Annotated in this window: 51 protein-coding genes and 7 pseudogenes; 24 read left to right on the top strand and 34 right to left on the bottom strand. The window is 62.8% G+C overall.

What is annotated here, in order from left to right:
* The 9 genes from IVB12_RS10180 to IVB12_RS10140 form a co-directional block, all read left to right on the top strand.
* On the top strand, positions 1-450 hold a 450-nt coding region (locus IVB12_RS10180), incomplete at its 5' end, for a transposase (protein ID WP_247298388.1).
* Positions 451-2502: 2052 nt separating this feature from the next.
* Positions 2503-3282: an IclR family transcriptional regulator gene (locus tag IVB12_RS10175; RefSeq protein WP_247298371.1), complete on the top strand. Its 780-nt coding sequence runs from the start codon at positions 2503-2505 to the stop codon at positions 3280-3282.
* Positions 3279-4154 carry an ABC transporter permease gene (locus IVB12_RS10170; protein ID WP_247298367.1) on the top strand — a complete coding sequence of 292 codons (876 nt, stop codon included), beginning with the start codon at positions 3279-3281 and terminating at the stop codon, positions 4152-4154. Before IVB12_RS10175 ends, IVB12_RS10170 begins: the two co-directional genes overlap by 4 nt.
* Positions 4155-4162: 8 nt before the next feature.
* Entirely contained in the window at positions 4163-5029 is an 867-nt protein-coding gene (locus tag IVB12_RS10165; RefSeq protein ID WP_247298364.1) for an ABC transporter permease, read from the top strand.
* 28 nt (positions 5030-5057) lie between these two features.
* Complete coding sequence (locus tag IVB12_RS10160) at positions 5058-6116, top strand: extracellular solute-binding protein (protein WP_247298361.1); 1059 nt, start codon at positions 5058-5060, stop codon at positions 6114-6116.
* Positions 6113-7183, top strand: a complete 1071-nt coding sequence (locus IVB12_RS10155) for an ABC transporter ATP-binding protein (RefSeq protein WP_247298358.1) — start codon at positions 6113-6115, stop codon at positions 7181-7183. Before IVB12_RS10160 ends, IVB12_RS10155 begins: the two co-directional genes overlap by 4 nt.
* Before the next feature lie 2 nt (positions 7184-7185).
* Positions 7186-7872 (top strand): AroM family protein, encoded by a 687-nt coding sequence (locus tag IVB12_RS10150; RefSeq protein WP_247298355.1) that lies wholly within the window; start codon positions 7186-7188, stop codon positions 7870-7872.
* On the top strand, positions 7869-8975 hold the full coding sequence (locus IVB12_RS10145; RefSeq protein ID WP_247298351.1) for a DUF917 domain-containing protein: 1107 nt from the start codon (positions 7869-7871) through the stop codon (positions 8973-8975). Before IVB12_RS10150 ends, IVB12_RS10145 begins: the two co-directional genes overlap by 4 nt.
* A 6-nt stretch (positions 8976-8981) precedes the next feature.
* Positions 8982-10535 carry a hydantoinase/oxoprolinase family protein gene (locus IVB12_RS10140; RefSeq protein WP_247298349.1) on the top strand — a complete coding sequence of 518 codons (1554 nt, stop codon included), beginning with the start codon at positions 8982-8984 and terminating at the stop codon, positions 10533-10535.
* 123 nt (positions 10536-10658) lie between these two features.
* On the opposite strand, the pseudogene IVB12_RS10135 reads toward IVB12_RS10140, so the two are convergent.
* The 6 genes and pseudogenes from IVB12_RS10135 to IVB12_RS10110 all read right to left on the bottom strand — a co-directional run.
* A pseudogene (locus IVB12_RS10135) lies at positions 10659-10757 on the bottom strand (IS5/IS1182 family transposase); the annotation flags it as partial.
* Positions 10758-11084: 327 nt separating this feature from the next.
* A complete protein-coding gene (locus tag IVB12_RS10130; RefSeq protein WP_247298346.1) occupies positions 11085-11936 on the bottom strand; it encodes an ABC transporter permease in 852 nt (283 codons plus the stop codon).
* Between the two features lie 2 nt (positions 11937-11938).
* Positions 11939-12787, bottom strand: coding sequence for an ABC transporter ATP-binding protein (locus IVB12_RS10125; protein WP_247298344.1), 849 nt, complete (start codon positions 12785-12787; stop codon positions 11939-11941).
* Positions 12784-13830 carry an ABC transporter substrate-binding protein gene (locus IVB12_RS10120; protein WP_247298340.1) on the bottom strand — a complete coding sequence of 349 codons (1047 nt, stop codon included), beginning with the start codon at positions 13828-13830 and terminating at the stop codon, positions 12784-12786. The genes IVB12_RS10125 and IVB12_RS10120 overlap by 4 nt, the downstream gene beginning before the upstream one ends.
* A 42-nt stretch (positions 13831-13872) precedes the next feature.
* Positions 13873-15087, bottom strand: a complete 1215-nt coding sequence (locus IVB12_RS10115; protein WP_247298338.1) for a CaiB/BaiF CoA-transferase family protein — start codon at positions 15085-15087, stop codon at positions 13873-13875.
* Positions 15084-16019 carry a hydroxymethylglutaryl-CoA lyase gene (locus tag IVB12_RS10110; protein WP_247298337.1) on the bottom strand — a complete coding sequence of 312 codons (936 nt, stop codon included), beginning with the start codon at positions 16017-16019 and terminating at the stop codon, positions 15084-15086. Before IVB12_RS10110 ends, IVB12_RS10115 begins: the two co-directional genes overlap by 4 nt.
* Before the next feature lie 88 nt (positions 16020-16107).
* Between IVB12_RS10110 and IVB12_RS10105 the strand changes: the two genes are divergently transcribed.
* A complete protein-coding gene (locus tag IVB12_RS10105; RefSeq protein ID WP_247298335.1) occupies positions 16108-17025 on the top strand; it encodes a GntR family transcriptional regulator in 918 nt (305 codons plus the stop codon).
* A gap of 224 nt (positions 17026-17249) precedes the next feature.
* On the opposite strand, the gene IVB12_RS38055 is transcribed toward IVB12_RS10105, so the two are convergent.
* From IVB12_RS38055 to IVB12_RS10050, 12 genes and pseudogenes are all read right to left on the bottom strand, one after another.
* Entirely contained in the window at positions 17250-17483 is a 234-nt protein-coding gene (locus tag IVB12_RS38055; protein WP_253075479.1) for a hypothetical protein, read from the bottom strand.
* A 191-nt stretch (positions 17484-17674) separates the two neighbouring features.
* Positions 17675-17772: pseudogene (locus IVB12_RS38050) on the bottom strand (hypothetical protein); the annotation flags it as partial.
* Between the two features lie 795 nt (positions 17773-18567).
* Complete coding sequence (locus tag IVB12_RS10095; RefSeq protein ID WP_247298333.1) at positions 18568-19515, bottom strand: dihydrodipicolinate synthase family protein; 948 nt, start codon at positions 19513-19515, stop codon at positions 18568-18570.
* A gap of 12 nt (positions 19516-19527) precedes the next feature.
* Positions 19528-20328 carry an amino acid ABC transporter ATP-binding protein gene (locus IVB12_RS10090; RefSeq protein ID WP_275974778.1) on the bottom strand — a complete coding sequence of 267 codons (801 nt, stop codon included), beginning with the start codon at positions 20326-20328 and terminating at the stop codon, positions 19528-19530.
* Entirely contained in the window at positions 20325-21056 is a 732-nt protein-coding gene (locus IVB12_RS10085; protein ID WP_247298332.1) for an amino acid ABC transporter permease, read from the bottom strand. The genes IVB12_RS10090 and IVB12_RS10085 overlap by 4 nt, the downstream gene beginning before the upstream one ends.
* A gap of 19 nt (positions 21057-21075) precedes the next feature.
* Positions 21076-21912, bottom strand: a complete 837-nt coding sequence (locus IVB12_RS10080; protein ID WP_247298331.1) for an ABC transporter substrate-binding protein — start codon at positions 21910-21912, stop codon at positions 21076-21078.
* Positions 21913-22036: 124 nt separating this feature from the next.
* Positions 22037-22339, bottom strand: coding sequence for a DUF4286 family protein (locus IVB12_RS10075; RefSeq protein ID WP_247298330.1), 303 nt, complete (start codon positions 22337-22339; stop codon positions 22037-22039).
* Between the two features lie 11 nt (positions 22340-22350).
* Entirely contained in the window at positions 22351-23304 is a 954-nt protein-coding gene (locus IVB12_RS10070) for a dihydrodipicolinate synthase family protein (protein ID WP_247298329.1), read from the bottom strand.
* Positions 23301-23732, bottom strand: a complete 432-nt coding sequence (locus tag IVB12_RS10065; protein WP_011086090.1) for a MaoC/PaaZ C-terminal domain-containing protein — start codon at positions 23730-23732, stop codon at positions 23301-23303. The genes IVB12_RS10070 and IVB12_RS10065 overlap by 4 nt, the downstream gene beginning before the upstream one ends.
* 3 nt (positions 23733-23735) lie before the next feature.
* Positions 23736-24143: a MaoC/PaaZ C-terminal domain-containing protein gene (locus tag IVB12_RS10060; RefSeq protein ID WP_247298328.1), complete on the bottom strand. Its 408-nt coding sequence runs from the start codon at positions 24141-24143 to the stop codon at positions 23736-23738.
* An 11-nt stretch (positions 24144-24154) separates the two neighbouring features.
* The gene (locus tag IVB12_RS10055) at positions 24155-25318 is read right to left on the bottom strand and encodes an acyl-CoA dehydrogenase family protein (protein ID WP_247298326.1); all 1164 of its coding nucleotides are present in this window, start codon (positions 25316-25318) and stop codon (positions 24155-24157) included.
* On the bottom strand, positions 25315-26505 hold the full coding sequence (locus IVB12_RS10050; protein WP_247298325.1) for a CoA transferase: 1191 nt from the start codon (positions 26503-26505) through the stop codon (positions 25315-25317). Before IVB12_RS10050 ends, IVB12_RS10055 begins: the two co-directional genes overlap by 4 nt.
* A 193-nt stretch (positions 26506-26698) precedes the next feature.
* Here IVB12_RS10050 and IVB12_RS10045 point away from each other — a divergent pair, with 193 nt between their 5' ends.
* Entirely contained in the window at positions 26699-27601 is a 903-nt protein-coding gene (locus IVB12_RS10045; RefSeq protein WP_247298322.1) for a LysR family transcriptional regulator, read from the top strand.
* Between the two features lie 5 nt (positions 27602-27606).
* Here the strand turns inward: IVB12_RS10045 and dapA are convergent, their stop codons facing one another.
* Positions 27607-28518, bottom strand: coding sequence for a 4-hydroxy-tetrahydrodipicolinate synthase (gene dapA, locus IVB12_RS10040; protein ID WP_247298394.1), 912 nt, complete (start codon positions 28516-28518; stop codon positions 27607-27609).
* Between the two features lie 185 nt (positions 28519-28703).
* Between dapA and IVB12_RS10035 the strand changes: the two genes are divergently transcribed.
* From IVB12_RS10035 to IVB12_RS10010, 6 genes are all read left to right on the top strand, one after another.
* A complete protein-coding gene (locus tag IVB12_RS10035; protein WP_247298320.1) occupies positions 28704-29807 on the top strand; it encodes a LacI family DNA-binding transcriptional regulator in 1104 nt (367 codons plus the stop codon).
* 3 nt (positions 29808-29810) lie between these two features.
* The gene (locus IVB12_RS10030; protein ID WP_247298317.1) at positions 29811-30179 is read left to right on the top strand and encodes a hypothetical protein; all 369 of its coding nucleotides are present in this window, start codon (positions 29811-29813) and stop codon (positions 30177-30179) included.
* 15 nt (positions 30180-30194) lie between these two features.
* Positions 30195-31337 carry an acyl-CoA dehydrogenase family protein gene (locus IVB12_RS10025; protein WP_247298314.1) on the top strand — a complete coding sequence of 381 codons (1143 nt, stop codon included), beginning with the start codon at positions 30195-30197 and terminating at the stop codon, positions 31335-31337.
* A gap of 16 nt (positions 31338-31353) precedes the next feature.
* Positions 31354-32937: a CoA-transferase gene (locus IVB12_RS10020; RefSeq protein WP_247298311.1), complete on the top strand. Its 1584-nt coding sequence runs from the start codon at positions 31354-31356 to the stop codon at positions 32935-32937.
* A gap of 9 nt (positions 32938-32946) precedes the next feature.
* On the top strand, positions 32947-33429 hold the full coding sequence (locus tag IVB12_RS10015) for a MaoC family dehydratase (protein WP_247298308.1): 483 nt from the start codon (positions 32947-32949) through the stop codon (positions 33427-33429).
* 71 nt (positions 33430-33500) lie between these two features.
* On the top strand, positions 33501-34337 hold the full coding sequence (locus IVB12_RS10010) for an ABC transporter substrate-binding protein (protein WP_247298305.1): 837 nt from the start codon (positions 33501-33503) through the stop codon (positions 34335-34337).
* 1001 nt (positions 34338-35338) lie between these two features.
* Here the strand turns inward: IVB12_RS10010 and IVB12_RS10005 are convergent.
* The 3 genes and pseudogenes from IVB12_RS10005 to IVB12_RS09995 form a co-directional block, all read right to left on the bottom strand.
* The gene (locus tag IVB12_RS10005; protein WP_247298302.1) at positions 35339-35536 is read right to left on the bottom strand and encodes a LuxR C-terminal-related transcriptional regulator; all 198 of its coding nucleotides are present in this window, start codon (positions 35534-35536) and stop codon (positions 35339-35341) included.
* Positions 35537-35973: 437 nt separating this feature from the next.
* Positions 35974-36390 carry an MFS transporter gene (locus IVB12_RS10000; protein WP_346015845.1) on the bottom strand — a complete coding sequence of 139 codons (417 nt, stop codon included), beginning with the start codon at positions 36388-36390 and terminating at the stop codon, positions 35974-35976.
* A 448-nt stretch (positions 36391-36838) separates the two neighbouring features.
* Positions 36839-37093 (bottom strand): annotated as a pseudogene (locus IVB12_RS09995) (hypothetical protein); the annotation flags it as partial.
* A 610-nt stretch (positions 37094-37703) separates the two neighbouring features.
* Between IVB12_RS09995 and IVB12_RS09990 the strand changes: the two are divergent.
* On the top strand, positions 37704-38378 hold the full coding sequence (locus tag IVB12_RS09990; protein ID WP_247298299.1) for an SOS response-associated peptidase family protein: 675 nt from the start codon (positions 37704-37706) through the stop codon (positions 38376-38378).
* Positions 38379-38530: 152 nt separating this feature from the next.
* Positions 38531-38768, top strand: a pseudogene (locus IVB12_RS09985) (hypothetical protein).
* Positions 38769-38881: 113 nt separating this feature from the next.
* On the opposite strand, the gene IVB12_RS09980 reads toward IVB12_RS09985, so the two are convergent.
* The 5 genes and pseudogenes from IVB12_RS09980 to IVB12_RS09960 all read right to left on the bottom strand — a co-directional run bounded on the left by IVB12_RS09980 (position 38882) and on the right by IVB12_RS09960 (position 45216).
* Entirely contained in the window at positions 38882-39061 is a 180-nt protein-coding gene (locus tag IVB12_RS09980) for a hypothetical protein (RefSeq protein ID WP_195790443.1), read from the bottom strand.
* Positions 39062-39551: 490 nt separating this feature from the next.
* Entirely contained in the window at positions 39552-40850 is a 1299-nt protein-coding gene (locus IVB12_RS09975) for a glycoside hydrolase family 130 protein (RefSeq protein ID WP_247298296.1), read from the bottom strand.
* 47 nt (positions 40851-40897) lie between these two features.
* The gene (locus IVB12_RS09970) at positions 40898-43174 is read right to left on the bottom strand and encodes a glycosyltransferase family 4 protein (protein ID WP_247298294.1); all 2277 of its coding nucleotides are present in this window, start codon (positions 43172-43174) and stop codon (positions 40898-40900) included.
* Positions 43162-44076, bottom strand: a complete 915-nt coding sequence (locus tag IVB12_RS09965; protein WP_247298292.1) for a class I mannose-6-phosphate isomerase — start codon at positions 44074-44076, stop codon at positions 43162-43164. Before IVB12_RS09965 ends, IVB12_RS09970 begins: the two co-directional genes overlap by 13 nt.
* A gap of 201 nt (positions 44077-44277) precedes the next feature.
* Positions 44278-45216 (bottom strand): annotated as a pseudogene (locus IVB12_RS09960) (transglutaminase family protein).
* A 1007-nt stretch (positions 45217-46223) separates the two neighbouring features.
* On the opposite strand from IVB12_RS09960, the gene IVB12_RS09955 reads away from it, so the two are divergent.
* From IVB12_RS09955 to IVB12_RS09945, 3 genes are all read left to right on the top strand, one after another.
* Complete coding sequence (locus IVB12_RS09955; RefSeq protein ID WP_247298289.1) at positions 46224-46475, top strand: type VI secretion protein; 252 nt, start codon at positions 46224-46226, stop codon at positions 46473-46475.
* Positions 46476-46582: 107 nt separating this feature from the next.
* Entirely contained in the window at positions 46583-46825 is a 243-nt protein-coding gene (locus tag IVB12_RS09950; protein ID WP_247298287.1) for a hypothetical protein, read from the top strand.
* Between the two features lie 40 nt (positions 46826-46865).
* Positions 46866-47066: a hypothetical protein gene (locus tag IVB12_RS09945; protein WP_247298284.1), complete on the top strand. Its 201-nt coding sequence runs from the start codon at positions 46866-46868 to the stop codon at positions 47064-47066.
* A gap of 41 nt (positions 47067-47107) precedes the next feature.
* Here the strand turns inward: IVB12_RS09945 and IVB12_RS09940 are convergent.
* The 6 genes and pseudogenes from IVB12_RS09940 to IVB12_RS09915 form a co-directional block, all read right to left on the bottom strand.
* Positions 47108-47227 (bottom strand): annotated as a pseudogene (locus IVB12_RS09940) (SDR family oxidoreductase); the annotation flags it as partial.
* Between the two features lie 486 nt (positions 47228-47713).
* On the bottom strand, positions 47714-48085 hold the full coding sequence (locus IVB12_RS09935) for a hypothetical protein (RefSeq protein ID WP_247279111.1): 372 nt from the start codon (positions 48083-48085) through the stop codon (positions 47714-47716).
* A 392-nt stretch (positions 48086-48477) separates the two neighbouring features.
* Positions 48478-48696 carry a hypothetical protein gene (locus tag IVB12_RS09930; protein ID WP_247298281.1) on the bottom strand — a complete coding sequence of 73 codons (219 nt, stop codon included), beginning with the start codon at positions 48694-48696 and terminating at the stop codon, positions 48478-48480.
* A gap of 860 nt (positions 48697-49556) precedes the next feature.
* Positions 49557-49736, bottom strand: coding sequence for a hypothetical protein (locus IVB12_RS09925; RefSeq protein WP_247279123.1), 180 nt, complete (start codon positions 49734-49736; stop codon positions 49557-49559).
* 56 nt (positions 49737-49792) lie between these two features.
* Positions 49793-50115, bottom strand: a pseudogene (locus IVB12_RS09920) (hypothetical protein).
* Positions 50108-50377 (bottom strand): hypothetical protein, encoded by a 270-nt coding sequence (locus IVB12_RS09915; RefSeq protein WP_247279112.1) that lies wholly within the window; start codon positions 50375-50377, stop codon positions 50108-50110. Before IVB12_RS09915 ends, IVB12_RS09920 begins: the two are co-directional and overlap by 8 nt.
* Before the next feature lie 191 nt (positions 50378-50568).
* On the opposite strand from IVB12_RS09915, the gene IVB12_RS09910 reads away from it, so the two are divergent.
* Entirely contained in the window at positions 50569-51375 is an 807-nt protein-coding gene (locus IVB12_RS09910) for a transglutaminase family protein (RefSeq protein ID WP_247298278.1), read from the top strand.
* A gap of 188 nt (positions 51376-51563) precedes the next feature.
* Here IVB12_RS09910 and IVB12_RS09905 read toward each other — a convergent pair whose 3' ends face one another.
* Positions 51564-52022 (bottom strand): cupin domain-containing protein, encoded by a 459-nt coding sequence (locus IVB12_RS09905; RefSeq protein ID WP_247298275.1) that lies wholly within the window; start codon positions 52020-52022, stop codon positions 51564-51566.
* Positions 52023-52121: 99 nt separating this feature from the next.
* On the opposite strand from IVB12_RS09905, the gene IVB12_RS09900 reads away from it, so the two are divergent.
* The gene (locus IVB12_RS09900) at positions 52122-53675 is read left to right on the top strand and encodes a winged helix-turn-helix domain-containing protein (protein WP_247298273.1); all 1554 of its coding nucleotides are present in this window, start codon (positions 52122-52124) and stop codon (positions 53673-53675) included.
* The last annotated feature ends 125 nt before the right edge of the window (positions 53676-53800 follow it).

Raw genomic sequence — 53800 nt, 5'->3', positions numbered from 1 at the left:
CGCACCGCCGACGGACCTCCGCAGCGGATATGGGATAAGGGTCAGCAGCATCTCCCGGGCGACGAAGCCTGGCTCATTGGCGAGCAACGTGCCTCAGGGGAGAAAAAATACTATCTGGCCAACCTGCCTGCGTCGACGGATCTGCGCACACTGGCCGCCACCATAAAAGCACGATGGATCTGCGAGCAGGCGCATCAGCAGTTGAAAGAGGAGCTTGGACTTGATCACTTCGAAGGGCGATCATGGCAAGGTCTTCATCGTCACGGACTAATGACCATGATCGCCTACGCCTTCTTGCAATACCGTCGCCTCGCACACGCGGGGCGGAAAAAAAAGAATCAACGGGCCTCCGCCTCAGCCAACCATGCCCGCAGTACGTCACGCCATCGTCGATCTCATCCTACGGCAGCCATCGCAGCGATGCCCCTACTGCAGAAGACGTATCCGTGAAAAACTGCAGCACAAACCAATTCTGCCAAAGTAGTGCTAGATGAGCGCAATGGCCAACGGCAATCCTTCAGTTTGTCTTGGGTACCGTTCGCGCTATTGAGTTTAGCGACAGCGCACTCGATCTTCTCGAAGAGGCCGACTTCGCATCTGACAGCAGTCTGATGGGACGTGACTGCTCCCACTCGCGAACGCGAGCAGGTCCGCTGGGAAAGCGGCGCGTGCCCGGCAAGCAAGTTTGGAGTTCCGACTAGTGGGTACCTGGCTTCCCGGCAGTTGGCTTGCACCGGGGGCGCACTGTTGTGCATTCTTCGAAAAGATAGCACGAGCGGGATGCGGCTGATCAGTCGCGAGTTTTGCTCTGCAAACTTCATAGAAGTATCGTGCTTGGTTCGCGCCAATTACTCATAGCTTGCGCGGCCTCCGCCAGAAGCATCCAGCTCTCGCTCGCATATCATAGATTATGGAATATCCGAAGCTGACTTGCGTCAGGATCTACCGGAAGGCTGCGTCAAGCTAATTACTAAATCGTCATCGGCTACAGAGATTGGGCATGTGACCTTAGCACGTCAACGTCTCGATCTTCCGAACTGCTCGATCTACATTAAGCTTGTGATTGACGGCATGCCGAGCTGGTCGTTTAGCGCTCGAACACTGCCGAGTCTAGCGCTAGTCTTCACATATCGCGTCGCTCCTTGAGGGCGCGTCAGAAGTCTGCACGATACGGAGGCGCGTCACTGCATCATACGATGTGCACGGCGGTGCAGTTGGCCATCCCTAGTTTCCCGAGCTGCCGACGTGCCGAACTTCTCCAAAAACCGCTTGCATCTCGCGGGGCCTCCAGAGATGAGCAGACGGAAGACGTTGGTCTCAACGCTGCGAAGAAATTTGCAGCTTTGCTCGGCTAAACTTATTGCTGAACACTGCTCGACCATGCTCATCACGCTCCGTGAACGTGAAAAGCGTGCTTGGCGATATCCAGACGGATTGTGATAACCTCGTACGCGGACGCCTCCCTCAAGTGGTGCTCAACTCCTCCACTTTGGCACATCGATGCCGTCGGCGGGGCGTCCACCCCATCATAAGCGTTGGTGTGATGCTAAGAAGGCTACGTCCGCTTGGTTCGGTTAGCGGCCAAGCTCGCAAGGAATGCGATATGTCGCGAGGGCCGATACGAACTACGCAGCCGAATATTCCTCATGGTCGTCTCGGCTTACTCAGCAAGCCAATTCGCGAACAGTGCGTCGCTACGATCGCCGGTCAAATCGGCTGGCATATCGCCCGAAAGTCCGGCAGGCGGCGGACCAGCCACCATGTTGCCAAGGCCGAGCTGGCCCCCACGCGTAACGTCGTTCGGTGACGACCCGCATCCCGTCACCGTCGTTCTTCTGCGGTGGTCTCGCGCTTATCGGGGTTGCTGACTTGGCACTAGACGCGATCTCCAGCGCAAATGGCGGGCCGCACACGCTGGCAATGACGGTCATTGCGCTGTTTGTCAGCGGGTCGGGCTGTGCCGTGATCAACGCTCAGATCACTGCCGCCGCCGTGTCGGCGCTTCTAGGCGATCGTGCGGCGACCGCCTCAGCCATTTGCGTCACTATGCGCCAAATCGGTTTCAGGCGTCGGGCTCGCATTTTTGGGCGCCGCCCTTGCGCTGACGACCATCATCTATTGGCTGATGGATGGGCAACAGGCCGCATAGCAGCGAGTGATCGACGGCAGTTCAGGGTCATTCTCGACCGAGTCAGCTGGGGCCTCGGCTGATTTCCGCTTTGCCCGTAAGCGCCGAAGCCGGGCTCGGCCAGTAGTGTTGCGTTTGGCAGCCAACGTGACGCTCGCGCGCGACTGGATCGTCAATGTCGCTGTCGAGACTGCTTGACGCAAAGAAGCGGCGCACTGTTCGTTGCGCCGCTTCGAAGTCGCCACGGGCGACCGTCCGCCGCAGCTGCGCAATTTGGCACCACTCTGCCGGAAATTTCCGCTTGCCCGTTTCCGCGCCAGATTTAGAATTTGAGACAATGTTCCAAGATGCGGAACTACACTGGACCAGCCTGCATGAGCGCTCTCACCAATGCGATCGAGATTCTCCGCTGCTTCTCCAGCGCGCGGCCCGATCTGTCGTTCGTGGACGTGATGGCGCTGACGGGCAAGCCGAAGAGCTCGACCTCGCGATTGCTGCGGTCGTTGCGCGACTGCGGCCTGCTCGAACAGGACCCCCACACTCGCCGCTACCGGCCGGGCCTGCTCACCTTCGAGCTCGGCCGGCTGCACCGCGCCCATGACGACCTCATCAGCATGGCCGAGCGCGAGCTGCGCGAGGTCTGCGCCCGCACCGGACACACCGGCTACATCGCCGTGCTCGACGGCTACGAGCAGGTCGTGCTCCGCATCGTGCCGGGCTCCAACCCCTTGCGCGTCGTCAATCCGCCGGGCCAGCGCACGCCGGCCCTCGCGACCTCGAACGGCCGCGCCATGCTCGCACGCCTCACCGACGAGGATATCCGGGCGCGTGTGCCGTTGACCTATCCCAAGCTGCCGCGCAACTCGCCGCAGAATTTCAAGCAGTTGATGGCGCGCCTCGACGAGATCCGCCGCACCGGCGTGTCGGACGCGGCCGATGAATCGATCGAGGGCGTCGGCTCGCAGGGTTTTGCGCTGAAGAGCGGCGAGACCGGCGAGATGATCGGAATCGCGGTGTCCTATTCGGTGCAGGCCACCACCGCCGCCGAGCGCGCCAATGTCCGCCGGGAGCTCGCGGCGATGGCGACGAAATTGCGCCGGCTGACCGGCGATCCGCTCGATCAGGCGACAAGCTTTCAGACGGGGACGCGATGAGCAGCACCGCGACCACGCGGCCGAACAGCCTTGCACTCTTCATCCTGCCGAGCGCGCTGCTGTTCGCGCTGTTCTTCTTCCTGCCGATCGGGCTGATGGCGCTGATGAGCGTGCTCACCGGCAATCCCATCGTGATGCCGAAGGTCGCCTTCACCACGCGTCACTACGCGCGCATGATCGGCGATCCCTATTATCACGAGGTGATCTGGACCACGATCCGGATCGGGCTCGTCACCACGCTGGTCGCGCTTCTCATTGGCTATCCGCTGGCGCATTGGATGGCGCGCATCAAGAGCCGCACCGGGCACGCGCTGCTGCTGATGGCGGTGCTGGCGCCGATGCTGACCGGCATCGTGGTGCGCACCTTCGCCTGGATGACGCTATTGTCCGACAAGGGCGTGATCAACGAGACCCTGATCGCGCTCGGCCTGATCTCCCAGCCGCTGAAACTGATGTACACCGAGACCGGCATCGTGGTCGGGCTCGTCCACATCTACGTGCCCTTCATGGTGCTGACGCTGACCGGCGTGATCGGCCGCATCGACGAGCGCCTGGAGCAGGCCGCCGAAAATCTCGGCGCCAGCCCGTTGCGTGCCTTCATCGAGGTGACGCTGCCGCTCAGCCTGCCCGGCATCCTCGCCGGCTCGCTTCTCGTCTTCGCGCTGGCGATCAGCGCCTATGTCACCCCGATCCTGCTTGGCGGCTTCCAGATCATGACGCTGCCGATCCTGATCTACCAGCAGATCTCCGCGAACTTCAACGTCGGCTTCGCCGCCGCGCTCGGCATCGTGCTGCTCGTGATCTCGCTGCTGCTCGTCATCGCCTATAACCGCGCGCTCGGCCTCGTCTCCGGCCAGCGCGAATTGCAGTGAGGCCGACGATGCAGACCACGGTCTCGCACAGCGCATCGCTCGCAGCAAGCCGGCCGGCCGCGCCCGCGCGCACCGCCGAAAGCGTCAGGCATTACGGCCGCACCCTCTATCTCGCGATCAACATCGCCATCCTGGCCTTCCTGCTGGCCCCGATCGCGATCGTGGTCGTGTTCGCGCTGAACCCGACACCCTTCATCCAGTTTCCGCCGGTCGGCGTCTCCTTGCGCTGGTTCGAGAAATTCTTCGCCTCGCGGGACTTCATGCACGCGCTCGGTTTCAGCCTCGAGGTTGCGGTCCTCACCACGGTCTCTGCAACGATCCTCGGCGCTTCCGCCGCGCTGGCGCTGGCGCGCGGCAATCTGCCGGGCACACGGTTGATCGTGGCGACCATGCTCTCGCCCTTGATGCTGCCGGCGATCCTGACCGGACTTGCGCTATTCCAGACCTATGTGCTGCTCGACGTGGGGCGTCCGACCTGGGGCCTCGTGGCCGGCCACACGCTGGTGACGCTGCCTTACGTGGTCCGCACCACGCTCGCCGTGCTGCATAATTTCGACACGCGCCTCGAGGAAGCCGCGCGCAATCTCGGCGCCAGCCCATTGCGCACGTTCTTCGAGGTGACGCTGCCGCTGATCAAGCCGGGCGTGCTGGCCGGCGCGATCTTCGCCTTCATCGTCTCGTTCGACCAGTTTCCGGTCTCGCTGTTCCTGGTCTCACCGGGCAACGAGACGCTGCCGGTCACCCTGTTCAACTACCTCAAATTCGATCTGGACGGCACCATTGGCGCGGCATCCGTCGTCTCGATCGTGCTCGCCTTCGTCGTCGTCATCGGGCTCGACCGCACGGTGGGCTTGCGCTCCTACGTGAAATTGTAACCGCTCATTGCACCGAAGGAATTAGGACATGATGAAAGCTCTGGGACCGCTCAGCCGCCGCCGCTTTCTGACCGCGAGCGCCTCGCTCGGCATCGGCACGATCGCCGCGCCTTACGTCGCGCGCGCCGACGATCCGACGCTGCGCATCACCGGCTGGGGCGGCAAGTGGGGCGACATCATGAAGGCCGAGATCGGCCCCGCCTTCGAGAGCGAGTTCAAGTGCAAGCTCCAGACCGACTCGGCTTTCCCGTATCTGCCGAAGCTCCAGGCGAGCTCGCGCTCGGCGCCGATCTACGACGTGCTGCACACCAATTCCAACGAGCAATGGGCCGCCGCCGAGATGGGACTGGTCGAGCCGAAGATCGATCCCAAGCTGGTGCCGAACCTCGCCGACGTCTATCCCTACTCGATCAGCGACAAGATCGTCGGCGTCTCGATCTTCACCAGCGCCATCGGCCTGGGGCTGCGCACCGACAAGGGCTATGGCCCCGTCTCCTCCTGGAAGGAGCTGTGGGACGCGAAATACAACGGTGTCCGCGGCGGCTATGTCATTCCCGTCAACAGCCTCGGCCAGGCCTTCCTGATGATGTGCGGCACGCTGTTCGGCAAGGGCCAGACCGATCTCGACGCGGCCTACACGGCGCTGGAGAAGCTGAAACCGATCAAGATCGTCGATTTCACCGGCGCGATGGAGAAGATGCTGCTGTCGGGCGAGGTCGGCCTCTGCGTCATCCACGATTCCGGCATCTACCGCTATGACGGCCAGAACCAGCCGACCGATTTCGTCTCGCCGAGCGAAGGCGTGCTGTCGCTGGAACAGGTCTTGACCATCACGCCCGGCAGCAAGATGAAGGAGCTCGCCAACGCCTACGTCAACTACATGCTGCGCCCCGAGGTGCAGAAGCGCCTTGCGGAGACCGTGTGGTATTCGCCGGCCAACAAGAAGGTGAAGCTCGACGCCAAATACGACGCCAAGCTGCTCACCACACCCGAGAAGGTCTCGAAGCTGATCCAGGTCGACTGGAAGTGGTACAACGAGCGCAAGGACGAGATCGACCAGCGCGTCAACCGGATCTTCCGCGCATGAGCGCGTCGATCGAGATCGCCGGCGTCAGCAAGGTCTATGACGGCGGCGTGCGCGCGGTGGATGCGGTCGCGATGGACATCCGGCAGGGCGAGTTCTTCTCCCTGCTCGGCCCGTCCGGCTGCGGCAAGACCACGACGCTGCGGATGATCGCCGGCTTCGAGATGCCCAGCGCGGGCGCGATCCGCGTCGATGGCGCCGACATCACCCATGTGCCCGCGCACAAGCGCGACATGGGCATGGTGTTCCAGAACTACGCGCTGTTCCCGCATCGGACTGTTGCCGAGAACGTCGCGTTCGGGCTGCGCATGCGCGGGCTCGACAAGGCCAGCATCGCAGCGAAGGTGAAGGCGGCGCTGGCCATGGTCGAGCTGTCCGGCCTGGAAGAACGCCGCCCTGCCCAGCTCTCCGGCGGCCAGCAGCAGCGCGTCGCCCTCGCCCGCGCCATCGTGATCGCACCGCGCGTCCTGCTCTGCGACGAGCCGCTCGGGGCACTCGACAAGAAGCTGCGTCAGCAGATGCAGTTCGAGCTCAAGCAACTCCAGAAGAAGCTCGGCCTCACGCTCGTGTTCGTCACCCACGACCAGGAGGAGGCGCTGGCGATGTCCGACCGCATCGCGGTGATGAATGGCGGCAGGGTCGAGCAGGTCGGCACGCCCGCGGAGATCTACAACCAGCCCACCACGCGCTTCGTCGCCGACTTCATCGGCGACACCAACATCTTCCGCGGCGAGCGCGTCGGCCCGAACCTCGACGTCGGCAAAGGCCTCATCCTGGCGCTGCCGCCGACCGAGGCGCAGAGCACCGGCGTTCTCTCGGTGGCGCTGCGCCCGGAAAAGATCGGCCTCTTGCCGCGTTCTGACAGCGCCATCACAGCCGGCAGTTCCGCTCACGGCATCGTCGAGAACACCAACTTCCTTGGCGGCGCCGTGCTCTACCGCATCACGCTCGAGGGCGGCCATCGCGTCCTCGTGCAGCAACCCAATGCAGGCGCGAGCCGCCTGTTCGTTCCCGGTAGCGGCGTCACGCTTGAATGGACGCCGGCCGATCTCGTCGTCTTGAAGGACTAGACATGAACATGCCATTGCAGCACCAGCGCATCGGGGTCGTCGTGATCGGCCAGAGCCCGCGTCCCACCGTCGCGTCCGAGATCGCCACCGTGCTCTCGCCCGGCATCCAGATCGAGCTACGCGGCGCGCTCGACGGCATGAGCCGCGCGGAGATCGACGCCATCCCGCCGATGGACGGCTACGACACGCTGTTCACGCTGCTGCCGAACGGCGACGGCGTCACCATCAGCAAGAAGGAGGTGGAGCGGCGCGCGAGCCAGCAGATCATCCGCTTCAAGCATGAAGGCGTCGGCGTGACGCTGATGGCCTGCACCGGCAAATTCCCCAATCTCGCGGCCGACGGCCTCGTCATCCTGCCCTCGGCCATCCTGCACAACCTCGTCGAGGCGATGCTGCCAAAGGGCCGACTGGGCGTGTTCTCGCCGCTGCCCGAGCAGACCGCGCTGATCGACAAGAAGTGGCAGCGCGACGGGGTCGAGGTGGTCGGCATCACGCTGCGTCCCGGCTCGAACGATGCCACGGTCGACGAGGCCGCACGCATGATGGCGGAGCTCGAGCCCGATCTCGTCGTAATGGACTGCATCAGCTACACCAGCGCCAACAAGGCGCGCGTGCGCACCGCCTATCCCGGTCCGGTGATCCTCGGCATCGCCGCGGCCGCCCGCATCGTCGAGGAGTTGGTGTCGTGAGAAGTGCGGAATTGAAGACGATCAGCCTCGAGGAGATCGAGGCGCTCGCGGTCGGCGCCTGGATTCTCGGCACCGGCGGCGGCGGCAGCCCCTATCTCGGCCTGCTCAATCTGCGCCGGCTCTATGCCGAAGGGCACAGCGTGCAGCTGATGTCGCCGCTCGACCTCGACGACGAGGACTGGGTCGCGGTGGTCTCCAACATGGGCGCGCCGCTGGTCGGACTGGAGCGCCTCGCCGACAGCCGCAACATCGCCCGCGCGGTGCGCATGCAGGAAGAGATCAACAACATCAAGTTCCGCGCCGTGATGTCGATCGAGATCGGCGGCGGCAACGGCGTGCAGGCGCTGATGGCGGCCGCCCATCTCGGCATTCCCGTCGTGGACGCCGACTGCATGGGCCGCGCCTTCCCCGAAGCGCAGATGACGTCGGTCGCGATCGGGGACCTGCGTCCCTATCCCTGCACGCTGTACGATCCCCGCGGCATCGAGGCCGTCGTGACGAAGGTGCCGAGCTGGAAATGGATGGAGCGGGCCAGCCGCAAAATCTGCGTCGAGATGGGCTCGATCGCCTCCACCAGCAAGGCGCCGCGCACCGGACGCGAGGTGAAGGACTGGGGCATCCACTTCACCACCACCAAGGCGATCCGCATCGGCCGAGCCGTGCAGGAGGCCAACCGCCGCCATGAGGATCCGATCGCGGCGCTGCTCGCAACGGAAGGCGGCAGGAAGCTCTTCACCGGCAAGATCGTCGACGTCGCCCGCCGCACCACCGAAGGATTTTTGCGCGGCACGGCGATGGCCGACGGCAGCGATGCGGATCGCGGCACGAAACTAAAACTCTCGTTCCAGAACGAATGGATCGTGGCCTGGCGCGGCGAGAACGCGATTGCGACGTCGCCCGACCTGATCTGCGTGCTCGACAGCGTCAACGGCCATGGCATCGGCACCGAAACCATCCGTTACGGCCAGCGCGTCACCGTCGTGGCGCTGCCGGCGCCTTCAGTGCTGACGAGCCCCCGGGGCCTCGAATTCGTCGGCCCCCGCGCCTTCGGTTACGACCTCGATTTCCATTCCCTCTTCTCGCCCGCAGCAGTCGGAGCTTAAGGTCCCATGAAACGCATTGGCATCGATGTCGGCGGCACCAACACGGACGCCGTTCTGATCGTCGACGAGAAGGTCGTTCATTCCGTCAAGCGCCCGACCACGTCAGACGTGACCTCGGGCATCCTCGACGCACTCAAGGCATTGCGCTCGGAGCCCGCCGCCGCGGTGAAGGTCGATGCGGTCGTGATCGGCACCACGCATTTCATCAACGCGGTGGTGCAGCGCCGCCACGTGCAGAAGATCGGCGCGATCCGCATCGGGATGCCCGCCAGCGCCTCCCTGCGGCCGTTCTGCGACTGGCCGGCCGATCTCGCCAGCCTCGTCAATGGCGAGATCTTCATGCTGGAGGGCGGCCACGATTACGACGGTCGCCCGTTCATGCCGCTCGACATCGCCGGCCTCAAGGACGCCGCGCGAAAAATCAAGGACAAGGGCCTGCGCTCCGTCGCGGTGTGCTCGAGCTTCTCGCCGCTCGATCCGTCCTGCGAGACGACGGCCCGCGACATCCTCGTCGAGATCTGCCCTGATGTCGCGGTGACACTGTCGCACGATCTCGGCCGCATCGGACTTCTGGAGCGCGAGAATGCCGCGCTCCTCAACGCCTCCCTGCACGAACTCGCCATCACCACGGTCGCGGCCTTCCGCAAGGCGATCGCCGACAGCGGCATCGATGCGCCGCTGTTCCTGACCCAGAACGACGGCACCGTGATGCAGGCCGAGATCGCCACCGCTTTCCCGGTGATGAGCTTTGCGTCCGGCGCCACCAATTCCATGCGCGGCGCCGCCCACCTCTCCGGCCTGGACGACGCGATGGTCGTCGACGTCGGCGGCACCACAAGCGACATCGGCCAGCTCAGGCACGGCTTTCCGCGCGAGGCCAACGCGGTGGTCGAAGTCGGCGGGGTCCGCACGCTGTTCCGGATGCCTGATCTCCTGTCGATCGGGCTCGGCGGCGGCAGCCATGTCGAGGAGGAGCCGGTCCGCGTCGGCCCGGTCAGCGTCGGCTATCGCCTGACATCGGACGCGCTGGTGTTCGGCGGCACGCGCCTCACCGCAACCGACATTGCTGTCGCGGCCGGCCTGATCGACATTGGCGACCCCTCCCGCGTCGCCAAATTGCCCAAACGCCTGGTCGATGCCGCGCTACGTGACGCCTGGCGCAAGCTCGAGGAGGATATCGACCGCATGAAGACCGAAGCCGGCGACGTGCCGCTGCTTGCGGTCGGCGGCGGCGCCTTCCTGGTGCCGGATCGCCTGCCGGGCATCTCGAAGATCGTGCGCGTGCCGCATGGCGACTGCGCCAACGCGGTGGGCGCCGCGATCGCGCAGGTCAGCGGCGAAGCCGACCAGGTGTTCCGCGACCTCAGCCGCGAGGACGCCATCGCGGCCGCCCGCAACATCGCGGCGGACCGTGCCGTCCAGGCCGGTGCAGCGCGCGACAGTCTCAAGACCGTCGATGTCGAGGACATGCCGATTGCCTACCTGCCCGGCAACTCACTGCGCGTGCGCGTCCGCGTTGCCGGCGCGATCGGCGATCCGGATTTGCCGGCGGCGAGATAGCTCGCCGATCGGGAATGTACGCCTTCGGCGGCCGACCTCAGTGCAGGCGCGCAATCTTCAGGTAGCACGGATCTCGTCAAGGTAAAGTATTGATTCGACTGCGGAGCTGCTGGGTCTCCGAGACTAGGCCGCGGACTCGTTTGTGCGCAGCCATAGCCTGATCGACGCGAGCTGAACGAAGGCAAGATAGTTGGCGGCGAGCCTGTCGTAGCGCGTCGCTACCTCGTAAGCAAATTGACTGCCTCTCTGAAGGGTCTGGATACGTTGCGCGGCAACGCTTAGGTGCCAATTCATGCAGCGAGGGATGCGACGAGCGCCAGCTCGGCTTTCGACTGAGAGCGGATCACCGTCTCAGGTTGACTCCAGGTAGCGAGCAGCCTGCATCGCCGAGTCGCGACCGTCAGGTCTCGTCCCTGCGCTCGCAGCCATCGGTGAGGCTCCGCAGCGCGGGCATTCGCAAGGAGAGCGTCGGCCTCGATCATGCAAGCGGGCGCGGTTCAGCTGTTGATGCAATAGCTGCGGCTCACCTCCTGGAGTCCTTGCCGACCGCTATACCGGCGGCTCGAATTGCGGTTGCCATCGCAACAGGTAGGACTGGAGCGAGCGCACCGCGATCGCCAGCAGGATGCCGACGAACATCATGACAAAGATGGCGACCATCATCTCGCTAGCATTGGCCCGCGCCTCGGCTTCGATGATGAGCTTGCCGAGGCCGCGCTCAGCGCCGATGAATTCGCCGACGATGACGCCGATCAGCGCAAAGGACACCGCCGGCAGCAGCGAGGCGAATACCCAGGCGAGCGCGGACGGGGTCACGACGGTCCGCAGCACCGTGAATTCGCTGGCGCCGAGCAGGCGGGCGGCGGCGATCTGGTCGCGGTCGACCGCACGCGTTCCCTCGAAGGTGTTGAAGAACACCACGAAAAAGACGACGAGCCAGGCGGTCGCGATCTTGGAGAGATCGCCGAGGCCGAAGATCAGGATGACGAGCGGTACCAGCGCAATGCGCGGGATCGAATTGAGCGCGACGATGTAGGGTCCGAACACGCGGGCAAGGAAATCCGAGCGGCCGAGAACGAGGCCAGCGGCGATGCCGCTAGCCGAGCCGAACAGAAAACCCCACCAGGTGTTCTTCAAGGTGATGAGCGTCGCGAGCCACAGATTGTTGTCACCGCTCTTGATGCAGGTCGCGAAGCCGCCTGCATCGGCAAAGCAGCCGAGCCGCAAAAAACTCTGCCAGACCAGCGACGGTTTTGCGACAAAATAGGGATCGAGGATCTTCGGCACATAGGCGTTCGGCAGCAGCGCCTTGCTCCACTCGAAGCCCCACTGCCAGACGACGAGAATTGCGGCAAGAATGGCCAGTTGCCAGAACAGGATGACGGTGCGGCTGTGGGACATGATCAGTCGGCCCCGGTGCGGCGGAACTCTTCGCCGAGGGAGTGCCAGATGTGCGAATAGAGCCGGCCGAACTCGGCGGTCTCGCGCACCGCGACGGGATCGCGCGGACGCGGAATGGCGACGTCGAAATCCTCCTTGAGACGCCCGGGCCGCGCCGAGAGCAGGATGATGCGGCTCGCCAGCGTCAAGGCTTCGCCGAGATCGTGCGTCACGAACAGCACGGTCTGCCGCTCGCGTTCCCAGATCTCCAGCAGCGTCTTGTGCATCTCGAGCTTGGTGTGGGTGTCGAGCGCGCCGAACGGCTCGTCCATCAGCAGGATCTCGGGCTCCAGGATCAGCGTGCGCATCAAAGAGACACGCTGGCGCATGCCGCCGGACAGCATGCGCGGAAAGCTCTGCGCAAAGCCCGACAGCCCGGCCTTCTCGACGGCCGAAGCGACACGCCCGGCGCGCTCGGTCTTCGGCACTCCCGCGATCTCCAGCCCATAGCCGATGTTCTGCTCGACGGTTCGCCAGGGAAACAGCGTATCGCGCTGGAAGACATAACCGACCCTAGGATTGACCTTGCCGGTCTCGACCGTGTCCCCGTCGATCAGGATGCGTCCGCCGGAGCGCGGCAACAGCCCCGCGACCATGTTGAGGATGGTGCTCTTGCCGCAGCCGGATGGACCGAGCAGCGCGACGAACTCGCCCTGCTTGACCTCGAAGGAAACGTCATCCACCGCCACGAACTCGTGGCCGGAGGCGTTGAAGCGCTTGGCAAGACCCTGCACGGTAATGCGCGTGCGCGCCGTCGCCGCTCGATCCTCATCGCGCGCAAGCGCGAGGCCCTGGCTTGGCGCGGCGATCATTTGTACTTCGCCCTGGTCGCCTGCAGGAAGCTCATGTCGACGACGTCCTCGTACCTGGTCTCGGGAATGTCGGTCCCTTTGCGGTACCAGGGCTTGGAGCCGCGCTCGAACGAAGCCTTGTCGATGGCGCCGTCATAGGCCCAGGTCGACTTGTCGAAGCCGAGCTCGGCGCTGACTGCATCGGGATCGATCCCTGAGAAATATTTCGGCGTAACCAGCGTCTGCACCTCCGCGAGCGGCGTCGCCTTCACGAAGGCCATCGCACGGGTGATCGCGTTGACATAGGCCTGCACCATCGCCTTGTCCTGCTCGACCGTGTCCTGGAGCGTGTAGATCACCAGCACGGGCAGCGTGCCGCCGAAATCCTTCTCGAACACGCCCGGCTTGGACGTGTCGTAAATCGTCCTGCCAAAACCCTTCTTCTCGACCTCGACGATCCAGCTCGGCGGCGCCATGATCGCGTCGAACTGCTTGGTCTGGAGCGAAGGGAACATCGTGTTGGGCCCGCCGCCTGCGACCCAGTTCACCTTGCTGCCCAGCCCGCGCGCTTCGAACACATAAGTGCCGAACACCCAGGTGCCGGACCCGATCGCGGTCGCGGCAACGATTGGCTTGGCGCCATCGGGGCGCTTGTAGTCGGCGAGTTTCTCGACCGAATTGATACCGCTGTCGTAGAGGTCCTGCCGGACCATGATGTTGGCGTAGGAGCACACCATCTCGGTCGCAAGCAGAATCTTGCAGGGCTTGCCGCGCGCACCGAGCTGGAGCGGATGGCTGGCATCGCCATGGGCGAACAGCGCCTGCCCTGCCGCCAGCGTCTGGCGGCCGAATGTGCCGGCATTGCCGGTGACGAGCTTGGGATCGAGCCCTTCGTCTTTGAAGTACCCTTTCAGCTCCGCGATCATGCCGATGGCGTAGACCGGCGAGACCGGCCCGAAGGCGAGCGAGACCTGCTTGGCCTCGGCGTGCAATTGTCCCGGCAGCAGCGATGCGCCGGCCCATGCGGAGCCCGCGATTAGCGCCTGGCGCCTGGTAATGCTCATGTGCTCCTCCTCTCTTGGTTCTTGTTCGATAGCGCCGACCGATCAGGACGGCGTGACCTTGATTGTCCCTGCCTGTCGTAGCGCTTCGATTTCATTCGGCGACATGCCGATCTCGCTCAGGATCTTGTCGCTGTGCTCGCCGATCCCAGGCGGATCGTAGCGGTTGGGCAGGCGCCTTCCGTCCATCGAAATCGGCAACAGCGGCGTCTTGGCCTCGCTGCCGTCAGGCAGACGAATATCGGTCAGGCCGCCAGACTGGTTGAGATGCGGATCATCGAAGAGATCGCCGGGCTTGTTCACCGGCGCGTAGGGCAGGTCGAGCTGCTCGAGACGGGCGGCAAGATCAGCCTTGTTCCATTGCTTGAAGATCTTCGCGATCTCGGGGATCAGCCAGCTGCGATGATCGACGCGGTCGTTGCTGGTCGCAAAACGCGGATCGACGAGCCAAGCTTGGCGATCGAAGGCCCGACAGAATGCCTCCCACTGCTCTTCGCCGACGATGGTAACGAACAGCTTAGAGCCGTCTCTTGTGTCGAACAGATCGTAGACCGGCCACGGGCTGTCCTTGATCGAATACGGGATCGACGGCTGGCCGCTGACCACCTCGCACATCATGGCCTGCGCCATCAGGAACACGTTGTTCTCGTACAGGGCACTCTGGATGTAGCGACCCCGGCCGGTTCGCTGCCGCTCGGCGAGCGCGGCCTGGATCGCGATCACGCCGAACATGCCGCCCATGACATCGTTGACCGAGGCCCCGGCACGCATGGGACGGTCGGGCAAGCCGGTCATGTAGGCGAGCCCACCCATCATCTGCACGACTTCGTCGAGCGCGAGGCGGTTCTCGTAAGGCCCTGGCAAATACCCCTTGAGCGAGCAATAGATCAGGCGCGGCGCGAAGGCCGCGACGCTCTCGTAATCGAGGCCGATCCGCTTCAGCAGGCCCGGCCTGAAATTCTCGATCAGGACGTCGCTGTTCTCGATCAACCTGCGCGCCACGCTCTGGCCTTCCGCGGTCGACGTATCCAGCGCGATGCTGCGCTTGTTGCGGCTGTAGGTGGCGAAGAAGCCGGCGGCGGGCCCCTTAAAGGTGCGGGTGCGGTCGCCCTTGGGCGGCTCGACCTTGATCACGTCGGCGCCGAGATCGGCGAGGATCAAGCCGCAGCTCGGCCCCATCACCATCTGGCTGAATTCGATGACCCGAAGGCCTGCCAGTGGACGAGGCTCCGAAGCCGTCTCACGCACAGCCGTGGTCATGCCGCGCTCCACAGGACTTTGGGGATTCCGGCTTCGTGCAGATGTCCGGTCAAATGTTTCGCCGGGATATGGCGAGCGAGGATCTCGCGCGTCTGCATCAGACGATCAAGGTCGATCCCGGTAGACAGCCCCATGCGCTCCAGCATGAACACGAGGTCCTCGGTGACGATGTTGCCGCGCGCACCGGGAGCAAAGGGACAGCCTCCGAGGCCGGACACCGCGGCGTCGAAACGGCGGATGCCGGCTTCGAGACCGGCGATCGCATTGGCGAGGCCGGCGCCGAGCGTATCGTGCAGATGCAGCCGAAGCGTCATTTGCGATCCGATCTCGCGCCGCACCGCCGTGACGATTTGCCCGATCGATTTTGGCGTCGCATAGCCGACGGTGTCAGCAAGCCCGATCTCGTCGGCCCGGGCTTCGGCAAAAGCGCGCGCCACACGGCACACGGCGGCTTCGCTCACCTTACCTTCCAGCGAGCAGCCGAACGAGGTGGAGATCGCGCCCATCAATTGCGGTCGTCGGCCCACGGGCCGGGCGTCGATCGCGGCTCGGACCGCGCGGAATGCTTCGATCTGCTCGTCGACCGAGCGGCGCACATTGGCCTGGTTGTGCGTCTCGCTCGCTGAGATGACGAAATAGACGGCTTTGACCCCTGCTGCGATGGCGCGCTGGGCGCCCTTCGGGTTCGGCACCAGCGCGCCGATGGTCACCGACGTGTGTGTCAGCGCATGCGCCATCACCGCGTCGACGTCGGCGAACTGCGGCACCACCTTTGACGGCACGAAAGAGCCGGCATCGATCTCGCGGACGCCGGCAGCAGCGATCGCGTCGATCAGTGCGCATTTGGCCTCGGTTGGAACGGAGATGTCCAGGTTCTGGAGACCATCGCGGGGGGCAACCTCGCAAATGTGGACATCGGCGGCGCGCGCCATTGGGCTCTCTCCCCGTCGATTGTATATTATTGCATGAAAGAACAATCCATGGGACAGTCTGTCAAGCCCTAAAACTTGCGTGCACTGCATGAGCGCATCCGACAGTTCCCGACAACGCAGCGACAAGAACGGTTCCGAACGCGCCGAGCATCTCGCCGGCCTGATCATGGCGCTCGCCCGGCGCGAAGGCATGAAGGCCGGGGATCGCCTGATCGAACAAAGGCTTGCGGATGCACTGGATCTGTCGCGCGCGCCGATCCGGCTCGGCCTGAAGGCGCTGGAAGCAGCGGGGCTGGCGCGCGGCGAGCCGCATCGCGGCTTTGTGCTGTCAAAGAATCCCACCAGCGGCGCGGCCCAACCGGCGCTCGCGGCGGTCAGGCGCAACGAGCAGGTCTATGCGACCATCGCCGGCGACGTGCTTGCGAGCCGGCTGCCGGCCGACGTCACCGAGGCGGAGCTGATGCGCCGTTATGACGTCACGCGCGCCGAGCTACAGCGGCTGCTGGACCGGATCGCCGCCGAGGGCTGGATCGCGCGCCTGCCCGGTTATGGCTGGCGATTTGCGGAGACGGTCTCGAGCCCCGAAGCGCAAGCGCAGGCCAAGGCGTTTCGCGCGGTGATCGAGCCGGCGGCAATCGCGCAGCCCGGCTTTGCGCTGCCGCAGGAGGTGATCGTACGCTTGCGCGAGCGCCAACAGCGCGTCTTCGAAGGCGAGCTCGAGAAGATGACGATCGGCGAGATATTTCACTCCGGTTGCGAATTCCATGAAGAGATCATCCGCGGCGCCGGCAATCCCTTTTTTCTCGAGGCGCTCAAGCGCGTGAACTCGATCAGGCGTCTGTTCGCCTATCGCAGCTTTGCCGACCGCGGTGGCATGCGGCGGCACGTGCGCGAACATCTGCGCCTTCTCGACGTCCTGGAGACGCGACGCTACACTGAAGCGGCCGAACTGATGGCCCGGCACCTGCAACGCCCGCTCGTGGCGGGCGTATCGCGATGCCAATGAGCGGGGATTGCCTACAGGTCGCCCAACGCCGGAGACCGCCGGGAAGCATCGAGGAGTTGATATCGCTCACCATGCGTCCCGATTGCTGCCGGGTGTCAGCCTACCGCAAACGGCACGCTGAGATTGGAGGCCGGCTTGAACTCGGTACTGCGAGGGCGCCATCGCCGGGCGAGGCGCTGGAGATGAGTGCGGGGCAAGCGAGCTGCCGATCTCGCGATTGTATGTCAGCGTGTCAGCACGGACATGATTTTGGACTTGACGGTGATTTCCATGAGATTGCCCCTCAGGCCGGCAAGGCAACGCGGCCATAGCTGCCATAGCGCTCGAGCAGCAGCGCCATTTCGTCGGGAAGGATCGCAGGCGCGCCGGCCTGACAGGCCAGCAGATATTGCCGCGAGAGTTTCGCGCTTCACCGTGAGGTCGAAGCCAGCCTGCAGCCCCTTGCCCGTGGCAATCATCCCGTGGTTCGCCAATAGGCAAGCCTTGCGCTGTTCCAGCGCCGCGACGGCTCACTCGGCGAGCGCTCTGGCGCCGAACGTGGCGTAGGGCGCACAGGGCACATCGTTTCTGCCAAAACCGGGGACCATGAAATGGAAGGCCGACATTGGTTTCTGCGAGACAGGAAAGCGCGACGCAGCGATCTGCGTGGGTGTGTACGACCGCTTTCACTTGCGGATAGGCGTTCAGAATGGCCAGATGCCACGGGTCGGCGTGATGAGAACGTCCTCGCCATGCGGCAGCTGACATTTCCGCTGCTGCCGTGATTGAAACCCTTGGTTTCCGCCTAGATCCTCGCTCATTATCACTATTCACGATTTTGACAAGTCGCCTCAATGCCCCTGTCGTCGTCCGCATCCTGTTGGCGTCAAGAATGACAATCTGTGCGGCCAACCTATCTAACTGGCCGTCGGACGCATGAGGCGGAATCGCTGAAGACTGCGAATGCAGAGCTTCGTAGGCATCTCACGCGGTCTGCGTTAGCAACACCTTGCCCTGCAATGAACAGCGGCGAGCCGGTGCGAGCGCCAGTTCGGGCGGCGGCCACGCGCAACGCTGGAAGCGATCTGAAAGACGCTCCCGGCGGGGCGCACGAATATGCTAAGAACGGCTAACCTAGAGTCGCGCAAGGGTTCGATGTTGAAAACCCCGTGTCGCGGCGGTGAATGGCCTCTTCATACTCCAGGCTCGTCGCATGACGTCCGTTTGGGCGGACCGCAATGTCCGATGGCCCGGCGTCTCTACCATCGGCATGAACGGCGTGCACGGTCTCTACGGTTCCGGGGCGGCTTCGCACCGAATGGCCAGAGAGGCTTCACGGCGCATCGGTCAAGCATTGGCATTTGCCAGCACCGGGTTGCACTGCCAGTATTCTCGGCGACAAGCAGCGCACCTTTGCCTACGAGGTCGACGGCTCGACTACACGTTCGGTCATGGTCTTCCGGTTTCCCGCTCCCGCCGGAAACCGACCCGAGACCATCCAAGTTCTCGCCATGGCACCTGCAGTGCTTGCTGTGGACGAGCCGGCCGAGCGAGGGAGTCTCCCTAGTTTAGATTATCGATATTGAGACAACCGGTCCTTCGTAGTGCCAGCTCAAGTGCCCGTTGCTCGGCTCGCGTGACCGATAGCTGCGGCGGACGCACGGCGTCGCAAGTCAACCGTCCGAGCAACTTCAGGCAGGCCTTGAGCCGTACTGTTGCTCGCCCCCCGGGCGCATCGCGATAGATCGCGACTGCAAGCGGATACAGCTTCTCGTGCGCGGCACGCGCCCGCTCCCAATCGCGGGCCTCGCCCGCAGCCCAGAGGCTGACCACGAGTTCGGACACGACGCAGGCAAGGCTGACCTGGCTGCCGGCCGAGCCGACGAGATAGCTCGTCAGCAGATGCTCGTCACCCGAGCCAAGCACGACGAACTCCGGTCGCAGTTTCCGGATCAGCCTGAGATTCTGTTCGTAGGTGGCGACCTCCCAGCTGCCCTCCTTGATCGCAACGAAGCGAGGGTCCGCCACGAGCCGTTTCAGCAGCGGTGGCGCATAAGCCATGGCTCCCGCGCCGACGGGCGCAGCATAGAGCATCAGCGGCGCGGCCGTCGCATCGCGGATGCGGCGGTGATGCTCGATCACGCACTCATCGGCGTGGCCGAGCGCCCAGCTGTTGGGGGGAAACACCAGCAGCCCGTCCGCACCGGCCTGCTCCAGCGCAGCCGCCTCGCGCGCGGCCTCCAGGCTCGATTCATGGTTGACCCCGGACACGATCAGGCAGTCCTTCGGTGCGTGCCGACGCGCCAGCTCCACCACGCGCCGCTTCTCGGCCAGCGACAGCACGAAGTTCTCGCCGGCGTGACCGTTGACCAGGAGCCCGTTGATGCCGGATGTGGATGCCACCGCGGTGAGATGGGCTGCGAGCTGCGCCTCATCGATCTCGAAATCGGGCGTCATCGGCACGATCGTCGCAGCATGAATGCCGCGCAGGCGATCGCTGAATGTCCGCATCTCCACCGACATCTAGTGAATGATCTGGTCGAGGAACGTCCGCGCCCGCTCCGACTTCGGATGCTTGAAGAACTGCTCCGGCGCGGCCTGCTCGACCACTCTGCCCTCGTTCATGAACACGATGCGGTCGGCGACCTCGCGGGCAAAGCCCATCTCGTGGGTCACGCACAACATGGTCATGCCCTCCTCCGCAAGCTTCTTCATGGTCTCCAGCACTTCCTTGACCATCTCGGGGTCGAGCGCGGAGGTCGGCTCGTCAAACAGCATGATCTTCGGGCGCATGCCCAGCGCGCGTGCGATGGCGACGCGCTGCTGCTGGCCGCCCGAGAGCTGCCCGGGAAATTTCTCGGCCTGATCGGGAATGCGGACCTTGGTGAGGAAATGCATGGCGAGGTCCTTGGCCTCCGCCTCGGTCATGCCGTTCGCGGTCATCGGCGCCAGGATGCAGTTCTCCAGCACCGTCATGTGCGGAAACAGATTGAAGCTCTGGAACACCATGCCGGTGTCGCGCCTGACCACGTCGATGTTCTTGCGCTGATGGTCGAGCTCGACGCCGTTGACGTAGATCAGCCCCTCGTCGTGCTTCTCGATGTGGTTGATGCAGCGAATGAGCGTCGACTTGCCCGAGCCGGAGGGGCCGCAGACCACGATCTTCTCGCCCTTGGCAACCTCGAGGTCGACCTGGTTTAACGCGGTGAAATCGCCATAGTGCTTGTAGACGGCCTCCATGCGCACCGCCGGCACGTCGCGCAAATCCGGCTGCACCATCGCGCCCGCGAAGCCGCCAGCCATGTTCATCGATGTCTCGCTCATGCCCTCGCCTCCACGCTCGCCTGTGCGACCGGCACCCTGGCCACCGCCCGCCTCGATTTGGCGGCGGTGGATCGGCTGAAATGTGTCTCCAGCCGGCGCTGAACCGCATCCCATACCGAGGTGAGGATCAGATAATAGGCCGTCGCGGCGGCGTAGACTTCGAGGATCTGGAAGTGCTCCTGCATCAGCATGTCGCTGCGGCGCATCAGCTCCTCGACCGAGATGACGGACGCGAGCGAGGTTGCCTTCAGCAGCGAATTGATGGAGTTGCCGAGCGGCGGGATCATCAGCCGGAACGCCTGCGGCAGCGTCACGCGGCGGAACGTGACCCAGGGTGACAGGCTGAGCGCCCAGGCGGCTTCGCGCTGACCGGCCGAGACCGCCATGAAGCCGCTGCGCACGATCTCGGCGAGATAGGCGGCCTCGTTGAGGATTAGGCCGACCAGCGCGCAGGTGATCACGCTGAACTTGATCCCCAGTTGCGGCAAGCCGCTGTAGATCACCACAAGCTGGATCAACAGCGGCGTGCCGCGGAAGAACCAGATGTAGAACCGCGAGATGCCGGTGAGGACCGGATTGGACGACATGCGCATCAACGCGATACCCATGCCGAGGATCAATCCGCCGATGACTGCCGCCACCGTCAAGCCGATGGTGACGAGCACACCCTGCATCAGGAAGTAGTTGAAGAAGTAGTTGACGGCGGCCGTCGGACTGAAATGACTCATCGGCTCGTCTCCCTCGATATCAGGCCGGACCGGAGCCGGCGATCGCAATCGGCTGGTCCGCCGGCAGCGGGGTCAGGCCGAACTTGTCGAACAGCTTCTGGTAGCTGCCGTCAGCACGCATCTCGTTCAACGCCTTGACGACGGCATCGGTGACCGTCTTGCTGCGGAACGCCATCGCCGTACGGGCGACGCCGAGCCCGCTCAGCACCTCCTTGACGCGGCCACGACCGACGAGATCCCGCGCCACGCTGTCGACCAGCAGCGCGTTCTCCACCTGCCCCGCCAGCAGCGCGCTCACGACGTTGGTCGCGGTCGGGAAGGTCCGCATCTCGATGGCCGGACCGCCCTTCGCCACGTTCGCATCGCTGAACTTCTTGAGCCAGTTCATCTGGTAAGTTGAGACCTCGACAGCGGATGTTTTTCCGATCAGATCCGCTACGGTAGCAATTTTTGTGCCGCTGTCAGGCGCGACGACGACCGAAATGGCCTGCATGGACGTCGGCACCATGTACATCAGCTTCGCGCGTTCCTCGGTCCAGAACATGCCGGTGTTGATGCCGTCGATACGGCTCGCATTCATGGCCGGGATCATCGCCGGAAAATCCATCCGGACGAGTTCGACCGGAAGGCACAGATGCTTGCCGAGCTCGGCGGCGAGTTCCACGTTGAGGCCCTGCAACTGACCGTCCTTGTCGACGAATTGCTGCGGCGGGTTGGTCGGGTTGATGGAGAGCTGCAATTTGCCGGGCGCGATCAGATCGCTATCGGCGATCGCGGGCCTGCATGCGGCATGCGCCGCGCTGGACGCAAGAACGAGTGCGGCAGCGGCACTCAAGCGGAGCAGTGTCGAGAACATTCTTTTACCTCCAGTAAGACGCCAATGAACGATGCAGTTCCTCGCCCGGCTTTCCCCTTTACGTTCCTGGATGCCGCGCGCCATATCTTTCGACACGGCAAGCTGCATCATCATGCGATCCCCTTCAGGCCGGTCCCGACATCGGCTTGAGCTGAATGCGCATGAAATTCTTCACCAGGGACTCGAACGGGCCGAATCCCTTCACCTTCAGAAATTCCGGCGTCTCGAATGCCCATCGCCCCGCGACTTCGTACATCGCGGCGTATTTCGGCCCGTCGCCGATGGAGACGAAGCGCTTTGCCGAGAGCCAGCCGGGACAGGCGAGCAGATCGGGGAAATGCCTCTGCTCGTACCAGGCGTTGAACGCAGCCTCGTGCTCGGGATCGATGTCGACCCGCACGATATGGATGAAGGCTTCGTCCAGCATCGTCTCGTTCCTCATGCCGGACGGATGTCGCCGGCCGCGCGCGCCACACCGACCGTCGTTACAATGGCATCGCACAGCGCAGGTAGAACCGGCAGCAGCGGCGGCCGCGGATCGGCATTGCGGATCAGGCCGAGCGCCTTGAGCCCGACCTTCATGCGCGTGTGCATGTCCATGATCGGCGCAGGCCCGTAAATGGCGCGGACGATCGGATAGAGCCGCTCGTTGACGGCGCGCATCGCCTTGAGGTCGTCGGCGAGCGAGGCCTGCCAGAGCGCTGCGAACAGATGCGGCGCGAGGCTGACGAGGCCGGAGAGAATGCCGTCGCCGCCGACGGCGAGCTGCGGCAGGAACCAGTTGAAGTTCGACGGCAGGACCGCCACGGATGGATCGGCCAGCTTCACCGCCCGCCGGTTCTCGTCATAGGCCAGCATGGTGTCGCTGCCCTCCTTAATGGCGATGACGCTGTCGAGCGCGGCGATCTTGGCCAAGGTCTCCGGCGAGTAGCCAAATCCCGATGCGAGCGGATACTGGAAGACCGACACGGGAATTCCGATCGCGGAGGCGACCGCCTGCACGAAAGCCATTGGCGCGCGCGAGGTCGCCGACGCTCCGCCGCCGAGCGGTGCGGGCGGGAACAGCACCGCGCAGTCGGCACCGGCAGCCTCCGCGAGCTGTGCCTGATGGATCACTTCCGCGGTGGAATGCGCGATGATGCCGGCCAATAGCGGCTTGCCGCCGATCTGCCGGCGCGTCCGCTCGATCACCGCCTGACGCTCGTCATCCGAGAGCGATCCACCCTCGCCGGCATGTCCATTGACGAACACCGCCGCGATGCTGTCAGGGCAGGCGCAATAGTCCAGCACGCGGGCATAGCCGTCCCAGTCGATCGAGCTGTCGTCCCTGAAGGGCAGCACGGTCGCGACCGTGACGCCACGCAAATCCGGTTTCTTCATCGCCTTGCTCATGACGGTTTCCGCCGCGGAAATTTCAGGCTCGCGCGCGCCTTCAGCACTTCGAGGCCACCTTCGTTGCGCGCGCTCGCTTCCCAGATGATGGTGCGGGTCTCGTCGTGCTGCTCGGCGATCCAGACGTCGAAGGTGAGCGTATCGCCGTAGAACACGGGACCGGTGAACCAGAACCGGTCCTCCACCGACACGCCGATAGTGCCGACCAGCTCGCTGGTGAGGATGCTAGTGCAGAGTCCCGCAACCATGATCCCCGGCGCCAGCCTGCGGCCAAAGCGCGTCGCGCCGGCATAGACCTCATCGACATGAACGGGACCGAAATCGCCGGTCGCGGCGATATAGAGCGCGCCATCGGCCTCGGTGATGGTCTTGCTCAGGCTGACCCTGTCATTCACCTTGAGATCGTCGAAGGATTTCGGCTCGTACATGGCTTAGGCCCTGGCAAAGGGAACCAGCGTCGCGGTGCCGTCCACCACGGTGGCACCTGAGGGCGACAGCGTGCAGGTGACGCGACAGACCGCGTCGTCGCCGTCAACCGAAACGATCTCGGCCCTGGCCTCGACGGAGTCGCCGACGATCACGGGCGCGGCAAAATTCAGCGCGATGCTGCCGATCCGCCGCGTGGGACCACCGAGCTGGCTGAGGCACGTCGTAGCGAGACCTCCGACCGCGAGTTCGAAGGCGATCATATTCGACGCGCCAGCTTTCTTGGCGCGGACGGCATCGACATAGAGAGCGCCGAGATTGCCGCTAATGCCGGTGAACATCGCCTGCTCGGCCACCGTCATGGTCTTGCGGAAGGCGAAGGCAGCGCCGGGCTCAAGAGGTGCGTGGGACATCGATCGTTTCCCTAAAGCTGCAGGCCGTTCTTGATGGTGCTGCGCGCGACCAGCATGCGGTGAATCTCGGAGGTGCCGTCATAGATGCGGGTGACTCGGGCATCGCGATACATCCGCTCCAGCGGCAAATCCTTGCTGAACCCCATGCCGCCGAACACCTGGATGGCGCGGTCGACCACCCGGCCCTGCATCTCGGAGGCCGCAACCTTGATCATCGAGACCTTGTCTCGCGCATCCTTGCCCTGATCGATGTCCCAGGCGGCGTTCATCACCATCATCTTCACGCCGAAGATCTCGGTGGCGGAATCCGCGATCAGCTTCTGCACCATCTGGAAATCGCCGATCAGCTGGCCGAACTGGCGCCGCTCGCCGGCATGCTTGCGCATCATCTCCAGCGCACGCTGCGCCATGCCGACAGCGCGGGCGCCGATATGGGCGAGCCGGATCTGCAGCACGCTTTGCATGATCAGCTTGAAGCCGCCGCCGACCTCGCCGAGCACGGCCGCTTTCGGAATGCGGCAATCCTCGAAGCTCAGTTCGGCATGGCCATAGCCGCGATGGCCCATCATCGGCTGGGTGCGCGCCACCTTGAAGCCCGGTGTGCCGCGATCGACCAGGAACAGGGTGATGCCGCCGCGGGCACGCTTCTCCTTGTCGGTCAGCGCCATCAGAATCACATAGTCGGCGATGTCGCCGTCGCTGATGAAATGCTTGGTGCCGTTGAGGACCCACTGGTCGCCATCGGGCTGGGCGGTCGTGCTGATTGAGGCCGCGTCGGAACCGGCGCCAGGCTCCGTGATCGCCATGGCGCAGATCTTGTCGCCCTTCACCGTCGGCAGCAGGTAGCGCTCGATCTGGTCGCCCTTGCAGGCCATCAGCATCGGATAGACCTGGCCGAACACACGGCGGATCAGCGCGTCGGACGTCTTGCCGAACTCTTCCTCGACCAGGCAATGTTCGACGCAATTTAGGCCGCCGCCGCCGACATCCGTCGGCATGTTCATGGCGTAAAGGCCGAGCTTCTGCGCCTTGGACTTGGTGACCGCCAGCGCGTCGGCCGGCACTTTGGCCGTCTGCTCCACGACGTCTTCGAGCGGCTGCACCTCCGTCTCGACGAAACGGCGAACGGTGTCGACCAGGAGACGTGTCTCCTCGGGCACGGAAAAGTCGATCATCGCGCCACTCTCACGGCCTTGCCGGCGATCATCGCGTCAATGTCGGCGGCGCCGTAACCGATCTCGCCGAGCACATCGCGCGTCTGCGCACCCAGCCGCTGCGGCACCAATCGCACCTCCGGTGTCTGGCCGTCATAGCGGGCGGGATGGGCGACCATCCGAATGGACGCGCCCCCTGCGCTCTTCGCGCTCTTGAACACGCCGAGATGATTGAGTTGCGGGTCGGTCTCGAGGTCGCGATAGTCCTGCACCGGAGCGTGCCAGATGCGCGCCGCTTCGAGCGCGGGCAGCCATTCCGCCGTGGCCTTCTGCTTTAGACGCGCCGCGACGATCCCGGTGATCTCCTCGCGCTTCGAGAAGCTGTCGGCATCGCGGAACTGCTTCAACTCCTCGCTGCCGAGCGCCAGTGCGAGCGCCTTGGGCGAGGCCATGGAGATGGCAAGGTGAGCATCAGCAGTCGCGTGAATGCCGTAGGGACCGGGGCTGAACCACGCCGCGATGCCGGCGGGGCCGCGCGGTGTCGGCGACGGCGCGCCGTTGAGCCAGGCGGTCAGCGGCTCGACCTGGAGGTCGAGCGCGGCCTGATAGAGATTGACCTCGACGAGCCGGCCCTTGCCGGTCTTGGTCCTTGCGAACAGCGCGGCCAAAATGCTCATGGCGTAGAGCGAGGCCGCGTGCTGGTCGACGATCACGGCGCCGACCGCGGTCGGCGCTCCGTCGGCGCGGCCGGTCCGCATCACAAGACCGGACATCGCCTGGAGCAGCAGATCCTGGCCGGGACGATCCTTGTACGGTCCTTCCGATCCAAAACCGGTCGCGACCGCATAGATCAGGCCGGGGTTGATTGCCTTGAGCGTGTCGTAGCCGAGCCCGAGCTTGGCCATCGTGCCCGGCCTGAAGTTCTCCATCACGACGTCGGCGGTCGCGACCAGCTTCTTCACCGCGGCGACGCCGTCGGGATGCTTGAGATCGACGGCGAGGCTGCGCTTGTTGCGACCTGTCGCCAGATGATTGACGCTGTCGCCGGCGACAAAATGGTTGGCGACCGCCCAGTTGCGCTGGAACGCGCCCTCGATCGGCTCGACCGCGATGACGTCGGCGCCGAGATCGGCGAGTGTCTGCGCGGCAAGTGGCCCTGCGAGGTAATGATTGAAGCTGAGGATTTTGACGCCGTCGAGCAGGTTCATGCATTCACACCATGCTGGCGCTCAGGCTTTCGCATTCGCAAATGCGTCTTCCATCGCGCGATGTCTTCGCGTGAAGCGTAAGCTGACACCTGAACGACCGACAACATCGCCATCAATTATTTTCCGAGCGAGGTTGATAACCGAAATCTATGATGCACACTGTCATCGCTCACTCATGACCGGACCATCCCTGATGAATCTTCGACAGCTTGAAATCCTGCGCGCCGTGATGCGAACGCGTTCGACGATCGCCGCAGCAAAGGATCTCGGCATGTCGCAACCGGCGGTCAGCAACGCGATCAAGCACGCGGAGATCACGCTCGGCTTCCTGCTATTCGACCGCATCAACAAGCGCATGGTGCCGACCCAGGAGGCGCAGATCCTGCTCGCGGAGGCCGAGCCGCTGTTCCTGATGCAGGATCTGATCAGCCAGACAGCCGCGCATCTGCGCGCCGGCCGCAAGGGGCGGATGCGGATCGTCGCGACCTCCGAACTGTCGGAATCGCTGCTGCCACAGGTGGTCGCGCGTTTCAGCAGAGATCACGGCGGGGTCGAGATCTCGCTGGAGACCCAGCGGCTCGACGATCTCCTGGAATATGTCGAGACCGGGATCGTCGACATCGGCTTTGCGATGGAACCGCATCCGCGCCCGACGCTGGACTATTTGCCGCTGGCACAGCTCGACATGGTCTGCGCCTGCCCGGCCGACAGTCCGCTGGCGCAACTGAGCTTCGTCAGTCCGACGGATCTGCGCGCTACGCCCCTGATCAACGCCCGCACCTCGAGCCGGATCAGCAGCCTGATCCAGGAGGCGTTCCGCCGCAGCGCCGTCAACTTCGCGCCGGCCATCGAGGTGCGCTTCATGAATGTCGCCGGGCATTTCGTCGAGGAAGGGCTCGGCGCGACCATCATGGACGAACTGACGGCATCCTCCACCCGCTATAGCCGCCTCAGGAGCGTGCCGTTCAAACCGAAGACCGAGGTCACGGTGTCCGCCATCGTGCCGGCCGGCCGCATGCAACAGCGGCTGACGCAATCCCTGATCAGGCACGCACGCGAAGAGATCGCGGCCCGGATTGCGGTGGCGCGGCAGTGATGGCCTCATGCGCTTACTCGCGATAGCGCGCTCGGCCAGGCAAGCCCGAAGCGCCTGACCAGCGCCCGTGCGGCTGCGTCCTGCGCGGCGGGCAGCGGCAGTCGCGGCGGACGCGGATGGCCGACGGCAAAACCCATATGGCCGAGCAAGGCCTTGCTGCCGGCGACATAGGCCTGGCCGCCGACGAACTCGATCACGGGCAGATATTTCAGATAGAGCTCGCGCGCCTCCTTGATCGCATCGTCATCGGCGACGAGGCTGAAGATGCGCGCCATCTGCGACGGCACCACATTGGAGGCGACCGCGACCCACCCCTGCGCGCCCTCGACGAAGGATTCGAAGCCGAGAATGCCGCCGAACACGGTCATCTTGTCGCCGCAGAGGCGAATGATGTCGCGCACGCGCGTCACCTCCAGCGTCGACTCCTTGATATAGAGGCAGTTGTCGATGTCGGCGAGGCGCGCCACCAGCTGCGGCTTGAGGTCGACATTGGCGGTCGCCGGATTGTTGTAGACCATGATCGGCAGCGAGATCGCGTCGGCCACCGTCTTGTAGTGGTGCACGAGCTCGTCGTCGGTCGGCGTCGAATAGAACGGCGGAATGATCATGACGCCGTCGGCGCCCAGTTTTTCGGCACGGCGGCTGAGGCGCACCACCTCGCGCGTATCTTCCGCGCCGGTGCCGATCAGCACGGGCACGCGCCCGGCCGCCTGGCTAATGACGACCTCGGCAACAAGCGCCTTCTCGTCGTCGTCCAGCGACAGGAATTCGCCGGTCGAGCCGAGCGGGATCAGCCCATGAATTCCCTCCGCGATCTGCCAGTCGACGAAGGCGCGCAAGCCGGCGACATCGACGTCGCCCGCCGGCGTGAACGGGGTGATCATGACGGTATAGGTGCCGCGAAATGTCTTCATCAGAGAGCTGCCGGGTCATCGCGTGAGCGCAGAGAGCGGCGCGCCTGCTGCGGCATATCCGCATCGCTTATGCAAACGATTGCGTAACTGGCTCTGCATTGGGCACCACCATCCAATTTTTAAGCTTGATCCCTGCGGATTTAGCTTTTAACTTTTTTGCAATCGTTTGCACTCTATCGGCAGGTTTGATGAGCGTCACGCTCAAAGATGTGGCACAGGCGGCCCGCGTTTCGGTCAGCACTGCTTCCCGAGCTCTGACGGGAACCGGGCTGACGAGTGAGCGCACGCAGCAACGCCTGACGCGCATCGCGCGCGAGCTCGGCTACCGGCCCAACCCGATTGCGCGCGGCCTGAAGACCGGGCAGTCGCGGCTGGTGGCGCTGCTGGTCCACAATCTCACCAACGCCTCGTTCCAGGTGATGGCCGAAGTGGTGCAGGCGCGCCTGAAGGCGCTGGGTTATCAGATGCTTCTGTGCATCGGCGGCGACGACGCGCAGCAGGAGAGCGACACGCTCACCACGCTGGTGGACCACCGCATCGACGGATTGATCGTCGTGCCCACCGGCAAGAACGCCGCGCAACTGAAGACATTGTCGAAGGACGTCCCGATCGTCTGCCTGGTGCGGCGCGATGACGCAACCGACCTCGAGACCGTGCTCGCCGACGATCCGCAGGGCGCCTATCTCGGCACGCGGCATCTGATCGAGCTTGGGCACAAGCGCATCGGGCTGATTGTCGGCCGGCAGGACACCACGTCCGGCCGCGAGCGACTGTCCGGCTATATCCGCGCGCTGCGCGAAGCCGGCATTCCCGTCGACGACACCTTGATCCATGCCGGCCATTTCGTCCCCGAGACCGGCGCAACCTGCGCCCGCAAGCTGCTCGACCTCCCCCGCCCGCCCAGCGCGATCTTCGTCGCCAATCACGAGGCGACGCTCGGTGTGCTGCGCGTGACGGCGGAGCGGAACATCGCGATCCCCGACGACCTCTCGCTGCTCTGCTACGAGGACATGCCGTGGTTCGAATGGCACCGCCCGGCCATCAGCATCGTCGACAACGGCGCGCGCGACCTTGCCAATCTCGCCGTTGACCGGCTGCTGCATCGCATGGACGCCAAGGGAAATAGCAAGGGCAACGGCAAGGACGGCGTTCGCGAATATCGCGTCGGCGCGCGACTGGTGCAGCGCGACTCCTGCCGGCGGATCGAATCCGCAGGCGCCGCCAAGGCCGGCAAGACAAAGTCATCCGCTTCCAAATCCAAATCGTCTGCGACCAAGCCCGCGAAGGTCTGATCGATGCCCTATGTCGAAGTGCTCGCCCCGCAAGTCCCAAACCAGCGCAAGGCCGCGCTGGCCAAATCCTTGACCGACGGCCTGATGACGGCATTCGGTGTGACCGCCGATACCGTCACTCTCTATTTCCTGCCGATCTCGCCCGACGATTACGCTCATGCCGGCGAATTCGGACCGCAGGGCGCCGGCCAGCGTATCCTGCTCAAGGTGCACGCGTTCCGGCGCAGCGAGGCTGAGCGCCGGGCTGCCGCCGTCGCACTGACCCGCGGCGTGTGCAGCGCCTATGGAGTGCCTAGCGATGACGTCGCCGTCTATTTCCTCGATCGCGACCGAAGCGAGGTCGCTCACGATTCCAAGCTCGCCAGCGACTGACGGGAGCCACACGCCATGGACCGCTTCTACTCCCAAGACCAGAAAGCCCTGCGCGAGACCGCCCGCCGCTTCGCGGAAGGCGAGATCCTGCCCCGCGCGGCCGCGATCGACCGCGAGGACCGCTTCGACCGCACCCTCTACAAGGGCATGGCCGACCTCGGCCTGTTCGGCATCTGCCTGCGCGAAGGCGCCGGCGGCGCCGGGTTCGATGCGGTCGCGGCCTGCATCGCGATGGAAGAGTTGGCGCGCTGCTCCGGCGCGGTCGCCAATGCCTTCGCCATTCCGGTCGAGGCCGCGCTGTTCTTCGACCATCACGGCACCGACGCGCACAAGGCGCTGATCCCGCAGATCCTGAGCGGCGACATCATTCCCGCCACCGCCGTCTCCGAGCCCGATCATGGCTCCGACGTCGCGGGCATCCGCACCAATGCGGTGCGCGAAGGCAATGGCTGGCGGCTCAACGGCACCAAGGCCTGGGTGACGCTCGGCGGTGTTGCCGATCGCATCATGGTGTTTGCGCGTACCGGCGCGGATGCCGGCCACCGCGCCATCTCCTGCCTGCTGGTCGACGGCGCCCTGCCCGGCATCGCCCGGGGCAAGAACGAAGAGCTGCTCGGCATGCACGGGCTCAACGACTGCCAGATCACCTTCTCGGACGTGCGCCTGCCCGCCGACAGCGTGATGGGACCGGAGAACCAGGCCTTCAAGATGGCCATGAGCAATTTCAACTTCAGCCGGCTGATGATGGCCTCGATGGCGCTCGGCATGGCGCAGGCGGCATTCGAGGATGCCACCAAATACGCCCGCGACCGCAAGCAGTTCGGCCAGGCGATCATCGGTTACCAGGCGGTGCAATTCATGCTCGCGGACATGTCGACGGACATTGCGGCGGCGCGGCTCCTGATCCACCACGCCGCACGCCTGCACGATGCCGGCGAGCCGATCGCCAAGGAAGCGGCGCAGGCCAAACTGTTCACCACCGACATGGCGATGAAGCACGTTTCCAACGCGCTCCAGATCCATGGCGGCAACGGCTATTCGCGCGAGTATCGGATCGAGCGAATCTTCCGCGACGTCCGCCTCGCCCAGATCTACGAGGGCACCAACCAGATCCAGCGGCTGATCATCGCCCGCCAAGTCGAGAAGGAGGCCGCGTGATGCGGGAAGCGCCGTCATGCTGAGCATCATCACCGCGGCAGAGGCAGCCGGTTTGATCCGCGACGCGGACACGCTGATCGTCGGCGGCAATGGCGGCACCGGCGTTGCCGAATCCATCCTCGACGCGCTGGAACGGCGCTTCGTCAGTGGTCAGGGCCCGCACAATCTGACGCTGATCAACATCACCGGCGTCGGCGCTGTGACCGAGAAGGGCATCTGCCATCTCGCACACGAAGGCATGATCGCACGCGTGATCGGCGGCAATTTCGGGCTTCAGGTGCCGTTCATGCGCCTCGTCCGCGACGAGCTGATCGACGCCTATAATTTCCCGCAAGGCGTAATGAGCCAGCTCTGCCGTGCCATGGCCGCGAAGCATCCGGGCGTGCTAACCCATGTCGGCCTCAACACCTACATGGACCCGCGCCAGGATGGCGGGCGCATGAACAAGCGCACCACCGCGCCGCTGGTCGACCTGCTCGAATTACACGGCCAGTCCTGGCTGCTCTATCGCGTCCCCGCTCCCCCCGACGTCGCCATCATCCGCGGCACCTCGGCCGATGAGGACGGCTATATCAGCATGGAGCACGAGGGCACGACGCGCGAGGATCTGTCGATCGCGCAGGCCGTGCACAATGCCGGCGGCACCGTGATCTGCCAGGTCAAGCGCGTCGTGAAGCGCGGCTCGATCCATCCGCAGATGGTGAAGATTCCGGGCTTCCTGATCGACCACGTCGTGCTCGAGCCCGAGCAGATGCAGACCTACGGCACCGCCTATGATCCCGCGCGCTGCGGCGAGACGCGGGTTCCAGAGGCGATGATCACGCCCGATCCGCTCACCGAGCGGCGGGTGATCGCCCGCCGCGCCGCCTTCGAATTGCGCCCGCGCGACGTCGTCAATCTCGGCGTCGGCATCTCCGCGATGATTCCCAATGTCGCGGCCGAGGAAGGCATCTCCGACCTGATCACGCTGACGGTGGAATCCGGCGTCGTCGGCGGCGTGCCGGGTCATGCCCGCGAATTTGGCACCGCCATCAATCCGCGCGTCATTCTCGACCAGGCCTATCAGTTCGACTTCTATGACGGCGGCGGCCTCTCCTGCGCCTTCCTCTCCTTCGCCGAGGTGGACGAGGCGGGCAACGTCAACGTCACCCGCTTCGGCGAGCGCCGCGACGGTTCCGGCGGCTTCATCGACATCACCCAGAATGCCAAGCGGCTGATCTTCAGCGGCACCATGACCGGCGGCAAGTTCGACATCGGTGTCGAGAACGGCCGCCTCGCGATCCGGCGCGACGGCGCTTTCCGCAAGTTCGTCCCACAAGTCGGCCAGATCAGCTTCAGCGCCTCTCTTGCCGCACAGCGCGGTCAGCATGTCAGCTACGTCACCGAGCGCGCCGTGTTCGAGCTGGAGAACGGCAGCGTGGCCCTGACCGAGATCGCGCCGGGCGCGCGGCTGGAGCAGGACATCCTCGCCCATATGGGCTTCAAGCCGCGCATCAGCCCGCAACTGAAAGACATGGACCCGCGCATCTTCCGCTCCGGGCCGATGGGCATCGCGCAGAGTTTTGGGGCCCTCCCGGCGCGGCCACGCAGGGTCGCCTGAGGGATTACCATGGACACGAGCGCCCCGATCAATCTCCGCTACGAGGACATCGCGCTCGGCGCGGAGTTCGAGACCGCCGTGCACACCGTGACGGAGGCCGACATCGCAGTCTTCGCCGACGTCACGCGCGATCATCATCCGCTCCATGTCGATGGCGCCTATGCGCGCTCCCGCGGCTTTCCCGCGGTGATTGGCCATGGCCTGTTCGGCCTGTCTCTGATGGAAGGACTGAAGTCGGAGCTGAAGCTGTACGAGGAGACCTCGGTCGCCTCGCTCGGCTGGGACGAGGTCAAATTCAAGGGTCCCATCGTCGCCGGCGATAGCTTGCGGGTGCGCTTCCGCTTCGTCGAGAAGCGGCCGACCAAAAACCCCGCGCGCGGCATCGTCGTCGAGACGCTCGACCTCCTCAACCAGCGCGACGAGGTGGTGACCGCGGCGCGCCACATCTCGCTGATCCTGACCCGGCAAGCTGATGCTGCGGCGGCCACATGACGAGACAATGAAGAAGACTTCGGACCGGAGAACGGCTCCTCTGCCACCCACGATTTGATCGGAGTATTCAGATGCGATTTCCCAAAATCTTCTCCGCCCTCGTTCTTCTGGCCGGCCTGACGCAGGCCGCCGGTGCCCAGACCTGCACGCCGAAGGTTTCGGCGTCGAGCCTGATCGAGGCGCCGAAATGGCAGATGTCGATCAACCCGACGCTGCCGCCGCAGCAATTCGTCGACGACAAGGGCGAACTACAGGGCCTCAATGTCGAGCTCGCTCGCGAGATCGCCAAGCGCATCTGCGTTGAGCCGGTGTTCCTGCGCATGGACTTCCCGCCGATGATCCCGGCGCTGCGCTCCGGACGGTTCGATGCCATCAACACCGGCCTGTTTTGGACCGAGGAGCGCTCGAAGATGCTCTACCTCGTGCCTTATGCGCAGCAGGCGATCAGCATCTACACCGATCCCTTCTCGAGCCTGAAGCTCGAAAAGTTCGAGGATCTCGCCGGCCGCGTCGTCGGCGTGGAATCGGCGACCTACACCGAGCGCAAGGCGCGCGAGTTCAGCACCGCGATGGAGGCCAAGGGCCTCAAGCCGATCGAGCTGCGCACCTTCACCACCGTCACCGCCACCTCGGCGGCGTTGCGCGCCGGGCAGCTCGAGGCCGCGCTCAACATCAACGAGACCGCCAACTCGCTCGAGCAGAAGGGCATCGCAAAGATCTGGGTCCGCGACATCGCCGGCACCGACATCACGTTCGCCTTCCGCGACAAGCAGCTCGCCCAGGCCGTCGCCGATGCCCTCACTGCGATCCGCGCCGACGGCACCTATGACAAGCTGTTCGACAAGTTCGGCATGACCAAGCTGAAGACCCTTACCTTCGCGATCCGCGGCGAGGGCCCGACCAATTGAAGGAGGCCATGTCATTTCCCATGAGCGGTAGCGATCGCAAAACGCCGCGAGCGGGAAATGCTGCTTAGGGACTTAGGAAAGAGCCGATAGCATCCGGCTGTCGCAACAGCAGCTGACTCAGTGTTTCCGATATGTCGGACCGACACTCTACGATCAGCTATAAGTACCGGATCTCGCTTTGGTGGACGCTCGGCAGGCTCGAAATTGACACGGTGTCAGTGTTGATTTTTCGACAGAGTTGTTCCCAACTGAGCCCAAGTCGGCTCTTTGCGAATCAAATGGCTAACAGCCAAACATCTAGCCGTCTACAGACTCGCCGTTCGCATGCAAACGATCGCGATTTGGGCTAATTTCGCTATCTGGTGGTAGCGCCGACTTGAACCTGCCCTGTGGATCTGGCGTTGGCAGGTACTTCCGGCACTTTTTATTCACAGTCATTTTGCGCAATCCATTGTGACCTTGTCCCGGATCAGTGAAGAGCGGCCGCTTCTAGGCTCGGCAGTTCGCTTATCTTTGCAGCTCTAACCCTGCGAACTAATTGCGATGAACTTCGTCGGGCCGCTCGGCGAGCCGGAGCAGCCGCGGTGCCGTAAGCTGCGGCCAGGCCGAAATCCTGGTACGATCGTCTCTACTGCGCGCCTAGATGCCCCGTCGATGAACTATCAGCGATGTTCGCCGAACTTGGCTATCGCGATTTCCGTCTTCGCCATGCGGTTGCCGATGGTGTCCATCGCATTCGCGGCATTGGTCAGCCGCGCCTGCTCCATCATGATGCCGGCCCCGCGATGCGCTCCTGCGTCAGGTCCTCCTCGGAGACTCGTCGCGTCAAGCGTTTGCCACCGGACTCGCAAGTAGTGGTACAAGACGGCGTCTCGCTGGGTAATGCCAATAAGGGTAACGGGCATCTGAAGCCGCTACCGTGATGAGCTCGTCATCGAACGTGTCCGCGCCCCGGAGTTGGATGCCTTTCTATTTGATCGAAAATGACAGCAATCGCAACCTCAGGCGATGAGGCCAATCCGTTGCGCCTTGTCCAGAGCCAGATGACGACGACGGACGCCCAGTTTGTCATAAACCTGCTGAAGATACCATTTAACTGTGCTCTCGGTCATTCCCATAGCATCGCCTATCTCGCGATTCGATAGCCCCGACGAAATGAGCTGCAATAGCTCCAGCTGCCCTCGAGACGAGAGCCCCATTTACACTGCCGGTAATGTCCAAAGCGCCCATAGAAGAGCGGGAGACGAAGCGATCTTTCAACTCGGGCCGCCTCGCGCCTCTGGTCTCGGAGGCGAACGTAGTTTCCGAGTGAAGATCCCGTGGACATACGGCGGCAACTTTGCGGAGGAGCTCAACAATGGGCATTCCTGCGTCGAGAACTGTCGCACGTACCCGGCCTCGAACCGCGTTGCTGAATGCTCTCCTGAGGTTACGGACGGCTGCCCGCTCGTCGCCTTCCCGCAGGTGGGCCAATGCCAGGATGATGTTCCAGCGTATCAAGCGATAGTTGTGCACCTGCCCGTTGGGAAAAGTCACACCTATGTTGCGAAATGGCCCGCACGTCAGACAGCCGGCCTTCGGCCAACGCCAGCCGCACCCGAAGTAGGACGGGTGATTTCGAGAGCGAAAAGCGGGCTCAGGCGCCCGCGCGAAGCGGGCGGAGACCAAATGTGCAGGCGGCCGAGAACAACGCCATAGCGGCCATGTAGCCGGCAACCCAGGACGGCGAGCCGTATGCGGCAAGCAGCGCAGTCGCGATCAGGGGCGACAGGCCGCCGCCGAGGATCGGACCAAGCTGCTGCACCAACGAGAGGCCGCTGTAGCGGATGCGCGCCGGGAACAGCTCCGAGAAATAGGCGCCTTGCGCGCCATAGACCGAGCCATGGCCGAGCGCGAGACCGAGCGCGATCGCGAGCCAGATCATGCCGGTATGTCCGGTGTTGAGCATCTGGAAGAACACGAGCGCGAGTGCCACCTGGAACAGCATGCCGCCGACATAGACGGTGCGACGGCCAATCCGGTCCGACAGTGCCCCGAAGAAGGGCAGTGTCAGGCACTCCAGCGCGCAAGGGAGCGATCGACCGGCTGGTCAAGCATCTCGGTCACGATGATGCGGGTCGTGTGACAGAGCAAGACATGCTGGAGTTCAAGGATGCACGACTCAAGGTAGTCACCGCGAAGAGCTTGAAGGATGGTGATCTACCCGGAATACGATCCGTATCGTGCGTGCGCCAGTTCATCGACTCATCGATCCGGCGCTGTACCAGCGTGGCCAGCGCCTCCGGATCGTGGCTGCTGCCGTTGATGTTGATCTGCGGCGGGCCGAAGCCGCCGCGCATGATACCACCACCAATGCCAGGAGACGGAGGCGGAGGCGGTACCTTCTGGATCATCTGCGAAGGCGGCACCTGTGAGGTGACGCCTTGCGGTACAGCAGGTTTGGCGTTAAGCCACTCCTTGATCATCGGGGCGTTGACGTTGTCATTGTAGCTCCAGCCCTCGTTCCCGGTATTGTAGGGCGGGTCAATGAAGATGCAGTCCACCTTCCCCGCGTACATCGGCAAGAGCGCCTTGAGGGCGTGCAAGTTGTCGCCGTGGATGATCAGATTGCCGTCGAGCGCGACTGGGCCGATGCCTTTCTTCGGATGCGGCTCCAGCGGACGGAAGGGCACCGCCAAATGATGGTTGTAGACGAATTCCTTGCCCTTGAAGTTCAGTTCCGTCACGTTGCAGCCCCCGTCTGACAGGAGGGGCATAGAATCAGCGATTGCTCGATCGTGCAACGTCTATGACCACTTAGCGCAATCGGACCAAGTCCCTTCCGAAGGATTTCTTGATGGAGGTAGGGCGCGCTCTCGCGCTGCACCTCGAAACCTAGCGGTTCACGGGCGCGAAGATCACGCCCAGGGAGCCGTGAGCGAGCCCAATGAACGGGAAGCTCTTTGGTCCTGGAGGCGCACAGTGGCAGCGCGCTGAACGTCATCACACGGCGCTGATAGTCGAAAGTGCCGCAACCCACCAGCTCGGTCCTGCTTCGCCTCCCACTTGCGCTAGCGGTCAGCCCGGTTCGCCCGGCGCGAGCCCATAGGCGTTCGCCATGTCGGGGATCGACAATCGTCTGCCAATCGCGTGACTGAGATCCCTGAGTTCAGCGCGGGTCATTTCTAGGCAATTACGATTGGTGCCACGCCGTGCTCTCCCTGCAGACGACCGATCGTGGCTCGCAAGACGTCTTCTATCGCGCGCATATGTTCCGCGCAGAACCACCGCTCTTCGATGTTGAGCTTCATATCGCGTGCGCCCTGGTTAGGGAGGTAGTACCTTTCGTCACTGCGGCCTTTCTCGTTCGGGCCGATGGCAAGCTCGATGGAGAAACGGCCGGGCTACGTCGGCAATCTCGCGCCGATGCCCGGCGTCTTTCCGGACTACAAGGCGCCGATCGTCCGGACGGGTGCCGACGGCCGGGAGCTCGCGCTTGCCCGCTGGGGCATGCCGTCGTCGTCGAAAGCGCTCATGGACGCGACGAAGAAGCGGGCCGAGAAGCTACAGGCTAAGGGCAAGACCGTCGATTTCAAGGAATTGCTCCGGATGGAGCCGGACAGCGGCACGACCAACATCCGGAATACCAGCAGCCATTGGAAGCGGTGGCTCGGGCCGGGCAATCGCTGCCTCGTCCCGCTGACGTCGTTTTCCGAGTACGACACGATTGAGGGGAAGAAGGTGCCCGTGTGGTTCGCCCTCGACGAGTCTCGGCCCCTCGTCGCCTTCGGGGGCATCTGGACGAACTGGACATCGGTTCGGAAGCCCAAGGAAGGCGAAGTGAACACCGATATCTTCGGTTTCCTGACCTGCGAGCCGAATGCGGAGGTGAAACGCGTCCACCCGAAAGCAATGCCCGTGATTCTGACGGCAGCGGAAGAATACGACATCTGGCTCCGAGCCCCCTGGGAGGAAGCCAACGCGCTGCAAAGGCCGCTTCCTGACGGGACCCTTAAAATTGTCGCCACCGGCGAGAAGGAAGACCCAGCGCCGGCCACATAGGTTCTGCACAGACCCACGGAATACGTGGACAAGCCCGTGCCCAGCGATCCGTAATCCCTGCCACTTGCTAACCGCCTGGAACGAGCGAGGGGGAAGGATTCGTCCCGGCAGGAGCGATCTATATGCTGATGACGAAGTAAAGACGGCCGGCGATTTGGACCCTAGGCGGCTGCGCGATTTCCGCGCTGCAGGACGCTGGCGCCATCCGCGAGTGCGAGGAGCATGGATGGAAGCGGACCGTGCCGACCCGCACGCCCGTGACCGAGCCCTGATATCGCGAGACAAGATCCGCCGCCCGGCCTGTCTCCCGATCAAGCGGCGGCTGAGATTCGGGACGTGTTGGACTCGATCGGCGACACTTGCCCGGAATGTCTTCCGCAAGACCACTGAGTCCCGCGCAGCGCTCCGAATTAGACCCTGCTCAACAAGTTCGAGCATGTTATTGATCGCCGGGGCGAGTCTCCAGTGATCAATGCTGGACGGTCGCCGCACTTTCTCGAATATCATCCGATGAGCCATCGCCCTTTGTGAATATCGAACTTCACCAACCCTTCGTCTCGCATCTTCAACAGGAGGGATTGGCAAGTTTCTTCATTCACGATGTTGGCGCGTCTCATGACTTCGTAGACTTTGAGTGGTTTTTCGCGGAGCGCGTTCAGGATATTTTCGCGATCGTTCAGCATGACTAGACTCCTACCGTCAAAAAGCGCGCCAGATCACTGAGAATACGAAAGCTGATCTTCCGTAACGACTCGCTCGATCTTCTCCGATTTGCACTTGATGCGGTATCTAATACGTCCATCTGCCTCGATGGGCATATGTTGAACGATGGTGTAAATCATTGGACGCTCAGTAGCAGCACGTCCTTGTGGCCCTTGTGGCTGATGGCGAACGTCTTCATTCAGCTTGTAGGCGTATGACATGGATTTACCTCTAAACCTACGGCTGCTCTAACGCGGGCCGTACTGTGATGCAATGCGATACATCCTGTTGCCGTTCCGCTTCTGAGCCCTTCACGGACATGCGCCGACGGATGCCGCTTTCTGGAAGCATGACTCTTCTATTTCGAAACCAGATGAGAGCCGCTCCGCCGTTCACGTTGCAGCGATCATTTACTGATCCGCGGTTCTCAGTTGGCCATTTGCAATCTCTGCTTTTACAACAAAATATCGTTCATTCCATGGTGTTCATCAGACTGGCGATGTTGATCGTCGCGAAGTTTGAGAATGTATCCGAGACGGCGTAGGGGAAAATGATCTTGTCGTGATGTCGCAACGCGCCGCATGTGTACACGACATTTGGGACATATCCCTCACGTTCGGACGGGTCGGGTCGAAGCAAGGGTTCATGCAGGCGCGCAAGTACTTTCGAGGGATCGTTCTTGTCCAGCAACGCTGCCCCGATCGAATATTTCCGAACCGGCCCGACACCGTGGGTCAGCAACAGCCAGCCCTCATCCAGTTCGATCGGCGATCCGCAATTGCCGATCTGCACGAACTCCCACGGGAATTCGGGTTTCAGAAGCGCGTGGCCGCCATCGTTCCATGTATAGAGGTCGTCGGAATAGATGAGATAGAGATTTTCATTGTCTTGCCGGGCGATCATGGCATACCGGCCGCCGATCCTCTGCGGGAAGAGCGCCATGCCCTTGTTGCGAGCGGCGCTGCCCTTCAGAGTGGACAGCCTGAACGACACGAAATCGGACGTCTCAATTAGCTCCGACCTGATCGCCCTACCGCTATAGGCGGTGTAGGTCGCGTAGTAGATCTGTCGTTCGCCATCGTTGAACTGCACGAAGCGTGCATCCTCAATGCCATTCGACTGAGATGCGGTAATGGGAAAGATGACCCGTTCGCTGATATCTTCGCCGCTTTGGAAAGCAACCTCGACATCGTATCCGGCGGGCCCCTGCGTCTGCACGAGAATGGTAGGGCTCGAGGCCAGGCGCGTCGTTGGATCGACGCTGACCGCGCCGTCTGCCGCGATCATTCCGGACCGAAAGGTCAGCGACGAGATGTGGCCTTCGCCGACGGCACGAAGGCTCAGGATGAAGCGTAACGCACCGGGAGGAGCGCCGGACTGATCGGGATGCGCTACAATACTCGGGTTGAACAAGGCAGACGCTTCGAACGAATACTCGTTGAGAAAATAGGCACCGACCAATTGACGTTGCGTTTGCGTGAACGAGGCGTGGACGACCAACGCATCTTCCATTTCGTCGGCGCGTGCCTCGAAGGCCCGCAGCAAATTGCGGTGCCGGCCGAGGAAATTCTCAAGAACATCTTCGAGTTGGCGGGCTGCCGCATCGGCGCCGAGTGCCAGAACCCGATCGACGATGTGGTTCGCACGGGTCTTGTCCGTCGGGTTGAGATCGCGCGGCTCGGTCGCCGGCTTGAAAGGGCGCACGATGACCCGTGTCGGATCGGGCCGCAAATAAAGCGCCTGACGGTTCAGGAATGGAGATTGCGACAAAGCATCCTCGGATTGTTTTCAAGGAGAGGGAAAATGATCGAAAGCCGTCAGGCAACCAGCGGCGCGGGCTGCACGCGGCTTTCACTCAGGCGGGCGAGTTGCCTGATTTCGCAGAGGCCGAGCAGATACGACACGACTGATTCCCCGCCGCAGTTCTCATTCGCACGGTCCGGATGCAGGCCGTCGCGGCAACTGCCGGTTTCCAGATCGACCAAGGAAGTCGAAAGATCGTTGCTGCCGAGGAACCATGCGAACACACGCGCGGCTTCGGCTTTCCACTCGACATCATGCTCGGCTCGCCACGCCGCGAGACAGGCGGCGATGGTGGCCGTAGCCTCGAGCGGCTGTTGATCGAACGGCCTCGGCTTCCGGCGCGTCTCGCCAAAACCTGCGGTGCCGACGGGCCGGAATTGACCGCTCGCGGCAGTCTGCTGCTTCACCAGCCAGCGCAGCGATCTCAAGCCGGCGTCCAGATAGACGGCACTCTTGGTCGCCATGCCGGTCAGGATGAGGGCTTGCGGCAAACGGGCGTTATCGTAGGCAAGGCCTTCTTCGAACCAAACCCAGTCCTGTGTCTCGACCGCATTGAAGATCGCAATCAACCGATCCGCCAGGCGAAGCCGGAGATCGGCGGCGCCCGCGTCGCCAGGGACGGCGGCACAATAGGCGTCGAGCCCGAGCAGGACGAAAGCCCAGGCACGCGGCGAGCGAAAGGCTTCCACACTCCGAGCAGCCTCGGCGAACAGCGCCGCAGCCCATTTCCGCCGTGACAGATTCGCGTCGGTCAACGCGCACACACCGAGAGCCCATAAGGTCCGGGCATGGCTGTCTTCCGAGCCGCTTTTCTCCAGCCAGCAGCGGTTAAAGCCCATGAAATTGCGAAACCGCTTTGTGTCGGGATTCCACGCGTGCTGGACAAAGCCGGCAAACCGGGCCGTCAACACTTCCGCCAATCGTTCCTCGCCGGGAATGTTGAGCGCACACGCCAGCAGCAGCGCGCGAGCGTTATCGTCGACACAATAGCCATGGGAGCGATCCGGCACGCAATGTACGGCGTGTTGGAACAATCCGGTGTCGTCGCACATCGACAGAAAATGACCGATGCGCATTTCCGGTGGCGCGCGGCTATCGCGCAGCAGCGTGCTGGTGTCCGAGCGCACGATAGACTTTAAACGATGCCTGCGACCGGCATTGTCGAACGTCGACACGTAACATTCGGCTGTCCGTTCCCACGTCATGGGACGGCTGCTCGAATAGGCGCGCTTACGCATGGCCTGCCGCAACACCGCGTTGGTCAGCAGCTTCGCTATTTCATGGCCAGTGGCCGCGGTATCTCCAAACGGAACCAGAATACCACGGCCGTCGGCCAGCAGCTCGCGCGCATGCCAGTATGGCGTGGAGACGACCGCCTTTCCCAAGCCAAAACTGTAAGCCAGCGTGCCCGACGTCATCTGAGCTTCGTTTAGATACGGCGTCACATAGACATCGCACATCGAAATAAAATCGAGCAGCGTCGGCTGGTCGACGAACTGGTCAAGAAACACGACGTGCTTGTCGATACCGAGCTTACGGACACGCGCCACGAGGCTGTCGCGATAGGCCTCGCCTTGGTCGCGTATCAGGTTCGGATGGGTCGCGCCGAGCACGACATAGACCGCATCCGGACGGCTTTTCAGGATCGCGGGCATGGCGTCGATCATGACTTCGATGCCCTTGTTGTGCGACAGAAGGCCGAAAGTAAGAATGACCGACCGGCCGCTGAAACCTCGCCTAGCCTTGGCCTCGTCCGGTTCAACGAACGCGAATTCCGGAATTCCGTGCGCGATGACCTCGATCTTTTCGTCGGCCACCTGATAAACGGTTCTCAGCAATTCGCGGCCCTTTTCGGCCATCACCACGATCTTGGACGATATGTCGGAAATCCGGACGATGACTTCGCGTTGCACCTTGGTCGGCTCGGCAAGCACGGTATGGAGTGTGGTCACGACTGGCATATTCAGGCGCGACAGCAGGGCCAGGATGTGACTGCCGGAGCCGCCGCCGAAAATGCCAAACTCATGCTGAAGCGAAACAACGTCGAAGCGGCTGCGGTTCAAGAACTCTGCCGCACGCATATAGTCCTCCGGCCGGTCGTCGTTGATCTGAAATCCAACTGCAGAAGGATAGTCATAGGCCTGGCCGTGGTCGGTCATCGCGACGACGACCGTTTCCAGACCAGGCCGCGAGGCAGCGACAGCGTGCTGAAGATCGGTAGTGAACGTAGCTATGCCACATCGGCGAGGCAGCGAATTGCCGATGAATGCGACCCGATTTAGCGCCACCACGTTTGCAATTCCTCCGTTTTCGGCCGGGGATGCCCGGGCATGTCTGGGTAGTGCTCAACGAGTGCAACTGAATCTGCATCTGGGCCTGGATAGGCGAGAAGCGCCGTCAGGCCGTCGGGGCCGGCTTCGATCCTAAGCTGATCCGCCTCGATAAAGACGGCCTGACCGGACATTGTCGCTGCTGCGATCTGGCCTTGCCCTTTAATCAAGACAATCCACGCCTCGTTTCGGGCATCGAGAGTCCAGACCGAGCCGGCGACAAGATCGATTTTTTCAAGGAAGAAATGGGCACTGGTGACGAGGGCCGTTCGCGTCTCATTTAGTTTTCGCGAAGGCCATTGACGCGGTGCTGGCGCCGCCTTTGCCGCGGCAACGGCATTGTCGGGATGCAGCTCACGCTGCCGCCCATAGTCGAAAAGGCGGAAACTGGCGTCGCTGTGCTGCTGGATTTCGGCAAGAACGATGCCCGCGCCGATCGCATGAATAGTGCCGGCGGGAACAAAAATAGCGTCGCCGCAGTGAACCGGACGCCACTGCACCAGGTCACCGATCGAGCCATCAGTAATGGCGGTTCGCAGTTCCGCCGATGACAGCCAACGCTTCAATCCGATGGCAACCCGGGCACCGGGCGCGGCCGAAAGAATGTACCACGCCTCGGTCTTGCCATTGGCTAGACCGATCGATCGGGCGAACGTATCGTCGGGATGAACCTGAATGGACAGCGGCTCGGTCGTGAAGAGCAGTTTGAGCAGCAGCACGCTTTCCGGAGAAGTCGCGCCCGCGCGCCGAAACCATAATTCGCCGATTGGATCGTCACTGGCGGCGATGTCGCTCCAGGGAAGCAAGTTGCGGCTCCCCCACGGCTTGCGTCGGGCCTCTACAATGGCGCGCTCGATCGACACTCGGTCTCCCTGGCCTATGCGGCGCAAGCCGTACCACTCGCATTCAGGCGCCGCTCTCTCTTCGAGAAGGAGGGCCGCGTGGGCTTGGCCTCGGTGATGTGGTTGCGCTAATGGCGTTCGCTGCCAACGCCGTTCACGGCGGCTCGCATGGCAGCTCAGTTCCGCAAGCCAGTTCTGCGAAGGATGACGTCCAGATTGGCATCATCGTTCGACGGACGACGAAATCGTCACCGACTGTGCACTCTTTCCTGCTGGATAGATATGACTATCTTCGGTCATTGAGGTGACCAATACCTTCACATCCATGTTCAGAAAGCTGTCAGTGCTGCCAAAGAAGCTCCCTGACACCGGCGTGCACTGGCTGATATCGCGAGCGACCGCAACGGGGATCAGATTGCGGCCTCCGATGCTGCGGTTGGTTGGGTCGAAGGTGATCCAGCCCGCTCCGGGGACAAAAACCTCGGCCCAGGCGTGAGTTTAGCCCGCTGCGGCCGAACCCAGCAGGTCCTGGTTCGGATCGTGCAGATAACCCGACACGACGCGCGTACCGAAGCCGAGCTTGCGTGCGGCTTCTGCGAACAACACCGCGAAGTCGCGGCACGAGCCCCAGCCACGATCGAGCGTCTCGTTGGGCGATTGGGTGCCCTCAACTTCACGGCTCTGATACTGGATGCGTTGCGCGACACCGGCATTCAGGTCCTCGAGCAGGGAAAGGGTATCGGTCGGATTGCTGCGGACGAAACCTCTTGCCCAGTTTTGCAACCGCTCGGCTGGATCGGGATATTGCGCGATAGTCAGCGCTCCGAGGTCGGTCCATTCGTCGGCGGAGTAGCGGAATGGATAGAAGATCGCCGAAGCGGCGATGGCGAAAACCGGCCAATCAGCCGTGTCGAGCGAGATATTCGCCACGCTGTCGATGATGAGCATATCGGTCATGGCCGTGAACGTGGCCACAGCGACCGCATTGCCGAAGACGTCATGTGCCCATGCCGGCACCGCTACCGGCTTTATCGTCAGGTTCTGCGATGCGAGACGAAGGTCGCGACTTTCGCGTGGACGAAGCATCAAGCGGTGTGGTGCAAGGCTCACCAACCCGCGGAAACGATAGGTAGTTTTGTGTTGAATTCGAAGCGCAACCAACGGGAGCTCCAATATCCACGCCTACGAGCAGTCCGAGACAGACTAGGCGATCTCGGCGCACGGCGCACTTGCAACTGCGGAACTCAGGCTCATATTGCTGTTATGGCCAAATCCCCAGTTCGCTTGCTTGACGTCGCCGTGTCGCTATCCGGTCAGCGACGTTGGAAGTGGAACGTTTCAGACGGTACAACAGAGATCGCGGCGGGTTTTGAGACTACGCGGGAGGCTGCTCAAACTCAGGGTGATTCTGCCTTGTTCGCGCTGCTGTCCATCAACCGGCAATAAAACGGCTGAGTTGGCAAACAGCAGTCTCCTGCGCACGATTGCCTCCCGCCAACGGTCGACGCGGAGGTGCGGTAGTCTTTCTACCTGAATTGATCGGCGTTCAAGAGCGCAGAGATTTCGGCGGGACCTCGACGGTGCTCCGGCCTCCGGGTCGCGCGGCGCGCGTCTTGCGCGCCGACGCTCCGAGCCGAGGCCGTTCATTGGCGACAATGTACTCTCAAGTGCCGGCGCGCCACGACGGGCGCATCGATTGCAGGAATCCGCCGACGGCGGCCGCGTTTTAGAGCTCGCTATTCCCACTGGGGAAGCGTAGGGTCGCGACATCACCGCCCTTCCCACGGCTTCGACCGGTGACTGAGGGTGACGAGCGCTCCCGCCGAAGAGGAGGAGTGCGCATGTCGCGTTTTCGTCTGGTCGACTGGATCGTGCCGCCGGTGATCGTTCCGCTCTTTCTTTTGTTCCTGGTGTTCGTGGCGGCCGTCCTGCATGGATAGGGCGACACAGCTGCAATTCCTGGTCAGCGGGGACCATCAATCGGGCCGCGTCAATTTTGGCCACGATACAACCGCTGCGGCCTTGAAGAAGGCGAATGAGCTCCTGGATAGGGGTTATTCGGACGTGCGGATTTGCACGCCGCGAGGCCGTATCCTGTTGTCCGATGAGTTCGATCAGCTCGAAGCGTGAGACCGCATGAACCTCATGAGTGTTGTTCGGAAAGGCACATGATGAAGATGTCTCTTGCGGTGTTTGCGCTCTGCACTTTTGCGCAAAACGCTCTCGCCCGGGAGCTCGACTGCCGCACGATCGAGAACACCAGCGGACGTCTCGCCTGTTATGACGCCGCTTTTCCTCCGAAAATCAAGGCGCCTGTGACGGTCGAGAGCGACGCATCGCGAGCGGCATACAAGGACCCGTTCGCCGCGGAAGAGGCCCTAACCGCAGCGAAGCTGAAGAATATCTGTCGCGGCTGCTGAGATTTGCGACACCGCAGTAGTGGGAGTGCGAGACAGGGAGGGCGGCGAAGCGAGCCGGCGCGGTCGTTGGCGTCATCCCGCGTTTGTCAGCAGTCAAAGGAGCCTTTGTGGCCCGCGAAACAATCTACATCGTGCAGGCATTCAACGCCGGCAAGGGCGGACATCTGAAGCCGGACTCTCCGATAGCCTGCAAAACAGAAAGTGCCGCGCTCCGAACGGCGGAGCGGCTCGCGTTGAGCAAGCTTGCTGTCGTTGCGTTCTCGTCAAATGGCGATCCCGAAATGGGCGACTATGACGATGAGCCTACAGTCATCTTTCGCAAGGGTGAGCTACCGGCGGCTTTCAATTGAGGCTTCGGTTCGGATCAAAGCGACAAGAAGGCGAATATTGATGAGCGCTCGACTAAAAACACTGAAGACAGCCCGTAGTCGCATGATCGAGGATAGGGACGCGCATGCGACCGTGCTGGCCGCTCCCTTCGATCGCGACAAGGCCGAGCGTGCACGCAACAAATTCGTCGAGCTACAAACACTCATCGACGCCTTGGACCGCGCGATAAGCGGAGAGATGTCCAGCCCGTCAGGAAGTTAAGCCACGCCCAGGTCTCGTCGCGGGCGTTCGACTCGTCCGCCCTAGAACTGATACCGCCGCAAACCGCCATTCACCGGAATCACCGTGCCCGTTATGTACCGCGCCACCGGTGACGCCAGACACATCGCAAGCGCGGCGAGATCTTCCGGCTCGCCCCAATGATGGGAATGGTTCGCGATCGGAAGTGAAGCGCGTCCATTGCGGTCATTGTCGGCTCATTGGCCCTCAGCCGAACTGACTACGAGGGGCCGCATAGGCCGCTCTCAGAGGAGAACCGGACCTGACAAACAGAACGACCGGACTGCCGCTTGTGACCGCAAGCGAACATTCTCGGAGCGGGCACCGATGTACGCTATCGGAAGCAAGCCGATGGGTCGCCGCCTGCGTAGCCTTCCAGACAAACGAGGCGGCGGATTCACTTGCCGGCGTGGACGTGCCCGTGTGGTTCCCAATGAAAAACCGCGCGAGGCGTCAACGATTGAGTGTCAGAGTCGGGGCCACGGTTGCGGAATTGTCGTTTTGAAAGCCAATGAGCAGCACATAACCGCCGAATAGGATGACGGCCAACAAGCCATATACAAAGTAGGAAGGCCGTCCGGACCGGAGAGCGCTCATTTCGCTGGACCCTTTCTTGGCGAAGCGACCGCTCAGCTCTTTGTGGCCGTCTTTGAGAGTTCAGCTTCTACGCCGACTGCGCACGCCCTGGCGATTGAATAGTCCATACTCGTGGAGGCAACGGTCTTCACAAATTCGCCGATGACGTTGTCCCTTGAATAGGAGCCCGCCGCCTTGAACTTGGCGACGGCGCCGTCGGCCGCTGTGAACTGAGCGACGCATATCGGGACCAGGACAGACATCCGACCGTTGGTCTCCGCCATTGTGGTCATGGTTTGGGCGGTACCGCCGGTGACCCAGCCGCCCCAGGAAAATCCGATCGTTATCGCCGCAACAGCGCCGAAAGCGATTCCCTGGAGGAAGCGAGTCCGCGCCTCACCTTGCAAAATGTCGGGCATTCTCATGATGGTCTCCTTTTTTTGCGCACAAGCGGGCTCGGAGCCGCAGACGCCGCTTGCGTCCGCGCTTGGCAAAACATCCAGCTGTGTGAGATTGCGCCTTCCGATGGCACGCTAGCTGCCGCTACGACGACGAACAGCGACTTCGGAAGTCACCGCTTCATGGACAGCTTCAAGGCGAACACCTGCCACCTTGCCATTCAACGATAGTCTGTTGGCCTGATGCTGTACAGCACCTTCTTAGTTCCAGTCCAAAGGTAGCAGTGCCGTCGTCTCTGAGCGCGGTCTCAGGCCGTGATTGCAGCTCTCAGCGGCTTGGTCCCGACGACGTTCATGACCGCCTCCAGATTATGGGCCAGGCAGAGAGCTGTCTCGGCGATCACCATTGTGGCAGGGTCTTAAGGACTGACTCTGGCGGAGAATAGCTTGTCAGTGGAACGATCGAGCCGCTTATCGGAGCCTTGCGTCCCGTTCAGATGGCCGACCAACTCGCCGGAAAGTCGATAGATATTGATCCCTTTTAGATGATAAAGTTTTTGGCCGTTAAGGCTGAAGATGGTCGCGCCATCCACCACCCCAACGCGGGTGCCATTGCTATTAAGAATATTGCCGCTCATGACTGACCTCCCAGAGGCCCCGGAACCAAGTTGCGCTTGTTGTAACCAGATAGCGAGACAATTCGGACGCCACGCCGGGCACTTGGGAAAATCCAGACGACCATCGCCATAGCCAACGGAGGCAATTTAGCTCGGGATGCTAATTCGACCGTGAGAAGCTGTGTGACACCGGCAATTTAAGGAGACCTGTTACATCGCAATCGACGCAGCGGAATTTGCGTCCTCCCGTTTTCACGAGCACAAATCGCATAGGCCTGCTGCACTTCGGGCAGATGGGAGGCGGGGTATTCTTGGGCATAGGATCTCCCTTTCACCAAGGCGGGAGCTCAACACTGTCAGTCACCGACAACAGCCAAAAGCGCGAAACGGTGATAAAGCACCCTGCGCCTTTTAACGGTCCAGTAACGAGTCAATTCCGAGCAATCGACACGGTATTGAAGCACTCCGCCATTTTTTAGATCGGCGCAATCACGGTTTCGATCCGCAGGATCAGAATTGCGCGGCTGGCGGCTTCTCACACGAACGATCAACATTGATTGGCATCGACAGTAGCGCAGCGATATTCGATCTCATCTTTACCGATATCCATCATTGGCACCAAAGCGGACACGGCGGTTATGGTGATGCTGCTGATAGCGTTCGTCGAGATTGGCATCTGTATCGGCTAACTACGCTTTACGGACCTTCTTGGAGCGCTCGGGCAACGTCCCTTGTCTCAAACAATAGCAAGAGGCGATCAACGGCCTTTCACTTCCCTAGCGCCGTTCAGCATAAAAAACAGCAGGCCCATCTGTTCGTCCTCATATCTCCGGATGTTGCCGCGCGCGAGCATCAAACCTTTCTCCCGAAACAGAGCGGACTTAGGTCTTCTTTTTCGCTGTCGGCGGATTGATTTCAGCGATCCTGCGCAAGCAGTCGGCTTCGGAAGAATGCGGGCCCGAGACGAAGGTTCCACTGACTTTGGTCGAGTACCAGCCGGATTCCACACCGAGACGAAGCGATTCTTCTGTCATGACGTGACGAGGCGAGAGTTTTTGCATGATGGTGCTTTCGGTTAGGCCGTTCCATCGTGGCAGGAACGGGCAGGATGAAGTGCTCACTTGAGCCAAACACTGGTTTGTTCAGGTTTCTTCCCCGAAAGTCGGGTAAGGTCCGCAAGCACCGCGGACACCAGGTCGCGGTGATGGGTGTCGGCCGCCGGCAGGCCGGCGGAATACAGGTTGAGCACGTAACGCGCCTTGGCCACCGCCTCGAGCCACGAGGTGGCCGGTGCGGCGAGGATCTCGATTTGACAACGCCCCGCTTGTCACGCAGCACCTTCGCATCGGCCTCGAGTTCGGCGATTACGCGACGGATATCGGTGGCTTTCTGCGCCGCCATGCCGCGATGTTTGTCGAACTCGATCGGGCTCTCAGTCACGCGGCGCACTCGCATCGATACGTTGCGCGTCGGACAGATCGATCGAACTGATCGAGATCATCTCCATCGCGGATCGTTGCGGCGGCGCGCCGGGCACCATGATCATGGTGGCGACCCGCCGGAAGCACGGAAACGAAAGGCCTTCGATCATCTCCTCGTCGGTGATGATTTCGTAAGCTCCCGATGCGAGCTGCCGGTCGATACCCTTGATGCGGAAGGGATGCCTGAAATGAACCGTTTCCCGTCGCGTGCGCGTGGTCATGCCGGCAGCCCGGCGAATCTGCGCGCGAAGTCATGAGGTTTTGCGGACATCGTCGCAGCGTGCGCGCTTTTGCGGCAATTAGCTATCTTTTTTCCGCTGCCGGCCGCATTTGACCGAATAACCCGGCCGAAGCCTTGTACTGGTTCGTTTCGTAGCCATTTCAATTGTAAGGAGCCTGAAAGGCATTTCGAATGAAGATTCGCGTCGGATTCGAAATGCTCTACGATTTTCCGCAACCGACGCCGATGATCATGGTGCTGGGCACACACTTCACGCGCGCGTCCGATGTGATCGTGCCGGACTTCCTCACTACCGACCCCGCCATCGAGATCGGACCCTATCGCGACATGTTCGGCAACTGGTGCAGCCGCATGGTTGCGCCCGCCGGTCGTGTGCGTCTTGCGGCCGATGGCGTCGTTCGCGACAGCGGCCTGCCCGATCCGGTGTTTGCTTCTGCAGTTCAGCATGCGGTCGAGCACCTGCCCGCGGATACCCTGGTCTATCTGCTCGGCAGCCGCTATTGCGAAACCGAGCGGCTTTCGGAAATCGCTTGGCAATTGTTCGAGAAAACACCGCCGGGCTGGGCAAGGGTCCAGGCGATCTGCGATTTCGTGCACCGTCACATCGCGTTCGGATACGAGCATGCGCGCGCCAGCAAGACGGCGTGGGAGGCTTACGCGGAAGGCAAGGGCGTCTGCCGCGATTACGCCCATCTCGCCGTCGCGTTCTGCCGCTGCATGAACATTCCCGCGCGCTATTGCACGGGCTATCTCAGCGACATCGGCACGCCAAAGCCTTGGGCCGCGGGCGATTTCGCCGGCTGGTTCGAAGCCTATCTCGGCGGCCACTGGCGCACCTTCGATCCGCGCAACAACGTGCCGAGGATCGGCCGCATCCTGATCGCGCAGGGCCGCGACGCCTCCGATGTGCCGATCACCCAGACGTTCGGGCCAAACACACTGGTCAGCTTCAAGGTCTGGACCGAAGAGATCGTGTGACGAAGGATGATCTCACTTTCGAGATTGGCCCATCAGCGAAGTGACGCCCCGTCTGGTGCAGGTCTGCTTATTGGGGCATCGCGGACCAGATTTGCTCACCCTGAGTTCTTCGCATTTTGACCCGAAGGAGACGTTTGACCACGCGATCGTGGTCAAACGAGTTCCAGATTTTGGCGTGAAAACAGTGCCTAGCGCGTTAGTGCCGATAGCTGATCTGTGTCATAGCGGGCTCGTAGTTCGGCAATCGTTGCGGGGTCAGCCGCCCCGCCGCGCGCCACTGTCTCGGCCAACTCCTCGAAATAGCGCTCGTGGCCGGGCGGCGACACCGTCATGAGCACGCGTGCGATCTTGTTCGAAGCGTTGCCGATGTTGTGCGGCACGCCTGGCGGGAGGAACAAGTAAGTGCCGGGTGTGGCACACATGCGTTCGTTGCCGACTTGCCAGTCGCATTCGCCCTCCAGCACATAGAACGTCTCCTCCTGCACGCGGTGGACATGTAGCCCGGTGGAGAAGCCCGCTGGAATTGTCCACTCGAACATCGAGGTGTGTCGCGTGTCGTTGCCGGTGACCAGAAATGCCATGGGATGGCCGGCAAGCTTTACGGATTTGCCCTCGCCTGGTCTGCGGATGATCGCCTTTCCACTCATGTCTAGCTCTCCAGCCGGTGTGATCGGGAGCCTTATCCTGTCTTCCCATCGTCTAAAGGTCGTGAAACAACTCCGAAATTGTTGCAAAATATCCCCGAAATGGCTCAGCAGTCCCAACCAGTCACCTATAAATTCGGCTCCTTTGCACTCGATGCCGAGACGGGCGCTCTGATTTGCGGCAATGCGCCCGCCTTGCTGGGCCGGCGAGGAGCTGCTCTACTGCGCCTCCTCTTGGAGCGCGCCCCGTCTCCTGTCGGAAAAGACGCGCTGATCGAGGCAGCGTGGCCGCGGCTCAATGTCGAGGAAAGCAATCTCACGGTGCAGATCGCGGCCCTTCGCCGCGCGCTCGAGCAGGACGGCGGTGAGGGTTGGATCGAAACGCTACCGCGTCAGGGCTATCGCTATGTCGGCCCCCCGGTCACACGAGTTGATACAAATGCAGACCGGGCCGGACACTCGGCCACGTTATGGGTACCGGAACGGCCTTCAATTGCTGTGCTGCCATTCGAGCACTCCGGCGAAGCCGCCTGGTTCGCCGACGGCATGGTCGACGACATCATTACGGGGCTGTCGCGCATTAGGTGGCTGTTCGTGATCGCGCGCAATTCGAGCTTCGTCTGGCGCGACCGCGTCGCTGATGTGAAGCAGGTCGGCCGCGATCTCGGCGTGCGGTATGTCTTACAGGGCAGCGTGCGGCGCGCCGACGACCGCGTCCGCGTTAACGCGCAGCTCGCGGATGCAGCAGGCGGCGCATATGTCTGGGCTGAGCGCTACGACCGCACCGTGGGCGATTTGTTCGCCTTGCAGGACGAGATCGCGCTGGCCGTGGTCGGCGCCATCGAGCCGAGCCTGCGCCGCGCCGAGGTCGAGCGTATCCGCCGCAAGCGTCCCGATAGTCTCGACGCCTACGAACTCGTGCTACGTGCCCAGCCAGATGTAGACTCCGGCATGCCCGATCGGGCTGCGACCGCCCTGCCGCAACTGCAGCGCGCCTTGGCACTTGAGCCCACTTACGCGCTCGCCCATGGCCTTGCCGCGATGAGCCATCACAATCGTTTTCTGCGCGCTGGGCTGAAGGAGGAGGATCGATTGGCGTCAGTGCGCCACGCGCGTCTTGCAATCGAGCACGGACGCGACGACGCGCTGGCGCTTACTTTTGCCGGCTTTTCGCTTGGAATGGATGCTCACGACCGGCAGGCAGCGTTCGCCGCGTTCGAAGCGGCGCTCGCGCTGAGTCCGTCGACCGCGCTGGCATGGATCCTTGGCAGCGTCGTCGCCGGCTGGGCCGGCGAAGCGGAGCGCGCAATCGACTGGAGCGAGCGCGGCATTCGCTTGAGCCCGTTCGATCCATGGGCCTTTGCTGCTTACGACGCGCAGGCACTCGGCCATTTCTGTCGGGATCGCTATGCGGAGGCCGCAAGTGCAGCCTACAAATCCAACCTTGCCAATCCAGCCCACAGCATCACGTGGGTGCAGCTCGCCGCATCCCTCGCCGCGCTCGGGCGGTTCGATGAGGCGCGGGCGGCTGCCAGATGTGTGCTGGAATTGCAGCCTACCTTCCGCATCAAAAGCCAGTTCGCCGGAGTTGCCTGCGCGCCTAAACTGGCTGCGAAACTTGGTAAAGCGCTGCGCGCAGCTGGCCTGCCGGAATGAGGCGAGCGCGATCAGCATGTCGGCTGTTGATGCTGTGGACGGCTCCTCCACCGGCACGAGAGTGCCAAGGTATGGGCGCCGTTTTGAGGCTCCCACGATTCGGAGGAGCAGCCTATGCAGTCAAT

The sequence above is a fragment of the Bradyrhizobium sp. 179 genome (genome assembly GCF_023073535.1).
Classification (GTDB): Bacteria; Pseudomonadota; Alphaproteobacteria; order Rhizobiales; family Xanthobacteraceae; genus Bradyrhizobium.
The sequence above is the reverse complement of the archived record's forward strand: the minus strand, read 5'-3'. Positions and strand labels throughout refer to the sequence as shown.

Excerpts from the sequence above, each read along its gene's own strand:
- IVB12_RS10015 (WP_247298308.1), top strand. The coding sequence starts at position 32,947 with ATGGACACGAGCGCCCCGATCAATCTCCGCTACGAGGACATCGCGCTC.
- IVB12_RS09925 (WP_247279123.1), bottom strand. The coding sequence starts at position 49,736 with ATGCAAAAACTCTCGCCTCGTCACGTCATGACAGAAGAATCGCTTCGT.
- IVB12_RS10170 (WP_247298367.1), top strand. The coding sequence starts at position 3,279 with ATGAGCAGCACCGCGACCACGCGGCCGAACAGCCTTGCACTCTTCATC.
- IVB12_RS09930 (WP_247298281.1), bottom strand. The coding sequence starts at position 48,696 with ATGAGCGGCAATATTCTTAATAGCAATGGCACCCGCGTTGGGGTGGTG.
- IVB12_RS09915 (WP_247279112.1), bottom strand. The coding sequence starts at position 50,377 with ATGACCACGCGCACGCGACGGGAAACGGTTCATTTCAGGCATCCCTTC.
- IVB12_RS10130 (WP_247298346.1), bottom strand. The coding sequence starts at position 11,936 with ATGTCCCACAGCCGCACCGTCATCCTGTTCTGGCAACTGGCCATTCTT.
- IVB12_RS10070 (WP_247298329.1), bottom strand. The coding sequence starts at position 23,304 with ATGAGCAAGGCGATGAAGAAACCGGATTTGCGTGGCGTCACGGTCGCG.
- IVB12_RS10005 (WP_247298302.1), bottom strand. The coding sequence starts at position 35,536 with ATGGGGCTCTCGTCTCGAGGGCAGCTGGAGCTATTGCAGCTCATTTCG.
- IVB12_RS09910 (WP_247298278.1), top strand. The coding sequence starts at position 50,569 with ATGAAGATTCGCGTCGGATTCGAAATGCTCTACGATTTTCCGCAACCG.
- IVB12_RS10105 (WP_247298335.1), top strand. The coding sequence starts at position 16,108 with ATGAGCGCATCCGACAGTTCCCGACAACGCAGCGACAAGAACGGTTCC.
- IVB12_RS09905 (WP_247298275.1), bottom strand. The coding sequence starts at position 52,022 with ATGAGTGGAAAGGCGATCATCCGCAGACCAGGCGAGGGCAAATCCGTA.
- IVB12_RS10085 (WP_247298332.1), bottom strand. The coding sequence starts at position 21,056 with ATGAGTCATTTCAGTCCGACGGCCGCCGTCAACTACTTCTTCAACTAC.
- IVB12_RS10160 (WP_247298361.1), top strand. The coding sequence starts at position 5,058 with ATGATGAAAGCTCTGGGACCGCTCAGCCGCCGCCGCTTTCTGACCGCG.
- IVB12_RS10045 (WP_247298322.1), top strand. The coding sequence starts at position 26,699 with ATGAATCTTCGACAGCTTGAAATCCTGCGCGCCGTGATGCGAACGCGT.
- IVB12_RS10140 (WP_247298349.1), top strand. The coding sequence starts at position 8,982 with ATGAAACGCATTGGCATCGATGTCGGCGGCACCAACACGGACGCCGTT.
- IVB12_RS10165 (WP_247298364.1), top strand. The coding sequence starts at position 4,163 with ATGCAGACCACGGTCTCGCACAGCGCATCGCTCGCAGCAAGCCGGCCG.
- IVB12_RS10110 (WP_247298337.1), bottom strand. The coding sequence starts at position 16,019 with ATGGCGCGCGCCGCCGATGTCCACATTTGCGAGGTTGCCCCCCGCGAT.
- IVB12_RS38055 (WP_253075479.1), bottom strand. The coding sequence starts at position 17,483 with ATGATTGCCACGGGCAAGGGGCTGCAGGCTGGCTTCGACCTCACGGTG.
- IVB12_RS10010 (WP_247298305.1), top strand. The coding sequence starts at position 33,501 with ATGCGATTTCCCAAAATCTTCTCCGCCCTCGTTCTTCTGGCCGGCCTG.
- IVB12_RS10075 (WP_247298330.1), bottom strand. The coding sequence starts at position 22,339 with ATGCTGGACGAAGCCTTCATCCATATCGTGCGGGTCGACATCGATCCC.
- IVB12_RS10095 (WP_247298333.1), bottom strand. The coding sequence starts at position 19,515 with ATGCGGACATTCAGCGATCGCCTGCGCGGCATTCATGCTGCGACGATC.
- IVB12_RS10060 (WP_247298328.1), bottom strand. The coding sequence starts at position 24,143 with ATGTCCCACGCACCTCTTGAGCCCGGCGCTGCCTTCGCCTTCCGCAAG.
- IVB12_RS10155 (WP_247298358.1), top strand. The coding sequence starts at position 6,113 with ATGAGCGCGTCGATCGAGATCGCCGGCGTCAGCAAGGTCTATGACGGC.
- IVB12_RS09900 (WP_247298273.1), top strand. The coding sequence starts at position 52,122 with ATGGCTCAGCAGTCCCAACCAGTCACCTATAAATTCGGCTCCTTTGCA.
- IVB12_RS09955 (WP_247298289.1), top strand. The coding sequence starts at position 46,224 with ATGATGAAGATGTCTCTTGCGGTGTTTGCGCTCTGCACTTTTGCGCAA.
- IVB12_RS10025 (WP_247298314.1), top strand. The coding sequence starts at position 30,195 with ATGGACCGCTTCTACTCCCAAGACCAGAAAGCCCTGCGCGAGACCGCC.
- IVB12_RS10020 (WP_247298311.1), top strand. The coding sequence starts at position 31,354 with ATGCTGAGCATCATCACCGCGGCAGAGGCAGCCGGTTTGATCCGCGAC.
- IVB12_RS10065 (WP_011086090.1), bottom strand. The coding sequence starts at position 23,732 with ATGTACGAGCCGAAATCCTTCGACGATCTCAAGGTGAATGACAGGGTC.
- IVB12_RS10055 (WP_247298326.1), bottom strand. The coding sequence starts at position 25,318 with ATGATCGACTTTTCCGTGCCCGAGGAGACACGTCTCCTGGTCGACACC.
- IVB12_RS10125 (WP_247298344.1), bottom strand. The coding sequence starts at position 12,787 with ATGATCGCCGCGCCAAGCCAGGGCCTCGCGCTTGCGCGCGATGAGGAT.
- IVB12_RS09990 (WP_247298299.1), top strand. The coding sequence starts at position 37,704 with ATGGAGAAACGGCCGGGCTACGTCGGCAATCTCGCGCCGATGCCCGGC.
- IVB12_RS09945 (WP_247298284.1), top strand. The coding sequence starts at position 46,866 with ATGAGCGCTCGACTAAAAACACTGAAGACAGCCCGTAGTCGCATGATC.
- IVB12_RS10050 (WP_247298325.1), bottom strand. The coding sequence starts at position 26,505 with ATGAACCTGCTCGACGGCGTCAAAATCCTCAGCTTCAATCATTACCTC.
- IVB12_RS10150 (WP_247298355.1), top strand. The coding sequence starts at position 7,186 with ATGAACATGCCATTGCAGCACCAGCGCATCGGGGTCGTCGTGATCGGC.
- IVB12_RS10035 (WP_247298320.1), top strand. The coding sequence starts at position 28,704 with ATGAGCGTCACGCTCAAAGATGTGGCACAGGCGGCCCGCGTTTCGGTC.
- IVB12_RS09935 (WP_247279111.1), bottom strand. The coding sequence starts at position 48,085 with ATGAGAATGCCCGACATTTTGCAAGGTGAGGCGCGGACTCGCTTCCTC.
- IVB12_RS10030 (WP_247298317.1), top strand. The coding sequence starts at position 29,811 with ATGCCCTATGTCGAAGTGCTCGCCCCGCAAGTCCCAAACCAGCGCAAG.
- IVB12_RS10080 (WP_247298331.1), bottom strand. The coding sequence starts at position 21,912 with ATGTTCTCGACACTGCTCCGCTTGAGTGCCGCTGCCGCACTCGTTCTT.
- IVB12_RS10175 (WP_247298371.1), top strand. The coding sequence starts at position 2,503 with ATGAGCGCTCTCACCAATGCGATCGAGATTCTCCGCTGCTTCTCCAGC.
- IVB12_RS09980 (WP_195790443.1), bottom strand. The coding sequence starts at position 39,061 with ATGCTGAACGATCGCGAAAATATCCTGAACGCGCTCCGCGAAAAACCA.
- IVB12_RS10120 (WP_247298340.1), bottom strand. The coding sequence starts at position 13,830 with ATGAGCATTACCAGGCGCCAGGCGCTAATCGCGGGCTCCGCATGGGCC.
- IVB12_RS10090 (WP_275974778.1), bottom strand. The coding sequence starts at position 20,328 with ATGAGCGAGACATCGATGAACATGGCTGGCGGCTTCGCGGGCGCGATG.
- IVB12_RS10115 (WP_247298338.1), bottom strand. The coding sequence starts at position 15,087 with ATGACCACGGCTGTGCGTGAGACGGCTTCGGAGCCTCGTCCACTGGCA.